The sequence below is a fragment of the Lentibacillus sp. JNUCC-1 genome, from assembly GCF_009741735.1.
Lineage (GTDB): Bacteria > Bacillota > Bacilli > Bacillales > Amphibacillaceae > Lentibacillus_B.
Genome location: NZ_WHOH01000001.1, coordinates 519,045 through 576,715, shown reverse-complemented (window position 1 = coordinate 576,715; position 57,671 = coordinate 519,045). Strand labels below are relative to the sequence as shown.

At 43.6% G+C, this 57,671-nt stretch carries 52 protein-coding genes, 4 pseudogenes and 1 riboswitch (2 of these 57 cut by a window edge); of the genes and pseudogenes, 24 read left to right on the top strand and 32 right to left on the bottom strand.

Annotated features, from left to right (window positions below; genetic code table 11):
- The 3 genes from JNUCC1_RS02760 to JNUCC1_RS02750 form a co-directional block, all read right to left on the bottom strand.
- Positions 1–873 carry the 5' end (the start) of a peptide-binding protein gene (locus JNUCC1_RS02760; RefSeq protein WP_156643886.1) on the bottom strand. The gene continues 951 nt to the left of window position 1, outside the view, so the window shows 873 of its 1,824 coding nt (coding positions 1–873); the start codon lies at positions 871–873; its stop codon lies beyond the left edge, outside the window.
- Positions 874–968: 95 nt separating this feature from the next.
- Positions 969–2,003, bottom strand: a complete 1,035-nt coding sequence (locus JNUCC1_RS02755; RefSeq protein ID WP_156643885.1) for an ABC transporter ATP-binding protein — start codon at positions 2,001–2,003, stop codon at positions 969–971.
- Positions 1,987–2,994, bottom strand: a complete 1,008-nt coding sequence (locus JNUCC1_RS02750) for an ABC transporter ATP-binding protein (RefSeq protein WP_156643884.1) — start codon at positions 2,992–2,994, stop codon at positions 1,987–1,989. The genes JNUCC1_RS02755 and JNUCC1_RS02750 overlap by 17 nt, the downstream gene beginning before the upstream one ends.
- A gap of 365 nt (positions 2,995–3,359) precedes the next feature.
- Between JNUCC1_RS02750 and JNUCC1_RS02745 the strand changes: the two genes are divergently transcribed.
- Positions 3,360–5,048 carry an ABC1 kinase family protein gene (locus tag JNUCC1_RS02745; protein ID WP_331713575.1) on the top strand — a complete coding sequence of 563 codons (1,689 nt, stop codon included), beginning with the start codon at positions 3,360–3,362 and terminating at the stop codon, positions 5,046–5,048.
- A 316-nt stretch (positions 5,049–5,364) separates the two neighbouring features.
- On the opposite strand, the gene JNUCC1_RS02740 is transcribed toward JNUCC1_RS02745, so the two are convergent.
- The 6 genes and pseudogenes from JNUCC1_RS02740 to JNUCC1_RS02715 all read right to left on the bottom strand — a co-directional run bounded on the left by JNUCC1_RS02740 (position 5,365) and on the right by JNUCC1_RS02715 (position 12,561).
- Positions 5,365–5,568, bottom strand: coding sequence for a hypothetical protein (locus tag JNUCC1_RS02740; protein WP_156643882.1), 204 nt, complete (start codon positions 5,566–5,568; stop codon positions 5,365–5,367).
- A 42-nt stretch (positions 5,569–5,610) separates the two neighbouring features.
- The gene (locus JNUCC1_RS02735; RefSeq protein WP_231746955.1) at positions 5,611–7,209 is read right to left on the bottom strand and encodes an aspartate:alanine exchanger family transporter; all 1,599 of its coding nucleotides are present in this window, start codon (positions 7,207–7,209) and stop codon (positions 5,611–5,613) included.
- Between the two features lie 202 nt (positions 7,210–7,411).
- Entirely contained in the window at positions 7,412–8,083 is a 672-nt protein-coding gene (gene pgmB / locus JNUCC1_RS02730; RefSeq protein ID WP_156643881.1) for a beta-phosphoglucomutase, read from the bottom strand.
- A gap of 30 nt (positions 8,084–8,113) precedes the next feature.
- On the bottom strand, positions 8,114–10,417 hold the full coding sequence (locus JNUCC1_RS02725) for a glycoside hydrolase family 65 protein (protein WP_156643880.1): 2,304 nt from the start codon (positions 10,415–10,417) through the stop codon (positions 8,114–8,116).
- Between the two features lie 76 nt (positions 10,418–10,493).
- A complete protein-coding gene (locus tag JNUCC1_RS02720) occupies positions 10,494–11,327 on the bottom strand; it encodes a carbohydrate ABC transporter permease (RefSeq protein ID WP_156643879.1) in 834 nt (277 codons plus the stop codon).
- Positions 11,328–11,344: 17 nt separating this feature from the next.
- Positions 11,345–12,561, bottom strand: a pseudogene (locus JNUCC1_RS02715) (carbohydrate ABC transporter permease).
- Between the two features lie 684 nt (positions 12,562–13,245).
- On the opposite strand from JNUCC1_RS02715, the gene JNUCC1_RS02710 reads away from it, so the two are divergent.
- A complete protein-coding gene (locus tag JNUCC1_RS02710) occupies positions 13,246–14,439 on the top strand; it encodes an IS256 family transposase (protein ID WP_156643798.1) in 1,194 nt (397 codons plus the stop codon).
- A 400-nt stretch (positions 14,440–14,839) separates the two neighbouring features.
- Here the strand turns inward: JNUCC1_RS02710 and JNUCC1_RS02705 are convergent, their stop codons facing one another.
- Positions 14,840–16,135, bottom strand: coding sequence for an extracellular solute-binding protein (locus JNUCC1_RS02705; RefSeq protein ID WP_156643878.1), 1,296 nt, complete (start codon positions 16,133–16,135; stop codon positions 14,840–14,842).
- Positions 16,136–16,254: 119 nt separating this feature from the next.
- On the opposite strand from JNUCC1_RS02705, the gene JNUCC1_RS02700 reads away from it, so the two are divergent.
- Positions 16,255–17,040, top strand: a complete 786-nt coding sequence (locus tag JNUCC1_RS02700; RefSeq protein WP_156643877.1) for a helix-turn-helix domain-containing protein — start codon at positions 16,255–16,257, stop codon at positions 17,038–17,040.
- A gap of 50 nt (positions 17,041–17,090) precedes the next feature.
- Here JNUCC1_RS02700 and JNUCC1_RS02695 read toward each other — a convergent pair whose 3' ends face one another.
- Positions 17,091–17,540: a DUF2188 domain-containing protein gene (locus JNUCC1_RS02695; protein WP_156643876.1), complete on the bottom strand. Its 450-nt coding sequence runs from the start codon at positions 17,538–17,540 to the stop codon at positions 17,091–17,093.
- 158 nt (positions 17,541–17,698) lie between these two features.
- Between JNUCC1_RS02695 and JNUCC1_RS02690 the strand changes: the two genes are divergently transcribed.
- The 4 genes from JNUCC1_RS02690 (at position 17,699) to JNUCC1_RS02675 (ending at position 21,580) form a co-directional block, all read left to right on the top strand.
- Positions 17,699–18,031 carry a general stress protein gene (locus tag JNUCC1_RS02690; protein WP_156643875.1) on the top strand — a complete coding sequence of 111 codons (333 nt, stop codon included), beginning with the start codon at positions 17,699–17,701 and terminating at the stop codon, positions 18,029–18,031.
- A gap of 141 nt (positions 18,032–18,172) precedes the next feature.
- Positions 18,173–18,922, top strand: a complete 750-nt coding sequence (locus JNUCC1_RS02685) for an SDR family NAD(P)-dependent oxidoreductase (RefSeq protein WP_156643874.1) — start codon at positions 18,173–18,175, stop codon at positions 18,920–18,922.
- Positions 18,923–19,145: 223 nt separating this feature from the next.
- Positions 19,146–20,630, top strand: coding sequence for an IS1182 family transposase (locus JNUCC1_RS02680; protein WP_156643873.1), 1,485 nt, complete (start codon positions 19,146–19,148; stop codon positions 20,628–20,630).
- 137 nt (positions 20,631–20,767) lie between these two features.
- Complete coding sequence (locus JNUCC1_RS02675) at positions 20,768–21,580, top strand: arylamine N-acetyltransferase family protein (protein WP_156643872.1); 813 nt, start codon at positions 20,768–20,770, stop codon at positions 21,578–21,580.
- Between the two features lie 68 nt (positions 21,581–21,648).
- Here JNUCC1_RS02675 and JNUCC1_RS02670 read toward each other — a convergent pair whose 3' ends face one another.
- From JNUCC1_RS02670 to JNUCC1_RS02645, 6 genes are all read right to left on the bottom strand, one after another.
- Positions 21,649–22,800, bottom strand: coding sequence for a hypothetical protein (locus JNUCC1_RS02670; protein ID WP_156643871.1), 1,152 nt, complete (start codon positions 22,798–22,800; stop codon positions 21,649–21,651).
- A 260-nt stretch (positions 22,801–23,060) separates the two neighbouring features.
- Complete coding sequence (locus JNUCC1_RS02665; RefSeq protein WP_156643870.1) at positions 23,061–24,008, bottom strand: nucleoside hydrolase; 948 nt, start codon at positions 24,006–24,008, stop codon at positions 23,061–23,063.
- A gap of 23 nt (positions 24,009–24,031) precedes the next feature.
- Entirely contained in the window at positions 24,032–25,276 is a 1,245-nt protein-coding gene (locus JNUCC1_RS02660; protein ID WP_156643869.1) for a NupC/NupG family nucleoside CNT transporter, read from the bottom strand.
- A gap of 24 nt (positions 25,277–25,300) precedes the next feature.
- Entirely contained in the window at positions 25,301–26,185 is an 885-nt protein-coding gene (gene rbsK / locus JNUCC1_RS02655; RefSeq protein WP_156643868.1) for a ribokinase, read from the bottom strand.
- The gene (locus JNUCC1_RS18910) at positions 26,178–26,441 is read right to left on the bottom strand and encodes a substrate-binding domain-containing protein (RefSeq protein WP_156643867.1); all 264 of its coding nucleotides are present in this window, start codon (positions 26,439–26,441) and stop codon (positions 26,178–26,180) included. Before JNUCC1_RS18910 ends, rbsK begins: the two co-directional genes overlap by 8 nt.
- Before the next feature lie 5 nt (positions 26,442–26,446).
- Complete coding sequence (locus tag JNUCC1_RS02645) at positions 26,447–27,148, bottom strand: LacI family DNA-binding transcriptional regulator (RefSeq protein WP_197431602.1); 702 nt, start codon at positions 27,146–27,148, stop codon at positions 26,447–26,449.
- A gap of 189 nt (positions 27,149–27,337) precedes the next feature.
- Here JNUCC1_RS02645 and JNUCC1_RS02640 point away from each other — a divergent pair, with 189 nt between their 5' ends.
- Positions 27,338–28,273 carry a S66 peptidase family protein gene (locus tag JNUCC1_RS02640; protein WP_156643865.1) on the top strand — a complete coding sequence of 312 codons (936 nt, stop codon included), beginning with the start codon at positions 27,338–27,340 and terminating at the stop codon, positions 28,271–28,273.
- Between the two features lie 66 nt (positions 28,274–28,339).
- On the opposite strand, the gene JNUCC1_RS02635 is transcribed toward JNUCC1_RS02640, so the two are convergent.
- The 3 genes from JNUCC1_RS02635 to JNUCC1_RS02625 form a co-directional block, all read right to left on the bottom strand.
- Positions 28,340–28,909, bottom strand: a complete 570-nt coding sequence (locus tag JNUCC1_RS02635; RefSeq protein ID WP_156643864.1) for a DUF4352 domain-containing protein — start codon at positions 28,907–28,909, stop codon at positions 28,340–28,342.
- Positions 28,910–29,070: 161 nt separating this feature from the next.
- A complete protein-coding gene (locus JNUCC1_RS02630) occupies positions 29,071–30,591 on the bottom strand; it encodes an ABC transporter permease/substrate-binding protein (RefSeq protein ID WP_156643863.1) in 1,521 nt (506 codons plus the stop codon).
- Entirely contained in the window at positions 30,584–31,654 is a 1,071-nt protein-coding gene (locus JNUCC1_RS02625; protein WP_156643862.1) for an ABC transporter ATP-binding protein, read from the bottom strand. Before JNUCC1_RS02625 ends, JNUCC1_RS02630 begins: the two co-directional genes overlap by 8 nt.
- A gap of 168 nt (positions 31,655–31,822) precedes the next feature.
- On the opposite strand from JNUCC1_RS02625, the gene JNUCC1_RS02620 reads away from it, so the two are divergent.
- The 4 genes and pseudogenes from JNUCC1_RS02620 (at position 31,823) to JNUCC1_RS02605 (ending at position 35,467) form a co-directional block, all read left to right on the top strand.
- A complete protein-coding gene (locus JNUCC1_RS02620) occupies positions 31,823–32,968 on the top strand; it encodes a conserved virulence factor C family protein (RefSeq protein ID WP_156645369.1) in 1,146 nt (381 codons plus the stop codon).
- 48 nt (positions 32,969–33,016) lie between these two features.
- The gene (pxpB, locus tag JNUCC1_RS02615) at positions 33,017–33,730 is read left to right on the top strand and encodes a 5-oxoprolinase subunit PxpB (RefSeq protein ID WP_156643861.1); all 714 of its coding nucleotides are present in this window, start codon (positions 33,017–33,019) and stop codon (positions 33,728–33,730) included.
- Positions 33,727–34,673: pseudogene (locus JNUCC1_RS19435) on the top strand (biotin-dependent carboxyltransferase family protein). The gene pxpB and the pseudogene JNUCC1_RS19435 overlap by 4 nt, the downstream one beginning before the upstream one ends.
- Positions 34,674–34,702: 29 nt before the next feature.
- Positions 34,703–35,467, top strand: coding sequence for a LamB/YcsF family protein (locus tag JNUCC1_RS02605; protein ID WP_156643860.1), 765 nt, complete (start codon positions 34,703–34,705; stop codon positions 35,465–35,467).
- A 61-nt stretch (positions 35,468–35,528) separates the two neighbouring features.
- Here JNUCC1_RS02605 and JNUCC1_RS02600 read toward each other — a convergent pair whose 3' ends face one another.
- Positions 35,529–37,028, bottom strand: coding sequence for a PH domain-containing protein (locus JNUCC1_RS02600; RefSeq protein ID WP_156643859.1), 1,500 nt, complete (start codon positions 37,026–37,028; stop codon positions 35,529–35,531).
- Positions 37,025–37,522 carry a PH domain-containing protein gene (locus JNUCC1_RS02595; RefSeq protein WP_156643858.1) on the bottom strand — a complete coding sequence of 166 codons (498 nt, stop codon included), beginning with the start codon at positions 37,520–37,522 and terminating at the stop codon, positions 37,025–37,027. Before JNUCC1_RS02595 ends, JNUCC1_RS02600 begins: the two co-directional genes overlap by 4 nt.
- A 137-nt stretch (positions 37,523–37,659) precedes the next feature.
- Positions 37,660–37,769: riboswitch (TPP riboswitch) on the top strand.
- 228 nt (positions 37,770–37,997) lie between these two features.
- Here JNUCC1_RS02595 and thiW point away from each other — a divergent pair.
- The 7 genes and pseudogenes from thiW to JNUCC1_RS02565 all read left to right on the top strand — a co-directional run bounded on the left by thiW (position 37,998) and on the right by JNUCC1_RS02565 (position 42,401).
- Positions 37,998–38,503, top strand: a pseudogene (gene thiW / locus JNUCC1_RS02590) (energy coupling factor transporter S component ThiW).
- Position 38,504: 1 nt separating this feature from the next.
- Positions 38,505–39,305: a bifunctional hydroxymethylpyrimidine kinase/phosphomethylpyrimidine kinase gene (gene thiD, locus JNUCC1_RS02585; RefSeq protein ID WP_156643857.1), complete on the top strand. Its 801-nt coding sequence runs from the start codon at positions 38,505–38,507 to the stop codon at positions 39,303–39,305.
- A 3-nt stretch (positions 39,306–39,308) separates the two neighbouring features.
- A complete protein-coding gene (locus tag JNUCC1_RS19125) occupies positions 39,309–39,776 on the top strand; it encodes a hydroxyethylthiazole kinase (RefSeq protein ID WP_331713574.1) in 468 nt (155 codons plus the stop codon).
- Positions 39,755–40,087: a hydroxyethylthiazole kinase gene (locus JNUCC1_RS19120; protein ID WP_331713573.1), complete on the top strand. Its 333-nt coding sequence runs from the start codon at positions 39,755–39,757 to the stop codon at positions 40,085–40,087. Before JNUCC1_RS19125 ends, JNUCC1_RS19120 begins: the two co-directional genes overlap by 22 nt.
- Positions 40,084–40,722, top strand: coding sequence for a thiamine phosphate synthase (gene thiE / locus JNUCC1_RS02575; RefSeq protein WP_156643856.1), 639 nt, complete (start codon positions 40,084–40,086; stop codon positions 40,720–40,722). The genes JNUCC1_RS19120 and thiE overlap by 4 nt, the downstream gene beginning before the upstream one ends.
- Before the next feature lie 199 nt (positions 40,723–40,921).
- Positions 40,922–41,320, top strand: coding sequence for an IS200/IS605 family transposase (tnpA, locus tag JNUCC1_RS02570; protein ID WP_156643855.1), 399 nt, complete (start codon positions 40,922–40,924; stop codon positions 41,318–41,320).
- A gap of 4 nt (positions 41,321–41,324) precedes the next feature.
- A complete protein-coding gene (locus JNUCC1_RS02565; RefSeq protein ID WP_156643854.1) occupies positions 41,325–42,401 on the top strand; it encodes an RNA-guided endonuclease TnpB family protein in 1,077 nt (358 codons plus the stop codon).
- Between the two features lie 155 nt (positions 42,402–42,556).
- Here JNUCC1_RS02565 and JNUCC1_RS02560 read toward each other — a convergent pair whose 3' ends face one another.
- On the bottom strand, positions 42,557–43,834 hold the full coding sequence (locus JNUCC1_RS02560; RefSeq protein WP_156643853.1) for a serpin family protein: 1,278 nt from the start codon (positions 43,832–43,834) through the stop codon (positions 42,557–42,559).
- Between the two features lie 162 nt (positions 43,835–43,996).
- On the opposite strand from JNUCC1_RS02560, the gene JNUCC1_RS02555 reads away from it, so the two are divergent.
- From JNUCC1_RS02555 to JNUCC1_RS02540, 4 genes are all read left to right on the top strand, one after another.
- Positions 43,997–44,449, top strand: a complete 453-nt coding sequence (locus JNUCC1_RS02555) for a hemerythrin domain-containing protein (RefSeq protein ID WP_156643852.1) — start codon at positions 43,997–43,999, stop codon at positions 44,447–44,449.
- 105 nt (positions 44,450–44,554) lie between these two features.
- Entirely contained in the window at positions 44,555–45,592 is a 1,038-nt protein-coding gene (locus JNUCC1_RS02550; RefSeq protein WP_156643851.1) for an LLM class flavin-dependent oxidoreductase, read from the top strand.
- Positions 45,593–45,715: 123 nt separating this feature from the next.
- A complete protein-coding gene (locus JNUCC1_RS02545) occupies positions 45,716–46,141 on the top strand; it encodes a DUF2642 domain-containing protein (RefSeq protein WP_231746953.1) in 426 nt (141 codons plus the stop codon).
- 177 nt (positions 46,142–46,318) lie between these two features.
- Positions 46,319–47,026 carry a Crp/Fnr family transcriptional regulator gene (locus JNUCC1_RS02540; protein WP_231746952.1) on the top strand — a complete coding sequence of 236 codons (708 nt, stop codon included), beginning with the start codon at positions 46,319–46,321 and terminating at the stop codon, positions 47,024–47,026.
- A 146-nt stretch (positions 47,027–47,172) separates the two neighbouring features.
- On the opposite strand, the gene narI is transcribed toward JNUCC1_RS02540, so the two are convergent.
- The 9 genes and pseudogenes from narI to JNUCC1_RS02495 form a co-directional block, all read right to left on the bottom strand.
- Entirely contained in the window at positions 47,173–47,886 is a 714-nt protein-coding gene (narI, locus tag JNUCC1_RS02535) for a respiratory nitrate reductase subunit gamma (RefSeq protein WP_156643849.1), read from the bottom strand.
- A gap of 172 nt (positions 47,887–48,058) precedes the next feature.
- Complete coding sequence (gene narJ, locus JNUCC1_RS02530) at positions 48,059–48,694, bottom strand: nitrate reductase molybdenum cofactor assembly chaperone (RefSeq protein WP_156643848.1); 636 nt, start codon at positions 48,692–48,694, stop codon at positions 48,059–48,061.
- Positions 48,694–50,202 (bottom strand): nitrate reductase subunit beta, encoded by a 1,509-nt coding sequence (gene narH, locus JNUCC1_RS02525; protein ID WP_156643847.1) that lies wholly within the window; start codon positions 50,200–50,202, stop codon positions 48,694–48,696. The genes narJ and narH overlap by 1 nt, the downstream gene beginning before the upstream one ends.
- Positions 50,192–53,874 (bottom strand): annotated as a pseudogene (locus JNUCC1_RS02520) (nitrate reductase subunit alpha). Before JNUCC1_RS02520 ends, narH begins: the two are co-directional and overlap by 11 nt.
- A gap of 2 nt (positions 53,875–53,876) precedes the next feature.
- Positions 53,877–54,149: a hypothetical protein gene (locus JNUCC1_RS02515; protein WP_156643846.1), complete on the bottom strand. Its 273-nt coding sequence runs from the start codon at positions 54,147–54,149 to the stop codon at positions 53,877–53,879.
- A 35-nt stretch (positions 54,150–54,184) separates the two neighbouring features.
- Positions 54,185–54,499: a hypothetical protein gene (locus JNUCC1_RS02510; protein WP_156643845.1), complete on the bottom strand. Its 315-nt coding sequence runs from the start codon at positions 54,497–54,499 to the stop codon at positions 54,185–54,187.
- Positions 54,500–54,534: 35 nt separating this feature from the next.
- Positions 54,535–54,951 (bottom strand): hemerythrin domain-containing protein, encoded by a 417-nt coding sequence (locus JNUCC1_RS02505; protein WP_156643844.1) that lies wholly within the window; start codon positions 54,949–54,951, stop codon positions 54,535–54,537.
- A gap of 193 nt (positions 54,952–55,144) precedes the next feature.
- Entirely contained in the window at positions 55,145–55,975 is an 831-nt protein-coding gene (locus JNUCC1_RS02500; RefSeq protein ID WP_331713572.1) for an ABC transporter permease, read from the bottom strand.
- Entirely contained in the window at positions 55,968–56,612 is a 645-nt protein-coding gene (locus JNUCC1_RS02495; protein WP_156643843.1) for an ABC transporter ATP-binding protein, read from the bottom strand. Before JNUCC1_RS02495 ends, JNUCC1_RS02500 begins: the two co-directional genes overlap by 8 nt.
- A gap of 213 nt (positions 56,613–56,825) precedes the next feature.
- Here JNUCC1_RS02495 and JNUCC1_RS02490 point away from each other — a divergent pair, with 213 nt between their 5' ends.
- Positions 56,826–57,671, top strand: partial view of a CynX/NimT family MFS transporter gene (locus tag JNUCC1_RS02490; RefSeq protein WP_156645366.1) — the 5' portion only. It continues 384 nt past the right edge of the window; only the first 846 of its 1,230 coding nucleotides appear in the window; the start codon lies at positions 56,826–56,828; the stop codon falls past the right edge of the window.

The window sequence follows — 57,671 nt, the reverse complement described above, 5'->3', positions numbered from 1 at the left end:
GCCGAGCATTACAGCCTGGTCAACGATACGCCAAACAATTTTGTCAAGATATGGTTCGCCTTGCCAGTAATCAGGGTTCTTTTCCAGGACGTACTGCTCGCGCTCAAGCATTTCTGTGAACTTGAAAGGACCAGTTCCGATGACCTTGCCGGGATCGAGTGTCGCCTCATGCTCAGGCACTTCTTCAATCGGCACATCTTCAAAAACGTGTTTTGGAACGATCGGGAACGAAACATCTTTCAAGATGGTGACGTTTGGTTCTTCAAACTTGAATGTGACTGTAAGATCGTCTTCTGCAACAACGCCTTCAAATTCATCAGTTTCGCCGCCTTCGAATGCTTCATAGCCAACGAGTTTATTTGCGTATTCCTGTCTGACACCGCCAGCTTCAATATAGCCAGGGCTCGCGATAGACTCATACGTAAACACAACGTCTTCAGCAGTAAAAGGTTCGCCGTCATGCCATGTAACACCTTCTGTGAGGGTCAGAGTGATTTCTGTCTGATCGTCGTTAATTGTCCAGTCGGTTGCGAGACCTTCGATAAATTCCAGATCCTTATTCTGACTAAGAAGGCCTTCGTGTGTAAAATCTATGATATTCGCTTCATACGCTTCCTCGTAGAATATCGGGTTGAAGACACCGGATGGGGCAGTATCCATAGCACCTGTAATTGTGCCACCCATCTGTGGTTCGTCATTTGCAGGTTCTTCATTGTTCCCGTCATCATTATTACCGCCGTTATTTTCTGTTTGATCACCATCGTTCGCTGTGCCACCATCATCACTAGTTGTGTCATCACTGCATGCGGCGAGCAGGAATGCGAACGCAAACAATAGGACAAACAGAATAAATCCCAATCTGAAACGTTTCATCAATGTAATTCCCCTTTTTAAATAATGACCGACTGCACAATAACTGTTAACCCTTTAATCGCCGGCTATCACCTCCTAAAATAGTCAGTTGATGTTCATGTATATAAGTGGCAAGCTACAAAATGACCACTTTCAAGCTCTGTGAGATCCGGACGTTCTACTGCACATCTATCATGTGCATGCGGACAACGTGTTCTGAACGCACAGCCTGATGGTGGGTTAGAAGGACTTGGAAGTTCACCAGAGATCTTCACTTTTTCCCGCTGAACGGTTTCTTCTCCTGTATCAACTACAGGAATTGAGGTCAGAAGGGCCTGTGTATACGGATGTTTGGGATCATTGTAAATGGCATGTTTGGGCGCGATCTCTGCAATTCTTCCCAAATACATGACTGCCACCCGATCACTGATATGTTTGACGACACCAAGGTCGTGGGCAATGAATAAGTACGTCAAACCAAATTCATCCTGGAGGTCTTTCATTAGGTTGAGCACTTGTGCCTGAATAGAGACATCGAGTGCTGAAACGGGCTCATCGCATATGACGAAATCAGGATTTAAAGCAAGTGCCCGTGCAATGCTGATGCGCTGTCTCTGACCACCGGAAAACTCATGCGGATACTTTGTGCGGTCGCTTTCTCTAAGTCCGACCTTTTTCAATAACTCAATTGACTTTTTCTTGCGATCTGCTTTAGATACGGAGGTCTGAACGAGAAGTGGTTCCTCAATCAATTCTCCGACACTCATTTTAGGATTAAGGGAAGCAAGAGGGTCTTGGAAAACGATTTGCATATCTTTACGGAAAGTTCGCATTTTCCGGTTACTGATATGAGCGATATCCTCTCCCTTAAAAAGTATTTTCCCATCAGTTGGCTCGAGCAAGCGAAGTATGACACGGCCCAGCGTGGACTTTCCGGAACCGGATTCACCGACCACTCCGAGAGTTTCACCTTGCTTGATGTCGAAGGATACATCGTCGACTGCCTTTACATGGCCAATAGTCCGCTTCAGGACGCCGCCCTTGATTGGAAAGTATTTTTTTACATTTCTAATGGAGATAAGTGTTTCTTCATCTTGGTGAGCCGAATGGGGTTTTCTAAGTTCTACAACTTGGTTATTGGACGTCGTCATTCGGCATGCCTCCATTTTCATTTTCATATAAGTAACAGCGTACGAAATGTTCAGTTTCCTGTTCGAGTAACTCAGGATTGCTCTCTCTGCATTGATCCATTACGAACGGACAGCGTGCAGCAAACCGGCAGCCTTTGGGGAAACTGAACGCTGGCGGTACGGTTCCTTTAATGGTACCGAGCCTGTCAACGTCCTTATCAATATTCGGCAGGCTGTCGAGTAAACCACGTGTATAAGGGTGTTTCGTTGTGCGTAAAAGTTCTTTTGTCGGCCCTTCTTCAACGATTTGACCGCCATACATAACCATCACACGATCTGCGTATTCTGACACGACGCCCAAGTCGTGGGTAATCAGCAATAAGGCCATGTGATACTTGTCGCGCATGTCCGCCATTAAATCAAGAATCTGTGCCTGAATGGTCACATCAAGGGCTGTTGTAGGTTCATCTGCAATAAGCAATGCCGGTTCACAGGAAATCGCAATTGCAATCATAACGCGTTGTCGCATGCCGCCTGAAAGCTGATGGGGATATTCATGCATGATCTCCTCAGCGCGAGGAATGCCGACAGTCTTCAAGAGGTCGATCGCCTTTTCCCGCGCTTCATTTTTGGAAGCCTTCTGGTGTTTGCGAATCATTTCAGTGATCTGGTTTCCGATGGTATACACAGGATTTAATGCTGTCATCGGTTCCTGAAACACCATAGCAATATCATTTCCGCGAACTTTGGTCATTTGCTTAGGTTTTAACTTTAATAGCTCATTCCCTTTCATAGCGATGGTGCCATCCACGATGCGTCCCGGTTTGTTAATCAGCTGCATAATTGAGAGTGCGGTCACACTTTTCCCGCTGCCCGATTCACCCACAAGGGCTACCGTTTCCCCGGGATAGACAGAAAATGATACATCATCAACCGCCTTGGCCACTTTATTGTCATCAAGATAGAAGTAGGTTTTCAATTGTTGAATGTCAAGCAGGGGCAGGTCTGTCATGGACAACACTCCATTCTGAAAAGTATGAAATTTAATTTGACTAAACGTCTAACAGGGTTCTATGTCGGTGAGAAAATTGAATCCTAATATAGCTGATATTATTCTATGAAAAAGGTGAATCGATCATGTGTGGTAGTTCTGTGAAGTTTATAAGCAATCAATTGCCGGGCGACAATATATGTAGGCTCTAAGAAGTAAAAGTTTAATTAGATGGTTTGAAATTGTGTAATTATTACATACACAATAATGAACAATTGACGAAATGTCAAGATGTATTTTTTAAAAATTGTCACTGTCTTAAATTTTTAAGATGAAATTAGTCCGTTCAACCAGTAACAAAAACGGGTATGTTATACTAAGAGCACGTGAAGGAAGGCGATACATATATGTTCAGACGCATCAGATATACAAAGCGATTTCAGGAGATTTTAAATGTCCTGTTTAAAAACGGCTTTAGCCATATTCTGTTTCGGGTTGGATTAAGTGGCCGCCGGCCTGTTTCCGGAAAGCAGGAAGTTGGCGACATGAATTTCCAAGACATTGGGAAAAAGCTTAAAAATTCGATGCAAGAGCTTGGACCAACGTTTATTAAACTTGGACAGATAGCCAGTTCCCGCCGTGATATGATTCCTATGGAAATTATATCGGAGCTTGAGAAGCTGCAAGATGATGTTGAAGCATTTTCATTTGATGATGCCAAAGATATTATCGAGGAAGAACTGGATAATTCACTTGATAATCTCTTCTTGGATTTTAATGAGGAACCACTCGCTACAGCCTCGATTGGCCAAGTATACAGAGCGCATCTTCTTTCAGGAGAAGAAGTGGCTATTAAGGTGCAGCGTCCTGAAATTGAAGATAAAATTGAAACGGATTTGTCAATCGTTCGCTATATAGCGCAAGTGCTTGAAGAGCGTACCAAATGGGCAAAAAACTATCATCTGTGCAATATGGTGGATGAATTTTCAGAGTCGCTGCAGGATGAGTTGAATTATAATGCTGAAGGACGCAATGCTGACAGGATTCGTCATCAATTTAAGAACAATCCGGATATTTATGTCCCAGATATTTACTGGGATTTTACGACTGAAAAGGTTTTGACGATGGAATATGTAAAGGGGATTAAAATTAACGCCATTGATCAACTGGCAGCTGAAGGGTATGATCTGGAGCTTGTCACAGATCGGGTGGCAGATGCGATGATGAAACAGATGCTCGAGCATGGCTTCTTTCATGGGGATCCGCATCCCGGAAATATTTATATCATGCCTGGCAACCAGATTACGTTTATTGACTTTGGGATGGTCGGGCGGTTAAGTCAGGAGCTGCGTCATAACTTTGCCTCGCTGATTATTTACTTGAATCAAGGTAATACGAAGGGCATGATTAAGACCTTTACAGGTATGGGCATGCTCAGTGAGGAAGCAGACCATGCAGCATTGACGCGTGACCTTGATCGTCTTCAGTCCCAGTATTATGATATTCCGCTTTCTGAAATCAGCCTTGCTGAGGTGATGATGAAAGTGTTCAGGATAGCCTATAAACATGAAATCGAGTTGCCAACTGATATTGCTATTCTAGGAAAAGTGGTACTTGAACTCGAGGAGGTCTTGGGTAAACTCAATCCCGATTTCAGTATTATGAGCGGGGTCGAACCTTTTGGTAAGAAAATTTTGCGCGAACGCTATAACCCTGCCTCGCTTGCCAAAAGAGGCTTTGAGGAAATTGTGGAAAATGCTCGGATCCTGTCAGATCTCCCGCAGCAGCTAAAAGATGTTACGTCAATGATCAAAAGAGGCAAGCTTCGCGTTGATATCCATGTTTCTGATTTGGAGGTCTTGCTGAAGCGTCTTGATCGTATCAGTAACAGATTATCGTTCAGTATTATTCTCCTGTCATTCAGTATTCTGATGGTCGGTTTGATTGTGGGGGCTGCCATTTCCGGCCAGACGACCATGATCTGGCGTTTGCCGGTGATTGAGGTCGGTTCAGTCATTGCAACACTGATGTTCATTTTAATGATTTACACCATCATACGAAACGGGCGCATGTGACACGGAGCTTAACAAGAATGTACAGAAAACAGGACGGTCAGCTGAGACCGTCCTGTTTTTATATATTTGATGTGCACGCCCGTTTTGATATATGCACATTCGTTTCCGGATATGCACACTCATTTCGATATATGCACATTCGTTTCCGAATATGCACATTCATTTTGATATATGCACATTCGTAGCCCGATATGCACATTCGTTTCCGGATATGCACGCTCATTTTGATATATGCACATTCACCCCCGTAGGTGCACATTTGATCTTAGATATACACTCATACTCCACCGAAGAAGACTTAGCCATTTGAAACAAATTATTTAAACAGCTTTTTCAGCAGTTGGAAAAATCCGATGGATGATTTGTTATAAACTTTGTTATAGGCGTATTTTTTTGGATTTCGGGCCCAGCCTTTTCCTTTGGGCATTTTGAGGCCGGTTCTGTGCACAACTTGGCGCTTGATGCTGGTTCGTGAACTGATGCGCTTTTTTAAGCTTGGCTTACGGATTCCGAACTTCATGTCATCCACCCCTAAACTGGTGTTTCCCCAAGTTTAACATGGCTATAGGAAAAAAACGATCAGCTGAGCTGCGATGGCGATAAAGATCAGGGAAAACGGATATGCCGCTGCATACGCAATAGCTGGGTCGTCGGATTCAACCACTTGATTTAATGCCCCCAGAGCAGGCGTGCTGGTCATACCGCCGCACAATGCTCCCAGCGAATGAACAATGCTCAGTTTAAACAGCTTTCTCGCGATGAAAAAGCCGATGATCACAGGAATAACTGTTATAAGTGTGCCGCCAAAAATCAGTCGAAAACCTTCTTCCTGCACGACTTCCAAAAGGCCCTGACCGGCTGTGGTGCCTGCCCCGGCCAGGAACAGAACAAGTCCAAGTTCCTGCACGACATGATTCGACTGACCATGATACCGCACATGAATTGGGCCGAGCTTGCCAAAATGCCCGATGACTAGGGCCGCAAACAAAGGTCCGCCGGCAGTTCCAAGCTTAATCGTGCCAAGCTCGGGAATGTGAAAAGGGATCATCCCAATTAAAATTCCGATCAAAAGGGTAATGCTGATTGAGAAAATGTCGATATTTGTTACCGATAATTTTTTCTGGGCAAACAGATTGGATACCTCGTCCAGACGAGATTCACTGCTCACCATTGTCAGGACGTCCCCGCGGATAAGCGGCATGTTTGGATTTTGGTACAATTCCAGACCAGAGCGCTCGATCCGAGTAACGGTTGTACCATATTCTTGACGCAAATTTAATTCCTTCAAGCTTTTACCGATAATACCATCTGACTCAACAGTGATTTTCTTGAGTTGAATGTTGTCAGGGTTTTCAAGATGGGAGTCAACTTGAACACCTGCATAGTCACGAAACGACTCCAGCTCTGTTGGTGTGCCGACAGCGACAAGTTCATCACCATGTAAAATTACAGTGTCACTAAGCGCAATCATCGTGTGGTCATTACGTATGACTCGGCTGATAACAATTGACTTTTTATTGAGCGCCAATTCTTCCAATGTTTTCTTGTCAAGGCTGGAATTGGTCACTTGAATGGTCATAAATTCAGGTGATTGCTCGGTTTTAATTGGGTTATTTGCGTCTTCCAGGTCTTTTTCCAGATCAATTTTCCCAATTCGAGGGAGCAGCTGGACAAATAAGACGACGACGAGCACTCCGAATGGGTAAGCGATACCGTATCCAACGGAAGCAAGCGGGTCATTGGTGGCTTGAAGGGCTGCAGCAAGTCCCGGTGTAGACGTCAGTGCGCCAGTCATCAAGCCCACACTCAACGCAGTAGACAGGTTAAACAGCTTAGCCACAATAAGTGTTGTGCCAATGGAAACCACAACGATCAGCAATGCTATAATTCCAAATATCAGACCATTTGAACGCATCATGCGGAAAAAGCGAGGTCCTGCCTGTAAGCCGACTGCTACGATAAATAAGCTTAAGCCTAGATTTTGAACGACTGGATACACTTGAAAGCCGAAGTGGCCGAACACCATGGCCACAAGCAGCACTCCAGCCGCACCAAGGCTTATGCCCTTAACCTTGACTGAACCCAAAGCAGATCCAAGTAATAAAATAGCGAATACCAATATCAGTGGTTCATGAAGTAGATCAACAATTGCGTTCATCATGTTCTCCTTTTCACGTGTTGTGTTAATTCTATCTTACGCCGAAATGGGTTTGTTTAAAAGGGGGGAAAAGAAATGTTCATCTTCTTGTCAAGAGAATGGGAGGGTTAAGGATGATTTTACATGGAATATAGGCAGGATCCCACTATTGGTGTATACAAACAAGACGTGCCTAACGTTTAGGCACGTCTAGTCCATGATATGTCTATTTTGGCGTGTTAGCCTGCCAGACCTTGAGCATATCCTCCACATTGAGTTCATCTGTGGTCGATACGACGAGATCTGCCTTTTTCAAAATCTCAGTCTCGCCAACGCCGATTGCCACCATGCCGGCTCGTTTAATGGCTTCAATCCCACTTGCGGCATCTTCAATTCCGATGCAGTCTTGTGGAGATGCTTTTAAACTGGAAGCTGCAAGTAAAAAGATGTCTGGCGCAGGCTTGGAGTTTTCGACTTTTTCTGCATCTGCAATCACGTCAAACACATCAAGAATTTCAAGGGCTTCAAGAACAGTTCTGGCGTTTCGACTAGCGGAGGCCAACCCTAATTTATAGCCGGAAACTTTCAAGGTGTTCAGTAACTCCGGAATTCCTGGAAGCATATCTGCAGGCCCAAGCGTCAGGATCAGTTTCTGATAATGCTCATTTTTTTGTGTGGCGAGCTGTTCTTTTTCTTCGCTGGAAAAATCATCGCTTTTACCGGATTCACCCAGAATAATATCGAGTGAATCCATGCGACTAAGTCCTTTCAGTTGCTCGTTAAACGTGCGGTTCATCGGAATGCCCAGTTCGTCAGCAAGAGCTTTCCAGGCCTGGTAGTGCAGGTCTGCTGTATCTGTGATCACACCATCCAAGTCAAAGATAAAAGTTGTGGCCATCGTGTCACTCCTTTTGGAATACAGAAGTTTTTATTTTTCGGATAATGTTTTGGTGCCAATTGGGATGTGAACAGGTTTGTTTTGCTCAGCTGTATACGTTTGATCCCATACATTAAAGGAGAGGGGAGCTCCGTTTAAAAGTGTTACTTTGAAAAAACGCCCTGTCACGTCGATATCCAGCTGACGTCCCTGATATTGCATATGAAACGTATAACGGTCCCATTGTTCCGGAAGCTGGGGCCTGAAGAAAAGACCGTCTTCCTTGATGCGCATCCCGGCAAAGCCTGACACAATTGAGAGCCATGTGCCACCCATGTTTGCCATATGCAGGCCATCTTTTGTATTTCCGTGTGTGTTATCAAGATCCATCCGAACAGTATCGATAAAATAATGGTAGGCTTTGTCAAGATTACCAAAACGTGCGGCCATCATGCTGAAAATGCAGAATGATAGGGACGAATCAAACGTTGTGACCTGTTCGTAGTATTGGTATGAATTGCGCATAACCTCTTCAGATTGTTCATCCTCAAGCAAAAAGTGAGCGAGTACGGTGTCAGCTTGCTTGCATACTTGGTAACGGTATAGCGTGAGCGGGTGGTAATGCAGGAGCAGCGGAAACTGATCATCTGGAGTCGCTGCCAGATTCCATATGCCCTTCTGCAAGAATGAGTCGTCTTGCGGATTGATTTGCAGGGCTTCGTCCACCGGCAAATACATATGCTCCGCAGCTTCCGCAAATGCAACAAGCTCACTCTCGGAAAATGCCAGCGTCTGCTTCAGATGAGACCATTCCTCAGGTGCTTTTCTTTTTACAAGCTTAGCCATTTTAACGGCCCAATCGAGATTGTATTTCGCCATGACGTTTGTGTAATAGTTATTGTTCACGACACATGTGTACTCATCTGGCCCCGTAACGGCATCAACGCGGAACCGTCCATTTGCATCGAAATGCCCTGTATCCATCCAGAGCCGTGCCGTTTCCAAAAGAAGCTCAGTCCCATAATGAATCATGAAATCGGTATCGCCTGTTGCCAGGTAATATTGAACAAAACTATAAGCAATATCAGCACTGATGTGATACTGAGCTGACCCCGCCGGGAAAAATGCTGAGCATTCTGATCCAGAAATGGTTCGCCATGGGAAAAGTGCGCCTTGTGTATGCCCCATCTCTTTAGCCCGCTGACGAGCACCGTTTAGAATGCCATAGCGATAGAGCAGAAGGTTCTTTGCAATATTCGGCTGCGTCATGATAAACAGCGGGAGCATATAAATTTCCGTATCCCAGAAATAATGGCCTTCATACCCTTCACCGGACAGACCTTTTGCTGAAATGTTGGACTGTGCGTCACGCCCGGCAGATTGAAGCAAATGATACATATTAAAACGAATGCCTTCCTGGAGCTGATCATCACCTTCAATTTGGATATCAGCAGTTTTCCAGAAATCTCTCATATATGCAGTTTGCTTTTCGAAAAAGTATTCAGGCGGTTTATCGATGAGGTTCTCTTGGTGCTCAGCAGATACTGAATCTTTTCTTGAGTCTGTTAAGAAAGTCCGTTTGTCGATTGTGGTTGTTTCTGACAATACAAACGAAGCTGTGGTCGTGATGCCTGTGGCGTCCACCGCAGATGATGATTCAGCACCGGTGAGTTTGATATCAATGGATGAGGCAGCTTTGGCCCGAAGCCCTGAGGTATAGGTTTCAACCTCAACGGTACTCATACCTGAGTTTGTCAGAGAAGCATCCCATACCAGCAAACGCTTGGCATGTCCACTAGCGACTCTGGGGTCGGTGGTATCAATATGATTAACCACATCACCCTCCAGTCGGCTCACCACAGTAACCGGCACTGTCCCGTTAGTGGGCTCCAGTGTGATGTATTGCATAAACAAAGATGGGTGTGTCATTGATGCCAGCCGTTTAAACGTCACCAGCAACTCATGTCCGTTTGATGAGCGCCAGTGCAGCTTCCGAACAGTGATTCCGTTTTTCATATCGAGCTCACGGCTGTAATCAAGCACCTCACCTGTCCATAATGATACCTTTTCCTGATTACCATTTTCTCCGACCCATAGATCTACAGACTGTATATCCATAATGTTTAACTGTTTCTGCTGTGAGTCTGGAAACCCGTGCAGCTTCTCGCCGTAAGTCAGCGGCACGTCATCATAAAACCCGTTGATATACGTCCCCCTGATTGATGTTTCCCCCTCTGGAAAACCTTCTTCCAAATTGCCTCGTACACCGAGATAGCCGTTTCCATTAAAAAACAAGCTCTCTTCTAAAAGTAATGTTTCTAAATCCGTTGCATCAGATCGTATCACCCATGACATAACCTTCACCCTTTATTCAAATCATTCAACAGAAGGAGGGAGGGGCCTGGCCCCATCCGACACATCTGCTGTGTTGTTATTCTTTGACGCCGCCTGATGTGAGGCCTGAGACGATTTGCTTCTGAAAGACGAGTACGATGATCAGTGTTGGTATGGTTACGAGAGCAGTCGCGGCTGCAACTTCTCCCCAGAGAATACTAAACTGGGTACGCAAGAAGGAAATCGCAACAGGGACTGTATGATAGTTTGACTCAGAGTTCATCGTGATCGTCAGCAGGAATTCATTCCAGGCAGCGATAAATGTGATGATAGCAGTTGTAAACACGCCAGGTGCGGCGAGCGGAAAGACAATGCGTGTCAGCGTCTGAACGCGGGAAGCACCGTCAATCGTAGCTGACTCCTCAAGAGCCAGCGGAATCTGATTAAAATGTGTCACCAAAATCCATACCGCCATTGGCAGTGTAATTGTTGAGTAGGGGAGAACAATGAAATAACTGTTCAGCCAGCCAAGCTCGTAAAACATATTATATACCGGTCCGGTCACAACCATTTGCGGAAACATGGAAACAGCAAGCACAAGTCCCAGCAGAACTGTTTTCCCTCGGAAATGGAACCGGGAAATGGCATACGCACAAAATGTTGCTACAGCAATGACGTAAACCGTTGTTGTTGTAGCGACGATAATACTGTTAAGAATCGCTCTCAAAATTCCTTTTTCGAATAAAACGGTTATATAGTTGCCAAACGTTGGATTCTCGGGAATGACATTAAAGGCACCTGTTCCGAATATTTCACCACTCGATTTGAAAGAAGTGATGAAAATCCAGAAAAATGGAAAGACCATAATAAACAGGTAAGCTACTACAAACAGGCCAAAAATGACCCAAAAACGTTTTTTAGCTCCACTCATTTTCACACACTCCTTTACTAATTTCGATCGAGCAGATCTCTGCCCAGTAATCTAACGAATACCATGGCAATCGCCGCAACGCAGAGGAACATCAGCATAACAACAACAGAACCGTAGCCAAAGTTCGTCTGACCGAACATCAATTTATATGCATAAATTGACATCGTTTCTGTTGCGCCACCAGGGCCGCCCCTGTCAAAACGTAAATCAGATCAAACACTCTGAAAGCGTCAAGCGTTCTGAACAACAGGGCGACTAATATAGATGTTTTCAACAAAGGTAATGTGACCTGGAAAAAGCTTTTAATCTTACCGGCGCCGTCAATGGAGGCTGCTTCATATAGTGATTTTGGGATATTCTGCAAACCGGCCAAAAGTAAGAGCGCCATATACGGCGTTGTTTTCCACACATCTGCCAGAATGGTCGACACCATTGCCCCGGTCCCGCTCAGCAATAAATCCTGAGATTGGGCAACAAGACCAATGTTTTCAAAAAAGTGTGCGACAACACCGCTGCTGCCGTCATATAAATAATTCCACATCATCGCGGCCACTGCTGTCGGTATTGCCCATGGTATGAGTGACGTCGTTCGGACAAATCCCTGACCGAATATCGCCTTGTTCAAAATCAGAGCCAATCCAAGCCCCAGTACAAATTCAAACGCGACAGACACGGTCGTGAACAAGACTGTATTCCACAACGCTGTTCGGATTCGTGCATCACCCAGTGCTTCTTTGTAGGCGGAGAGGCCTGTGAAGTTGGAAGGGATGATGCTGTTGTTGAAATCGTCCACAAGAGCGGGTAAGTTTTCACCGTGCTCCAGATCATAAGATTCATTTAAATTGGCGACAAGCTCTGCTGTGTCATCATGCAACTCTTCAATTTCTGCCCGTTCGTCGGAGGATATTTTAATGACTGAGCTTTGATCTTCATAGTTTTCAGCGACACTGTCTATACGATCAATTGTATCTTCAACTGCGGCCTTATCTTCAGTGTCACTTACATTTTCCAAATCCTCATCTAGAAAGAGCGATACATATAAAGCCGTTTCATTAAACAGGCTCGTATTGAAACGTTCATTCAAATACAGCCCGGACTTCTGCGGGTCATTCAGCTGATAGTCGAACAACGTATATGTCATCGACTGAACAACGGGCCACAGAGAAAACACGCCAATTAACAAAAGCGTAGGCACAATATAAAGCCAGCCCGTAAACCCGGGTTTCTGTTTCATGACACTCACCTCACTTAATCTGTAAATATTGAGAAACGACGGAATGGTAATAGTTTCGTATAAGTACATCCATCATAGTTTCCGTAAACTGCGAACTAACTTATGACTGCCTCATGCGGCCGCTCGGGGGAAACACTGCGCTTTCCGCGGGGGCTGCTGAGCCTCCTCGGTCTAACGACCTCCGGGGTCTCACCGAGGCTTTGCATCCCGCAGGAGTCTCCGTGTTTCCCCCGAGCTTGGTTAAAGCGTGCTAATGTCCCAGACAAATATGCGTGCAGAACCGTCCAAGCCACTGAATTAAATAGAGTGATTTGAGAGGAGGGAAGTCTACTCCTGCGGGAACAGCACGAGTCCTACTTTATCGGAAATTTCACCTCAGATATCGGAAATTCTGAGGGGTATATCGGAATTTTTGAAGTGTATATCGGCGTTTTCAACTCATATATCGGAAAATCACATGAACTTGTCATATAGGACGTAACTTAAAACTTCTCCTAGAATATTTAAATAGGTTTATAAAGTTTTCACTGGTTCGCAGTTTTTGTCTAGTGCTAGCTCGTTATAGAGAGTGTAAAATAGTTTGTGTAAATAGAAATGACGATTAAACGATCTTCATTTAAAAAAGGAAGCCCCTTTCTGTAGAATAGAGTTAGCGACAACATTCACAGAAAAGAGGTCTTCCCTATGAACCATCTTACTACAGATTTAATCGAAGCACTAGCCCAAAAACAAGACATTGAAGAGGTTTTTCGTCGCCATCTTGAGACAGCTGTTAATCAGTTGTTAAAACATGAACTAACTGCTTTTCTGGATTATGAACCCTATGCCCGCGAAGGATTCCATTCTGGTAACTCACGGAACGGATTCTACGATCGCACCTTTAAAACAGAATATGGTGAACTTCAGCTTGCGATCCCCAGAGATCGAAATGGTGAATTCCAACCGGAAACTCTCGCTCCGTATCAGCGTTCCAATGACACGTTGGAACAGTTTGTCATTCATCTTTATGAAAAAGGCATCACAACCGATGAAATTGCAGATTTGATGGAGCGAATGTATGGACATCATTATTCCAGACAAACCGTATCCAACTTCACGCAGCTGGTTGCGGAAGATGTACAGGCTTTTCATGAACGGAAACTGGAGAAACGATATGTCTGCATCTATCTGGATGCAACGCACATTCCCATTCGTCGTCAAACGGTTGAAAAGGAAGCCGTTTATATTGCCATCGGCATTACCGAGGAAGGAACGAAAGAAGTCCTAGACTTCACCATCGCACCAACAGAATCGACGCATGTTTGGGAAGAAATGATCCAACACCTACAAGCGAGAGGATTGGAACAAGTCCTTCTATTCATTTCGGACGGTTTACCCGGCATGACGGACGCCATTCACCGTGTTTATCCAAAAGCCAAGCATCAGGTCTGCTGTGTTCATGTTGCCCGCAACATTGCCAGTAAAGTGCGGGTGAAAGACCGCCCAGCCATTCTGGATGATTTTAAAAACGTCTACCAAGCCAAGGATCGGGACGAAGCCGTGGATGCCTTGAATGCATTCCAGGACAAATGGAAAAAGATTTATCCACGTGTGATTGACGCGGTGGTTGGGAACGAACAGCTATTAACGTTTTATGATTTCCCTGCTTCCATTCGCCGTAGTATTTACTCAACCAATCTCATCGAAGCATTTAATAAGGAAATTAAGCGATACGTGAAACGCAAAGAACAATTTCCCAACGAAGATGCCTTGGAGCGATTCCTGGTTACTCAATTCTTAGATTATAATCAAAAATTCGGTATCCGTTGCCACAGGGGATTTGATCAAGCTAAGCCAGAATTACTGCATATGTTTGAAGATCAACAGGTGCAGGCTTAATCTCAAGTTCGCCATCCTTGACCATGTTTCGCGGTCGTGGTGGTGCATGAATGGAGAGATGGCAAAAATAAAGCCCTAAGGGCTCCATCCGCACCACGACCGATCTTTTTCTCCGCTCTCGCTGGTCGGAAACCCTGAATCCAACATAACAAATCGCAAAGAAGAGGCAACAATATGGTCAAGGACAAGCAGCTGTCACTGTGGCTCAAAAAGAAATTTTCCTGAATTTACCTATCAGCTAGCCGTTCTACCAGAACAGGGTTATTTACACAAAATTATTGACGCACCCTCGTTATAATTCCAAAAAACAAATGTTATGTGGTATGGGTTATATTAAGAGATTAATATAAAAGTGAAGCTTCCTATGAATGATTCACAGGAAGCTTCACTTGTTGGGCTGTTATTCTTCCGGTAGTGCCTCCTTAATCCCGGATACAGCGTCTTCCAAACCTTCACCAGAACTCAAGTATTTGTGTGCGTTGATCATAATCTGATCGGACACTTTGTTGTAGTCAGGTGAAACTGGGCGTGCGATTGTGTTATCAAGCGCATTTTTAAACCCAGGGTAGGATAGCATAACGTTGGCATCCTTAACATCTTCATCATCAAGAAGTGCATTGTAACCAGGGATATAGCCGCCCTCGGTTGCCATGATCTTCTGGCCTTCTTCACCAGCTGCGAACTTGATGAACTCCCAAGCCCCGTCTACGTGCTCGGAATTTTTATTAATACCCAGCAGCCAGCCGCCAACAGAACCGCCATTAGGGAGCGGAGCAATACCTACATCATCAACAGAAACAGTGACACCGTCTTCTTCACCGTTAATACGGCCAAATTGATATGGCCAGTTACGGGCAAATACGGCATTGCCCTGTTCAAAGTTTGTATGTGTTTCGCCTTCTGTGTAGTTCAGCAGATCCTGTGGTGAAAAATCAGCGGTTGTAAATTTATACATTGTTTCTAGTCCACCATCGATATCACTAAAGGCATCTGAAAACTCATTGACGTTAACTGTCAGACCCTCATATTGTTTTGACTGATAAAGGAAGCCGAATTTCGTATCAGCTTCACCAACATAGGATTCAGCCATATCATAGAGCTCTTCATACGTATAATCGCCATTCTCAAGCTTTTCTGCGTCTTCATCACTCACAATATCACTGCGATAATACATCAAACCAACATCAGGGAAAAATGGCAGGGTATACTGTTTACCCTTGTAATTGCCGGAATCCATTGAACCCGCGTTAAATTCATCCTTGTTTACATCTGCGTCTTTCATGAACACATCAATCGGCTCCAAGAAACCGGCTCCTGCGAACTCACCAGCCCACACAACATCGAGTGAAAGCACGTCGTATTCGCTTGAGCCACTTGTCAGTGAGTTAAGCAGTTGGTCATGCATTTGTGCAGAGTCGTTTGTTAAAGGATCCCACTCCACCGTGTACTTATCCTGGCTTTCGTTAAACGCTTCAATAAGGTTTTTCGTTGCAGGAGTGTTATCATTTTGGGCACCGAACTTGAGTGTAACTTGTTCAGACGATTCGGCGTCTCCGTTGTTATTTCCGTTATTGCCTGTATCACCTGAATTACCCTCTTCGGCATTTCCATTATTGTTACCACCACAAGCTGCAAGTGCCAGGATCAATATAAGCGACAGTAGCCCTAACCATGTTTTCTTGTTTCTGATTCTCATTTAGGTTGACCTCCTTTTATAATCTACTTTAAGTGTAAGTGCTTTCATGATATAATGATATTATAAACTTACGATTTTTAACAAAAAATTACTATGTCTCAAAAAAGGGAGACGGGGCGATGAAAAATTCGCGTATTGATGGAGAAGTCATCCGGCAGTTTCTAGAAACCCGGCAGGAGAACGAGGAGAGTCTGTTCGCTCACCCTTCGTACACACTTGAGCAGGATTTGCTGTATTGGGTGGAACTGACGGATGAACAGCGCGCCTCACGGGTTCTCGATCAGATTAATGCTGCCCAGCGTGCACGGCTTTCTGACAGCCAGGTCCGTTCGTTGAAAAATTCTCTTATCTGTTCCTGCACATTATTTACACGAGCAACCATCAAAGCTGGTGTGACGCCGGAATATGCTTATGATATGAGTGATATCTTTATTCGGAAAATCGAAAACACAAATGGACTCGATCAGCTGCATAAATTGGAATACGATATGCTGCACCACTTTATACAGGCCATCCGTGATTACAGACAAAATCCTTATCAAAATGAAATTGTAAACAGGGCGATTCATTATATTCATGAAAATATTTTGCAGCCAATGACTTTGGAAAAAATCTCAGAAGCCATTAATGTGAGCCCGAATTATTTGTCAGCCTTATTTCATTCTGTAACCAATATCCGTATGAATGCCTATATTAATAAAAAGAAAGTCGATGAATCCAAATACTTTCTGAGCCACACGGACTCCACACTTCTTGATATTGCACTTCTCTTCGGATTTTGCAACCAAAGTTATTACACAAGGGTATTTAAGGAACATAATGGTATCACACCAGCCGCTTTCAGAAGGCGACATGCTGATGAAGATGTGGAAAAAAAGCATGCCAAACCTGAAGCGGTCAATTAATAGCCAAAAAAACAGCCCGGAATCTCCATTCCGGGCTGTTTTTATCGTATTTAATCAGTGTAATCAAACGTCTCCTGTTTGGAGCCGTCTTGTTTATAAATGATCAATCGTGTGCCTTGTTTTTGGGCAACGTTCTTTCCATATTCCACAGCTTCGTCCTTGTTGTCAAACGTCTTGGCAGCTTGTTTGGCGTCTTTTGATCTCACTGCCCACTCACCATTATTCTGGGGTTCGACAAACTCTGCTTTATCCATTAATTCGGGACGCGCACTGTCATCAGATTCGTGCTCCTTTGGTTTACCTTGTTGTAAATATTGCTCGCGTTCATGCGCGCTGGCATCCTTGTACCATTCTTTTGCTTGTTTGGTCGCAATGGGGATGGCACGTCCTTCATCGTAACCTTCATCCACCATCGCGTTGGCAATATCAATTGCTTTTTTTCGGGCAGCTTTATTCAAGTTCTTCATTGAACTCGGATAATCATTTAAGTCCCAGGGCATGCTCATTCCTCCTTAGGTTTATTTTGTGTATAAATACCCTTGTTTACATATGTTTAATCTTTTTACAGCTTGTTTAAATACATGTAAACCGGGAATAAACAAATCAGAAAGACGTGTCCAATATGGGGCGTCTGAAAACAGCAATGGAGGGATCAAGGATGAAACCAAGTGTAAAAGAGTTTAAAGACGATACAAAACTGAAAGAAGAAGTTAAAAGTCTAGCAGAAAAAGGTGTTTCAAAAGATACCCTTTATGTCTTATCACATGATGATGACCGCACTGATCGTGTTGCCGATTCAGTTGATGCGAACAAGGTAGGCTTGAGTGAACAGGAGTTAAGTACGTACGTCGGTAATATTTTTCGCAAAAAAGGTGACGAATTGCGTGCTAAATTTCAGGAACTCGGATTTCCTGAGCAAGAGGCAGGAGATCTGGAAGAAAAATTGGATCACGGCACCATTCTTCTCGTAAATACCAATCCAGATGTGTAATAAAACAGAGATACGAAAGCGGCCAGGTTCATGAACCTGGCCGCTTTTAGGTCTGTTTAGCTTTAAGAATTTCAGGGAAAATTAATTGATAAAGAATACACTTTCTCATTATTGAAGCAGTAAACACAAGGAGGTATAACAATGGCAGAACGTTTTAAAAACAAAACCGTGATTGTAACTGGTGGAGCAAGGGGCATTGGTGAAGCGACTGTCAGAGCGTTTGCTGAAGAAGGTGCCAATGTTGTGATTTCAGATGTGTCTGATGATGGACAGAAGCTATCAGATGCACTCAACCAGGAAGGCTACGAAACGGTCTTTACAAAAGCAGATGTAACGAATGAGAAAGAAGTGGAGCGGCTTGTTATGACAACCGCAGAAAAGTACGGCCGTTTGGATGTCATGTTTGCCAACGCTGGAATTGCTGTCGCCTCACAGGTTCATGAAATGGACTATACAGATTGGAAAAAGGTTATTGATATCAACTTGAATGGCGTTTTTCTATGTAATAAATATGCGATTGCGCAAATGCTGGAACAAGAGGGCGGCGGAGCCATCGTCAATAACGATTCGATTCATGGGTTTGTCGGAAAGAAAGACACTGGCGCTTATAGCGCAGCAAAAGGCGGTGTGAAGCTGCTGACTCAGACGGAAAGCGCCGAGTATTCAGCCAAAGGGGTTCGTATCAATAACGTGAATCCGGGATATATCGATACGCCACTTTTGGATATGCTTCCGGAAGAAAGGAAGCAAGCGCTTGTCGATCTTCATCCCATCGGACGTCTGGGTCGTCCTGAAGAAGTGGCTAAAGCCGTTCTCTTTCTTGCCAGTGAGGACGCTTCCTTTATTACAGGCGCAAGCTTGCTGGTGGACGGCGGCTATACAGCAGTTTAATATAGATAGTCAAAAAAACCACCTGAAGCATATCGGGTGGTTTTAGTATTTATCCAGATAAACTAGCTGTTTCTTAAATACCTGCTACAATGGGGTTAATGACCTATGAGTCTGTCCGACGGAATGAAAGTATTACCAGATAAATGGGTGGAATGCCGGACTTTCATGTATAATTAATATTACAAAGTGAAGATTGAACGGAAAAAGAAAGGGGCATTCCACCATGGCACCATTTAAGCCTTATTCAGTGGAACAAGGAGAGCTAATCCCGACGTATTTTGGGGATTTGATTCCTTCTGATCACCTTGCTCGCACTGTTAACGACATTGTTGATGAACTAAATATTTCTCATATGACAATTCACTATAAAAATCGTGGTCAAGAAGCTTACCATCCGAAGATGTTGATTAAGATTCTCTTTTATGGCTATCAAACGGGTGTGTTTTCATCCCGTAAATTGCATACGGCAATTCAAGAAAGCATTCCCTTTCGCTGGCTGGCCGGTGGCCAGAAGCCTGATCACCGCACTATTAGTGATTTTCGAAAAAACAACATAAATAATTTGGCCCCTTTATTTAGTCAGGTTATTCTAATCGCTAAAGAATTAGGTCATGTATCCATGGCACATGTAAGCATTGACGGTTCAAAGTTCAAGGCTAATGCTTCAAAGCACAAAGCGATGACACGCGGCTATATGAAAAAAGAAATTAAGCGTATGGAACAGCTTATTGCCGATCACTTGAACGAAGCCCAGCTGCAAGATGCCATCGAAGATGAACAAACGGAACCCACAAGTCGAGGTATACAAGATTATCAAAAGCGCCTGGAAACGATCAAGGAAGCATTACAAAAACTAGAAGAACGCAAACCTGAATCAGCTTTAGCAACAGCTGACAAGGACCAGGCTAATTTTACGGACGATGATTCACGAATTATGAACACCCGGACACAAGGCGTGATACAAGGCTACAATCCACAAGTTGCAGTTGATTCAGACCGTGGATTTATCGTTGGAATGGCCATGAGTAATAATTCCAGTGATCAACAACAGTTTGAAAATGTCTTATCCTCCATTCGGGAGAATATGGGTGCCATGCCAGAGATTGTTACAGCAGATGCCGGTTATTTTAGTGCAGCCAACATTCAACAAGCCGAAACCTATGGAGTAGATGCCTATATTGCAGCAACCAAAGAAGGCAAACAAAATGGTAATCCTTATGACAAGTCGAATTTCACTTATGACCAAGAGCAAGATACATATATCTGCCCTATTGGTCAAAACATGGTGCTTAAAAAAGTTAAATACCGCCATCATGAGACCAGACCTACAACATGGATTTATGAAGGTCAAGCATGCTTAGACTGCCCCTTTCAAAGTGAGTGTGTAAAATCTAAAACAGGCAAAAGAACTATACAACGTACAGAAGCTGATCCAATACGTGAAGCTATGAGAACGAAAGTTCAAAGTGACGAAGGGAAAGACATTTACAAGAAACGTAAAGCAATTGTAGAGCCGGTGTTTGGGCAACTGAAAGCGTGTCAAGGCTTTCGGCAATTTCACCTCCGCGGAAAAGAAAAAGTTTCGGGTGAATTTGTGCTGCTTGCGTTGGCTCATAACCTTAGGAAGCTTCATTTTCTTAAGCATCCAAAAAATGTGTTAAAGCAAACAAGGGATAAGTCTGTCCAAAATCTGAAAAAGTTATCATAAAGGGCACGGATAAGGCTGGATTTAAACACTATTCACTTCAAAATAGCGTTTTTTTGGAGAAATATGCTCAAAAAGTTAAATCTGACCCCTTAAATAACATTCCGTCGGACAGACTCCTATGAAAGGTGCGGGTAAGGATGATTTTGCTTGAATCTGAATTAGAAGAAGCGGGCTATTTTCAAATTAAAGGTGATTTGGCCCGGCTGGCATGTGTGCAGCGGTTGTTCGCCGATACGTATACGTTTGAAAATCTTGACGTCCTCTTAGGGCGGAATCACAAACTCAACGAAGCACAATTGACTGAAAAAATTTTAGTTAAAAGACGCGGCGGATTGTGTTATGAACTAAACGGAGCCCTGTATCTTGTCCTTAAATCACTTGGGTTTGATGTGACCATAGCTGCAGCAACGGTATGGTCTGAATCAGGGTGGATTATAGACCGGACCCATACAGTCATTTTGTATTACAAGAATGACAATATGTATATGCTCGATAGCGGCTCTGGCAGCAATCTAGCTCTGCAGCCGTTACAATTGGATGGCTCCGCTGTGTCAGCACCTTCAGGGGTTTTTCGTCTTAGAACTGAAACAACAGAGCGGGGAACGATTGTGTCTGAGAAGAAAGGGCCTGATGGATGGATACTGCGTTATGCCTTCGAACCAGTAGAGGTTGGCTTTGATGACATCAACCGGATAAAGAAGATGATTCATCACCACCCGGAATCCCCGTTTAACCGGTCCCTGCTCATTGCCAAGACGACGGCGGATGGTACGATTTCCATTAATAATGAGCGTTTGAGCAAAAAATGGATTGGAAAGTCAGGGCAAGTGGTGAAAGAAGAACGGATTGAGTTTAAAGATCATGAGCACCTGTTGAAATGTATTGAACCTATTGTTTCAGAAGCGACGTATGAGGCTGTGGCTGCGTACACAACAATCAGCCATGAATAAATGTATGATAAAAAACACACCGTTCAATCTTACCTAAGATATTTTGAACGATGTGTTTTATTTTAAATTTAAATGAGTAGTAGAGCAATGATAATACCGACAGCACTCATCATTATGGAGAATGAAATATTGGTTTTTGTGATATAGTAAGGCGAAATACCGAGATGCTGAGCAGTTAGTGTTGCATTAATCCCGTATGGTGCTGAAGCGGAAGTTGCTAATGCGGAAACTATTAATACAATTCCAATCGCTAATGGATTAATCAGATCAAATAAAGGTCTGAGCACCTCAATAAGTATAGCTATTGTTGCAATGGGATGAACACCAATCATAGCCATAAAGAAGTATATTAAAGTAACGAATATAAATATTAACACATAATAATTTCCCATTCCTTCAAGTGTTGCTTGTAATAAGTCCGGGATGTGCGTGTGGTTAAACCCTGTCGAAAATATGCCAAGAGACAAGAATAAAACAGTGAAATTTTGTAACTGGTTGTTATAAGACTTCCAGCTCTTCCAACCAAATGATATGAATGTCATAATGCGTTTTTCAAAAAAAGACCAAATTAAGGAGAAAGGTAGAATTGTTATGGAGACAATTAAAATAAAATCTCCTTTATAAAAATGATTGAGTGAAATGATGGTTAAGAAAAACAAACTTAGAACCACACTTAATTTTCCAAGTGTCTTGTATAGATTTGCCCCAGTCGGTTCTGTGGGTAGAATAAACTCTCTAGAAAACTCTTTGCGATTCAAAAACAAATCCACAATCGTCAGAAACAGTGAAATTCCAAGCAAGTAGGGTAAATAAGTTAAAAAACTAACCCCGGTTTCACTGATTGTAATACCAACTATTATCTCCATCGGGCTCCAAATGGCAGCAAGTGAAAAGGTTCTTAACGTTGTTTTAACAATAAAAGCGTTTCGTTTAGGCTTGCTTACTTCTTTAATTTTCTGCAGTAAAATGGTTTGTGCAATATAAATTGCTGAAATATTTATAAATACCAACAGACTATAGGTTGCAGTAACACTTTTTCCGTAAATGCTGGAGAGTTTATTATCAGGTGAGTGAATAAATTCACCAATTGACCTGTCATATTCTCCTATGGTAAAAGCGCTTGCTATCCAAGGTAGCATACTTAAGAATAGAAGCATTGGGAAGGAGGATAGCATTTGAGATGGGATGGAGTACCAATCTGCTCCTGATATTAGATTCATAATGACGCCGACTATAAAAAACAAACTGCTCATTATTTTAAATAGATTCGTAGCGAAAAACCATGATATAAAAAAAGTCAAGAATGCTATCCAGCTTATAATAAAGTGGAGCACGGATGAATCCACGATTAAACTGAATAAAAAAAGAATGAATAATCCGCCATATAAAATATAAAAGTAATTGCGCCACATGGATAACACCTCTTTTCATTAAAGAAGAGGCTAAGGTTTTCTCAGCCTCTTCTTTTGATCATCTTCAATTACTTTGCATTTTTTATAACCTTAAGAAAGTCATTTACAAAACGCTCACCATCAACTGCGTTACAGATATTAACATTGGGTTTTTTCTTTAAGATATTGCGAAAGTCGCAAATTGTTTGTCCATAACTTAATGGACTGATGGTTTCTATGTCGACATAAAATTTTTCGGTTTCAAGGTAAGAACGATCTAGAAAATATCCTATTGTAAGTGGATCATGAAGAGCGCACCCGTTTTTTCCATATAATTTCTCACTGAATTCTCTATACACTTTTGTACTATTTAATACAAAATCATAATATTTGGTTCCTTTAAGTTGTTCTATATTTTCTTGTGTCATATAGGTCTGGGTTGTTACATCCAAGCTCACAAGCGTAATCTCTATGCCAGAGTGGAATACGATACGGGCAGAATCTGGATCAGCATAAATATTGAATTCTGATGTTGGGAGTTTATTCCCTCTACCAGCTTTTGAGATAAGTCCGCCCATAATAATGACTTCATCTATCCATTCAGCTATTTTTGGCTCTTTTCTAAGTGCGAGTGCTAAGTTGGTTACAGGTCCAACCATGATTAATGACAGGTTACCTTGAAATTCTCTAGCTTTCTCTATAATAAAGTCCGGAGCAAACTGGGTCTCTTGATGAGGTTCCAACTGAACATCATCAAGTGAATTTCCTATACCATCTGTTCCATGGACTCGGTACTCATATTCTGGCTCACGGAGAAGGGGACGGCTCGCGCCAGGAAAAACAGAGATCTCCTCACAACCAATGAGCTTTAATACTTTCCTTGTGTTCGGAATAACCATTTCAACAGGAACATTGCCACTAACGGTTGTAATTCCCAACAGGTCTATTTGCTTGCTTTCAACACCATAAATAATCGATAATGCATCGTCTACTCCTGTATCAACATCCAGGATGACTTTATTATTTAATTTAGTCATATCACTACCACCTTTTATTATATTTAAAAGAAGAACATACCTACGATTGCTCCATTAAGTAAGTTAGCAAATGTGGCAACCATTAAGGATTTGAAAGCGAGCCCCTGTATTTCATGTTTTCTTTTTGGGGCTATACCAATCATAATGCCAAGAATAATACCTATTGAGCCTACGTTTGCAAAGCCAGCCAGAGCAAATGTCATAATTGCAGCTGACTTGTCAGAAAACTGTCCAATCATATCAGAGAATGAAGTGAAAGCGACGAATTCATTTAAAATGATTTTTTCCCCAAGGAGACCTCCAGCCATAAATGCTTCATTCCAAGGGATTCCAATTATAAAAGCAAAAGGAGAGAAGATATACCCAAAAATCATCTTTAAAGAGATATCTCCCAGGCCAAAAATTGATCCTACACCGCCAAGTATTGTATCAATCAAAGCCACAAGCCCAATAATCGTAATAAGAATCATTGCTGCGTTGACAGTAAGACTGACTCCATCACGAGAACCTTCAATTATAGCATCCATGAATGTTGATTTTTCCCCATCTTCACCACCGGTTGGTGTGAATGTATCCACATTCCGCCACTCGGAATCATTTAATTCATCTGTTTCAGGAATGAGAAGCTTAGCCATCATTAGACCTGCAGGGGCTGACATAATTGCGGCTGACAGCAGATAATCAATTGGTATACCGAGTGCTACAAGTCCAAATAAAACAGCACCTGACACTGAAGCAAGTCCACCAACCATAATGGCAAATACCTGCGATCGTGAAACATGATTGATATATGGTTTTACGGATATGGCTGATTGTGTCATACCCAGAAACATATTCGTGACGGCGTTGGTCGATTCCACATAGCCCGTTTTCATAAATTTAGAAATAAACCCACCCACGACGCGAACAAAAAATTGCATAATTTTAAAGTGATATAATAATGCAATCAGAGCTGTGAGAAATACCATAATTGTTAAAACATTGATTACAAAAATAGAGCCAACGGGACCTTCTTTATCAGCTAAATCACCAAAAACAAACTTTAAGCCTTCTTGACCTGATTGCATAACGGCATCTACCCCGTTAGAAATGACCTCAATAAATGCGATGCCGATACTCCATTTAAATACAATAAACCCAAGTATAACCTGTAAAATAAAGCCGATAGCTATCGTACGGAAGCTGATTGCTTTTTTATTTTCCGAAAGAATATACGTAATTCCAATTAAAATTGCACATCCCATCAAACCCCACAAAATAGATATCATAACTTTTCACCCCTTACTTGTATTTTAATTTTTTAAATACTCATCAACAGCTTCTTTAGTTGGCATACCAGGTTGAGCACCTAATGTTTGCACTGCCAGTGCAGCTGCAGCATTTGCAAATAAACACGCTTGTTGTAATTTACTTCCAACAGCTATTTGGTATGCTAAAGCGCCATTAAAACAGTCTCCCGCCCCGGTTGTATCAAGAGCTTCAACTTTAAAACTCGGTACTTTGATTTTGGTGTTATTTTCGTAAAAATAACAACCCTCTTTTCCTTCAGTGACAATAAGTTTGTGCGCATACTTTTGCATGAAATTGTGATGGCTTGATATTAATTGTTTAAGCTCAATAGCATTCGGTGTTAAAAAGGTGGCCCCCTTTAAAATTGTTTCGTTTAAAGGTTGGGCTGGAGCCGGGTTAACAATTAACTTCTTTTCGTGCTTCATACAAAATTCACTTAAAGCCGTGGTTGTTTCAATTGGCGTTTCAAGTTGTGTAATAATTACATCACTTTCTAGTAATAAAGTTTCATGTGCCCCTAGATAACTTGGTGTTAAGTCTTTATTAGCCCCTGGTACGATAATAATTTGGTTGTCACTATTACTTAGCACTATAGAAGCAACACCAGTGCTCTCGTCTGTAACCGGTTCCACACCGCTTAAAAAAATGTTTTCGGAGTTCAGGGATTTAACAATATCTGCAGCAAAATTATCGGAACCAACTCTCCCAATCATATTTGTATGAGCACCAAGTCTAGCGGCCGCAACAGCTTGATTGGCCCCTTTACCACCATGCATAGTGTAAAAAGCCTGTCCAGCTATTGTTTCTCCAACTTCTGGAGGGCGATTTGTTTGTACGACTAAATCAACGTTTATACTTCCTACAACACTAATAATGGGTCTATTCATGAAAATCCTCCTTTCGTGTAGTGCTTCCATATACCAATTCTGTGGGAAGCTGGATATGAATTTGTTTGACTTTTTCTTTATTAATTAACTGAAGAAGCAATCGACTTGCCTTTTGACCAATTTGATACACAGGTTGAGCGATAGTCGTTAATTCAGGGTATACCATTCTACCAAGTTCAATGCCATCAAACCCAACGAGTTGCAAATCATTTGGAATAGATTTATTTAATTTTAAAGCTGTTTTTAGAAAAGCCATGGCAATTACATCGTTGCTACAAAAAGAGCATCAACTTCTGGGTACCGTTTAAAAAATTGATGTGCTTTATTCTCAAGAATTTTCAATTCATTTCCTGTTTCAAATATAATAGGTTCAAGATTTAGGTTATTCATTTCTTCAAAGTAACCCTGATATCTTTCAAGAAAAGGTATGGCAGTATTCGATCCTTTTATGAGGGCAATTTGGCTGGAGCCTGAATTGTACAAATGTTGCACTGCTGTTTTTGCGCCTTCCACGTTATTCACTGTAACAGAAGGAAAGCGTTTCTGGTCGGCACGGTCAATTGCAATGACTGGAAAATTGGCTTCAAGCCATGATTCTGGTGTTTTTGGGTGTGTAGCTAAAATAGCTCCATCAACATAATTTTGTTTGAACATATTTAAATATTGTTTTTCTTTTTCCGCGCTTCCATCTGAATTGCAAAGTAAAACGGTGTAACCGAGTTCAGAAGCAACATCTTCAATGGCACGTGTCATTTCTGGAAAAAAGGGATTGGTTATATCTGGAACGACTAGCCCAATCACATTTGATTTTTTATGAAATAGAGTTCGCGCAATCATATTTGGTTGGTAATTTAATTTGGCAATTGCTTTATCAATTCTTTCCCGACTTATGGCGCTAACGTAACCGCTGTTGTTAAGAGCACGTGATACAGTGCCGACAGACACCCCAGCTTCTTTAGCCACCTCCTTAATAGTTGTCAAAAATATAACCTCCATTTTTTATATGTGTTACCGGTTACACACATAGTATAATGAATTTTATATTGTGTCAACACAAAAATGAATCCGTTTTCTATTTATCAAGCACATATCTTTTTCAGCCGAATAGGCTAACAGTGGTTAGAAATACGTGTTTTGAAAGGGGGCGTGAGGATGGCGAATAGGCCTCCGATTCTTCAACCGGGTGATACGGTGGGAATTGTGACGCTTGGAAGTCCGTTAGATGCGGCGACGATCAATGCTCGTATTCAAATATTGCAGGGGATGGGATTTCAGGTTGTTGTTGGACAGCATGTATATGATTATAATGGTTTCTTAGCTGGGACGGATCAAGAGCGGGCAGCAGATTTGATGGATATGTTTATGAATGATCAGGTAAAAATGATTCTCCCTGTTCGAGGCGGAGTCGGTGTGTCAGGGATTTTTCCATATCTCGATTTTTCGGTCATACGCAGGCACCCGAAAATTGTTTCCGGATATAGTGATGTCACAAGTCTCCTGAACGTACTGGCACAGTTCGGTGACCTCATCACGTTTCATAGTTTGCTTTTGATTAATTTCACGCCGTACACGCCTGCTTATAATTATAATCAATTTTTCACGGCAACATCGAGAACAGCGGCTCCGCGAGTGATTGAAAATGCTAATGGCATTATGCAGGTGGGAAAGGTACCTGGCAATGTGACAGGCCCACTCGTTGGCGGGAATCTTACATCTTTTATGGGACTGCTGGGAACCCCTTATGAGATCGATACAACTGGAAAAATTTTATTCCTGGAAGAAACTAATGAGCCGATTAACACCGTTTATCGGTATTTGAACGAACTGATTTTGGCTGGAAAGTTTGACGATTGTATCGGGATTGTTATGGGACAGTGTACTAATTGCCCGAATTCGTATGGTCAAAATTATGAGGAACTTATTGATCAAGTATTAACCCCACTCGGAAAACCGCTGCTCATCAATGTTACTGCCGGCCACAGTTATTATAAGGCAGCTATTCCAATTGGAGCTGTTGCGAATTTGGATACAGTTAATGTTCGGTTGACAGTGCTTGAACCGACTGTCAGCCTAGTGGAAGAAGGGTGAGAGGAAGGTGAAAATAACACCAAAAAACCGCTCCTGTAAGAGGAACGGTTTTTTTGATCCATAGCTTTATTGTGCCAGATCTTCCGAATTGATCACCCAAATGGCTTTTCCGCTTTGAAACGGGTCACTGAAGTGCAGTTCATAAGATTCTGCTTCAGGAACATCGAAGGGAATCTCACCACGGAGTTTTTTGCCGGCTGGAATGGCACCGTCGAATTGTCCCTTGGTTCCTTCCGTTAAAATGGTTGTTGAATAGCTGTAGCCTTCGTCATCATAGAGTTCAACATTCATGATTGAACTCATAGTAGCCTCTTCGTCTGAATTATTTTCAGCGGTCAGATTAACGACGATGAATTGATCATTTTCAGGTGTGTCAAATTCACCACCTGGCTCGATGCGGGCTTCGTTTAGGGTGATTTTAACACCATTAAAGTTAACGGCTTCACCTACATTTAACGATTCAGTGCTGTCCGAATCGTCTTCAGTATCGCCGTTTTTTGCTGCATTGTTGCTGTTTGACCCTTCTTCATTGTTTGCCGCGCTGACATCTTTCTCAATATCACTTTCACCGCATGCTCCAAGAAACAACATCATAAATACCATGGCCAAAGCCATTAAACCATACATTTTCTTCATTCCTAATTCCCCCTTATTTGTTATAGCTCAATTGTAACAATAAGGGTATACAAAAAAATGAACTTCTGAATCTGGGAATTTTATTTGATTTAGAAAGGATGCCAGACATATAAAACCGGTACAGAACAATGTTGATCTGTACCGGCATGAAATGCAGCCATTTATTCCAGTAACCCCTCGTCTTTAAGAAATTCTTCAGCAACTTCATGAGGCGATCGGTCTTCAAAATCAACCTGATAATTCATCTTGCGCATCTGATCATCATTGATTTTACCGCCGAGCTGATTAAGAATCTCTTCCAGTTCAGGATATTTTTCTAGTGTTTCTTCCCGGAGAAGTGGTGCGCCTTGGTAGGGCGGAAAGAGGTTTTTAGGATCATCAAGGGCCACGAGACCGAGATCAATCATATAGCTGTCTGTTGCATAAGCGTCAATCATCTGAACCTCATCACGTGCTATCGCCTTTTGGCGGATCCCCGGCTCCATTGTTTTGACGTTAAGGTCAAGGTTGTATAATTCTTTCATTCCCTGATAGCCGTCTTGTCGATCGTTGAATTCCAGTGTAAAGCCAGCGGTCGCTTCGTCCTCTACTTTTTTCAAATCACCAATGGTTTCAAGACCGTGTTCTTCGGCATAACTTTCTTTGACTGAAACGGTGTAGGTGTTGTTGAAGGACATCGGTTCGAGAAAGGCCATATTGAATTGCTCTTTCATACCTTTCCGCGCCTGTTCGTATACTTTGCCAGCATCATTACTGGCAGCTTCTTCTTCCATATGGGTTACGATTGCAGTTCCGGTAAATTCCGGATAGATGTCAATGCTTCCTTGCTCCAGGGCCTCAAACACGAAAGCCGTTTTTCCGAGACCAGGTTCCAGTTTGACATTGACATCCATTTCGTCTTCAATGAGTAATTTGTACATATTAATCAATATTGCGGGCTCTGATCCCAGTTTTGCTCCGATTGTGAGTTCTTCCTTTTTACCGCCATTAATGATAAACGGGGCCACAAGTACAAGGACCACAATCACCAGCATAGCAATCAGGGATTTAAACCCGGCCTTCTTGGAGAAATACTCAAATACTCTCAGCACATAATCGAGTGCAATGGCCAACAGTGCTGCCGGGATCGCACCCAGCAAAATCAGGTTAATGTCTGCTCCACGATCCAGTCCGAGCAGGATGATTTTACCGAGGCCGCCTGCTCCAATCAAAGCTGCAATGGTCGTAGTGCCGACAATGAGTACCATAGATGTACGGATACCTGCCATAATGGTAGGCATTGCGATGGGCAATTCCACTTTGGTCAGGCGTTTAAAAGAAGACATCCCCATCCCGGTGGCCGCTTCTTTTAGTGGTGCTGGCACCTCTTGCACTCCAGTATACGTATTGCGCATGATCGGCAACAGACCATAAAGTGTTAAAGCGATCACTGCCGGGATCTTGCCGATACCAAAAAAAGGTATCAAAAACGCCAGAACAGCCAGACTTGGAATGGTCTGAAGAATCGCTGATGTGCCAATGATCGGCTCTGCTGCTTTTGGGTGCCGGGTGAGCCACAGTGCAATTGGTACAGCAATTATAATCGCGATCACGAGGGATACGAGTGATATCTGCAAATGCTCCCAAATGGCTTCCCAGAATACATCTTTACGATTTTGAAAAACAGAAATAAAATCAGCCAATGGCTGTCACCCCATTTCCTTGGTTAGCATGAGCTTGGAGGAAACGGACGATATCTCTGTTAGAGAGGGTTCCGACAAGACGCCCCTTTTTGGTGACAGGAACAAGGTCGTATGCATTCGCTTCGACAATATGAGCTGCTTTTTCGAGTGGCATATAATTGGTAATAGGTTCTATATCGACTTCTGTTCCATCTGCACGAACATGCTTGAACGTGTTCGAATCGTCAACAACTACCCAGACACCGCTCTGGTAAGTGTCATTCGTGCCCAAATCTTTTTCCAATACAACACGCTTTCCACTGGTATCTGCAATAACATCGACTGCACTTTGCCACGGGGATTTCCGTGAACCGATAAAATGATCTACAAATTCATTAGCCGGGTGCGTGACAAGGATTTGTGGTTCATCAATTTGAACGATTGAACCTTCTTGCATCAGGCAAACCCGGTCCCCGAGTGCGAGGGCTTCGTCAATATCATGCGTTACAAATACGATCGTTTTGTGAATCTTGGTTTGCAGCTCACGTATGTCCTGCTGCAGTTGCTCGCGGCTGATGGGGTCAAGTGCACTGAAAGGCTCGTCCATTAAAATAATGTCTGGGTCAGCCGCAAGCGCCCTAATTACCCCAACGCGCTGTTGTTCACCACCAGAAAGCTCACTTGGCATTTTCCGGGCATATGTATCAGCATCAAGCCCTACCATGTTCAGCAATTCCTTGGTCCGTTTGGAAATATCATTTTTCTTCCACTTTTTCATCTCAGGAACCACAGCAATGTTTTCGGCTACAGTTAAATGAGGAAAAAGGGCAATTTCCTGCAGCACGTAGCCAATGTTCCAACGCAGCTCATGAACGTTAAACGTTTTAACTTTTTTATCTTGTATGTAAATATCTCCAGCTGTCGGTTCAATCAGGCGATTAATCATCTTCATGGTCGTTGTTTTACCACAGCCACTCGGACCGATCAACGTCAATAGTTCACCTTTATTCACTTTAAACGAAATATCGCTAACGGCTTCCGTTCCATCGGAGAATGTTTTAGATACGTTTTTAAATTCAATCATAAGCAACATTCCTTTATGTCGAAATAATGTTCAGTAATTATAAATACCCTCTTAAAAGAAGGGTAAACCTTTCAAACCCCATGTGTCAGTCGGGGCCTGTTGTCTGGCTTGATGGCTTCTACTTTGTTAAAATTGTTCTTAACAACATTTTTAAAGGAGTGCGGTATGATGAAGATCGTTTCGATTGAGCCAACACCTAGTCCACATTCCATGAAGGTTAATATGGATGAAACGCTGGCTGATGGTGATACGAGAAACTTTCAGGCGAAAGATGACCTTTCGAATGCCCCTGATTATATTCAACAGCTGATGTCAATTGAAGGTGTAAAGGGGTTGTATCATGTCTTTGATTTCATCACGATTCAACGGCATCCTAAAGTGCGCTGGGAGGATATATTGCCCCAAGTGCGTGATTACCTTGGTACTGCCGGTGAGCTGACAGAAGACTTTTTAGCGGCGCATCCAGGTTCGGATCATCATTTTGGCGGGGTGGATGTGTTTATACAAACATTCCGAACCATCCCAATGCAGGTTAAGCTTGAGGATGGAAATGAAGAACGGCGTTACGGCTTGCCTGAACGCTTTACCAACGCTGTTATGAAAGCATCAGCGGCAGCTGATAATATGCTGATGGAGCGCAAATGGACAGAACAAGACCCCAGATACGGCAATATGGATGAGATTGGGGAAGAGGTTGTGGAAGAGATATGCGCTACATATAATGAAGACCGTCTAAACGACCTTGCAGAAACGATATTAGCAGGAAAAGAGCCAATTGAATCACCCCAGGAACATAAAACTGTATATGTGACACCAGAGATGCTAGATCAGCCTGACTGGAAAGATCGCTATGCAGCGCTGGACCAGTTGATCGAACCTTCAGTGGCAGATCTAGCAGTGCTTGACAAAGCACTTGATGACGAAAAAGCGTCTGTACGCCGGCTTGCTACCGCACTACTTGGTATGATTGAAGAGCCAGACGTCCTGCCATATTTGTATAAAGCGATGAAAGACAGTGCTGTGAATGTGCGCCGTACTGCAGGAGATTGTCTGTCAGACCTTGGATTTAAAGAAGCCATACCACAAATGATCGAATCGCTGTCAGATCCAAACAGACTTGTCCGCTGGCGAGCTGCCATGTTCTTATACGAAACAGGTGACGAGTCGGCGCTCCCGGCATTGCAAAAAGCTTTAAATGACCTTGAGTTTGAAGTCCGCATGCAGGCAAAAATGGCCCTTGCCCGAATTGAAGACGGTCAAGCAGCTGAAGGATCCATTTGGCAGCAGATGGCCGATGTGACGAAGGGGAAATAACATAAAAAATAGATAATATAATCCTTATAATCAAGGAGAGCGGTACGTATGACGTATGAGCTGAAGATTGCTGGAGATCAGGCGATACTGATAGAGTTTTCCGGCGCAATATCTCTGAGTCTCAATCAGAAGGTGAGACATTTATCATATCAACTTGAAACAAGCGATATTCGGGGAATCGGTGAGACGATCATCGGCTATAAAACAGTGTTGATTCATTATGATCCACTGTTGATCTCTTTTGATAGATTGCAAGAAACAGTTGAATATTACGTATACCAGTTAGATGAGAGCATGCAAGAAGAACCAAGGACGATTGAAATTCCGGTTTTATATGGCGGGGAACAGGGACCAGACTTGGAGACAGTTGCTAATAAAAATAAATTAACAGCTGAACAAGTCATTGAGATTCATACAGCTCCATTGTATACGGTATACTTTTTGGGATTCTCCCCCGGTTTTCCTTTCCTTGGAGGCATGTCAGACCAAATAGCAACGCCAAGATTAGCTGAACCAAGAGCCAAGATTCAGGCCGGGAGTGTGGGGATTGCACATGATCAGACTGGCATCTATCCTGTAGAGAGCCCGGGTGGATGGCAAATCATAGGCCATACCCCACTGAGGTTATATGCGCCAGAAGAGAAGGAACCTTTTTTGCTGAACCCGGGAGACCAGATCAAATTTAAAGCGGTTGATCAGCAAGAATACGAAACGATCACTACTGAGCAAAAAAGTCCGGACATTGAATCTTATAAAGGATGAGACGTATGTTTAAAGTAATCAATCCTGGAGTGTTAACTACGGTACAGGATTTGGGACGGCATGGGTATCAGAAATATGGAATGCCTGTATCAGGTGCAGCCGATCCATATGCCCATCGCATGGCTAATATCCTTGTTAGTAATCATCAGAATGAAGCAACGTTAGAAATAACCCTGATGGGATTACAGCTGGAGGTGCTTAACCCTGGTGTAATTGCCTTTACAGGGGGTGATTTGACTCCGACTATTAACAATGAGCGTATAGAAATGTGGCGATCTATTACTGTGAAAAAGGGTGATATGATTCGTCTCAAAGGCGGACCTTCAGGCTGCCGGGTATATCTCGCAGTACATGGGGCATTGATGTTCCCGAAATATTCGGCAGCAAATCAACAGATACAGTAAGCGATTTAGGCGGTATTTCTGGCAGACCGGTGAAAAAAAACGATGTGATCTTGGTCAAATCTCACACGTATACATCAAAGAAAATATCCGGAAGACGTGTACCGAGTGATTTAATTCCTGTTTATTCAACTCAGGTGTCTGCCCGAGTTGTATTAGGACCTCAATCAAATGCCTTTACAAATGATGGATTGGCTACTTTCTTAAATTCTTGGTATACCGTCTCTCCACAATCGGACCGTATGGCATGCCGTCTGGAAGGTCCTGAGATTCATCATAAAAGCGGCGCAGACATTGCCTCTGAGGGCATGTTCTGGGGCGCAGTTCAGGTTCCTGAAAATGGCCTGCCTATTCTGTTTCAGGTTGGGCGATCGAGCGTGGGCGGCTATACTAAGATTGCAGGGGTGATCGCCGTTGACTTGCCCTTAATTGCCCAATTAAAACCCGGCGATTACATCAGATTTGAAGAAGTCAGTTTGCAAGAGGCACATGACTCTTACACCAGGCAGGAAGGGATGTTTCATTGTCTCACACTTGCATAATTCTGCAAAGCACTGAAAGGAAGGTCGTAATGAGCAGAAAGCAGATCGATTTAAATTGTGATCTTGGAGAAAGCTTTGGAGTTTATAAGATGGGGCATGATGAAGAAGTTATTCAATTGGTGTCTTCAATCAACGTTGCTTGCGGTTTCCATGGTGGAGACCCAGATGTCATGGACAAGACCGTAGCGATGGCTAAAGAATTTAATGTCGGAGTTGGGGCACATCCGAGTTATCCTGACCGTCTCGGGTTCGGCCGTTGGAATATGGATATTCCACAAGAGACCCTGACGAACATCATAATCTATCAAATTGGCGCATTGGATGCATTTTGTCAAAAACACAATGTAAAGCTGCAGCACGTAAAGCCGCATGGAAATTTAAATAACATGGCAGACAAAAGTGAAACGATCGCTTCAAGTATTGTTGAAGCTGTACACGCGCTAAACCCGGAACTGCCTATTTTCGTAAAACCTCATTCTGAACTTGAACGGGTAGCAGTGGAGAAAGAACAGCCTGTTGTGCTCGAACTTTTTGCTGACAGATCTTATCAAAATGACCTGTCCCTTGTTCCGAGAACTGAACATGGGGCGGTGATTACAGAACCTGAAGTTGCTGCAGATCAGGTCCTGCGTATGGTTTTGGATGAGCAAATCACGACTATATCGGGTGATGAAATTGATATTAGCGGTGAAACAATTTGCGTACATGGTGATACACCGACTGCCGTCCATATGATAAAAGTGATCAAGGAAAAACTTGCAGCGAATCAAATCGAGGTCCGGTTTGATAAATAATTTATTAATTAAGCAAGAAGGAAGCACCTGCTAAAGGATGCTTCCTTCTTGCTTATAAGGATTACTCCACATAAATTTCCTTTTCCATAAATCTCTTACTATACCACTGTTTGAAATCTTGGGCTGCTGTCAGCGGAAGGTCTTCAAGCTGTTCGTGATGAACGGGTTTGACACGATTGACAGTGGTGATGGTAGCGAGTCCGAGCCTGCGCTGCAGCAAACTTTGGGATATTTCGATTTCAATTATTTTCTTACGGTTGGTGACAAAATGCTGGGTCCAGATGCCGCCGTTTTTAAAATGAATGCCTGTTTCGTCCCATACATATCTTGTATTGCGATAGTTGAAGTAACGACTCAGGTAAATGAAAAAGAAAAACGGTATAAGCACAGACCACCACTCAATCTTAAACCATAACAAGGCTCCCGCTGCAATGAGGCCAAACCAAGGAACGCGCAGCATACGGGGCCAGAGTGCTTGTCTGGGCAGTTTTTGCGTCGCTTCCTGTACCGGTAAGTGCGGCAATAATTCAGCGACGAGGCTACTGGCCCGTTTTACGGGAAGAAATGGATAAAGGGTGCTGATATCTTCAGATTCGCCCTCCATACTTCCGGCGCTGATAAGTTTAACCTCCGCCAGGCGAAGCAGTTTTTTGGGAGGTGTCTGGCTAACCTGGATCGCTTGAACATTTGCCTTTCGTATAGAAAAAGCCTTTACCGAAAGGATACCGCGATGTATAAAAATCCGTTCATCGTCTGAGGCAATTTCATACTTTCCATATTTAAGAAATGTGCTGACAACGCCAAAAGCAATAAAAACAGCTGCAAGGACCACTAAAGTGATCGCTGTGATCAACCAAGAGCTTGTTAAGAAGCTGTATACACCGATTGCTTTGTCATCAATATCTACAATCCGTTCCAAATTCTGATAACCGACAGCAATAAGCGGAATCAGGGCGAGAAAGCTGAATGATAAGAAAGATGCTTTGATCAAATCTCTAGTGGTTGGCACAAAATGAACCGTTCGCGCCTGTTTTTCTGGTGAAGATGCTTGTTTTTGTTCAAAGTCATCAGACGCTTCATGTGTCTCAGTCTCCGTTGTTTCAGGTTGAGCAGCTTTATAATCTGTAGCGAGTTCTTCAATGGCCTCTGCCTGTTCGTTTGTAATGGCGTCAAGGTTGACAGAAGCACTGTCAGAAGCTGCACTTGTTTCCAGTCGGATAGACGTTACTTTGAACGGTCGGAAATAAGCTGGTGTCTCCCATGTAATATTTTGTATTTCAGCGAGCGGGATGGTGTTATGTTTCTTTTGAAATACCCCGCTGCGGATATGGATGGTATCTTCCCGAATCTCATAGGTGGTTTTCCACCAAGACAAGATGCTGTGAATCACGTTTACCGTAATGTACAGGAGAAACAAAATCCGGAAAACATTGATATAAGTAGGAACATCGAGTCCGAAGTTTACGATGAAAAATATAAAAATAAAAATGATATTATCTCTTAAGATTTTGATCATGGAGCTGACGATTTTCATGGGATGCATGCGCGTTGGTGTGATCATGCGTCATCCACTTCCTTAATTTTAGCGAATTCTGCGATTTGAGCACGGAGCGTGACAGCTTCATCCTTTGACAAGGCCGGGATGGCAAGGGATGTATTCATGGTGCCAATTTCAAGTGTTTGCAGATGATAACGTCTGAGCAGCGGTCCTTCTTTTGCTGTGACATACTGGACCTTTGTCATCGGCGCAACTGTATGATTGATTTTAAATATTCCGTGTCTGGTCTGGATGAATTCACTGGTAATGTCATAACGCCAGTAGCGTTGGGTCAGAACTGGTTCGATAAAAATATCCCATATGGCCATAATGAGATCCAGTGCCAGAAGTACAATCAAGATGATGTTGATCCAGTTTTTCCAATCAAATATATGACCTGCAGTGACGAGGGCTCCACCTATGAGCAGGACGATGATATGTGTCAGTGTGTTGCTGATTCGCCACACTTTGACTGCCTCAGGCGCAATTTTTTGCTGCGGATCTTGGAGCTCGAACATATGTATTCCCCTTTCAACGTGTTTAAACTTCTTTCTCTACTATAATAGGTTCATACGAATAACACAAAAGAATGTTTCACTATGACAACTCTCCATTGATCTGTTATGATGAAATTAACAATTACATCACATGAAACAAAAACTACTAGGGGTGCCATATGTAATGGCTGAGAGAAAGGTATTCACTTTTCGACTCTATGGACCTGATCTGGATCATGCCAGCGGAGGGAAGTAGTGTAGCTAATCCGTGCACAAAGCCAGGTCCCGTATTTTAGGACCTGGCTTTTTAAGTTTTTAAACAGGAATCCCGGTTCTATCCAAGGGAGACTGCATTCTATCAAACGAGCAAGCGGTTCTATCCAATGAAGATTGCATTCTATCAAACGAAAATCCGATTCTATCCAAGCACCTAGCCCATAATGTCAGCAAACAACATACAGGCCCCCTGATTGTGATGTGAGGAAAGGGGTATATGATGAAAATAGATACGCGTCTCATGACAAAGATGGCGGTGTTTGTCGCCATTGGAACGATTGGAGCTCAGTTATTCTGGTTTCCTGCTGGGGTAGCGAAGGCCTATCCGGTACAGCATGCGGTGAATGTTATGGCGGCGGTGATGCTGGGCCAGGACCGGCAGTTGGGATTGCATTTATGATTGGCCTGCTTCGTAATATGCTGGGACTTGGTTCATTGCTGGCTTTTCCGGGAGGTATGATTGGAGCATTTTTAGCTGGTATTCTGTATCGTCGTTTTGGCAAAAAAGGCTGGGCGGTGCTCGGTGAAATTGTCGGAACAGGTATGATTGGTGCGTTGTTTGCAGTGCCATTTTCAAAGCTGTTAATGGGAACGAGCGTCGGGGCATTGTTTTTCATGCCGTCATTTCTAGTCAGCAGTGTCTCAGGAGCGCTCATTGGCGTACTCATTGTTTCGCGAGTATCTGCGCTGGACCCTCAGCACAAATTGAATAAGGGAGGTTGTTAAGATGAATGATCTGACTTGTGTGCTTACGATAGCCGGCACGGATCCATCAGGCGGAGCCGGCATCCATGCAGATTTGAAGACGTTTCAGGAATTGAAAACATACGGCATGTCCGTGATCACGACACTGGTTTCCCAGAATACGACTGGTGTCCAGGCGACACACGATATTCCACTTGATTTTTTGAAACAGCAGTTTGATTCGATTTTGGATGATATTCCGGTACATGCGTTCAAAACAGGCATGCTCGAAAACAGAGAGATTATGCAGGTTTTCCAAGATAAAATGAGGCATGTTGATGCGCCCTATATTATGGATCCTGTCATGGTCACGACAAGTGGTCACCCGCTGATTCATGAGGATGCACAGGAATTTTTGCGGGAAGAATTGCTGCCGCTCGCGACTGTTGTGACACCGAATGTGCCTGAAGCAGAGGTGCTGACCGGTAAAAACATCACAACTACTGATGACATGAGAAAAGCAGCCTATGAGCTTGTCCATGATTATGGTGCCGGTGCCGCGCTTGTTAAAGGCGGCCATCTTAAAGGAGAGGCACTTGATGTGTTGTATGATGGTCTGGATTTTAATGTATTCAGTAACCCTAGAATCAATACGGATAATACCCATGGGACAGGCTGTACACTTTCCGCGGCAATTACGGCCTACATGGGTCAGGGAATTCCGCTGATTGAGGCGGTGGAAAAGGCCAAACATTATATAACGGCGGCACTCACACATTCTCTGGACATCGGAAAAGGGAGCGGTCCTACCAACCACTGGGCACCGAGAATGAAGGAGGATTAAACAATGGAACACGTCATCAAGTATGTTAGAAATCATAATCCGCTTATTCACCACTTGACCAATCAGGTCGTGATGAACATGTCAGCCAATGGTCTGATTGCTTTCGGGGCATCACCTGTTATGGCTAAATCCAAAAAAGAGGCTCGTGACATGGCTTCAGCAGCAGACGGGGTCCTCATTAATATAGGCACCTTAACAGAAGATGAACTGGATTCGATGATCCTAGCGGGACAGACCGCTAACGATAAAGGTATTCCAGTACTGCTTGACCCGGTCGGTGTTGCTGCCACCCCTTTCAGACAAGAGGCGATCAAGCGGATTTTAACTGAAGTCAAACCAACCGTTATTAAAGGAAATGCCGGCGAAATGGCCTATTTGGCAAATATCCCCTGGGCAGTTAAAGGTGTCGATTCTGTCGGGGCGGTGATGCTCGTCAGGTTGCTGAGAAAGTGGCGGGAATTTATGACGTAACGGCTGTTGTAACCGGTGAAACAGATGTGGTGCACACAGGTGACGCAAATGTGACAAATACGAGCGGCCATCCCTATCTGAGCAGCATTACAGGTGCCGGTTGCCTGCTTGGTTCCATTATGACAGCCTGTCTGACAGCGGAGGCTCCTGTCTTGCAACAGGTCCAGGGGGCTTTGCGCTTTTACGGTCTGGCAGCGGAATATGCTGCTGCCCAGCCTGCTGTCCAGGGTCCGGGCACCTTCCTGCCACATCTGATCGATGCTCTAAGCTTGGACGTTGCCACATTAACGACCTGGGAGGCTTCCCGATGACCCTGTTAAGAGATCGCCTAAAAGTCTACTTGATCATGGGCAGTCAGAATTGTGATCGTGATCCTGCCGACATTTTGCACGATGCCATCCAGGGCGGTATTACTGCATTCCAATTTCGGGAAAAAGGCGCTGGATCACTCGAGGGTGATGCAAAACTGGCACTCGGAAAAAAGCTCAGGGCCATCTGCCGCGATCATGATGTGCTTTTCTTCGTAAACGATGATTTAGATCTTGTTGAACCGCTTGAGGCTGATGGGATTCATGTCGGACAGGATGATGCTTCAGCGAAAGAGGTAAGACGTCAGTTTCCGGATAAGATCATCGGACTGTCGGTATCTAATACAGGGGAAGTCGGCAGAAGTCCACTAAACGTGGTTGATTATCTCGGGGCTGGTCCGGTTTTTGCGACCACTTCGAAACACGATGCCAAGGCGCCGGTTGGTCCAGAGTGGATTGAGACACTGCAACGTGATTACCCGGGTATGCCGATTGTCGGTATTGGTGGCATCACGACTGATAACGCCCAGCTGGTGTTTAATGCAGGTGCAGCGGGGGTCAGTGTTATATCCGCTGTAACTGAAGCTGATGACCCGAGAAAAGCAGTTCAAAAACTTAAAGCGTGCAATCGATCATAACAAAACCGGCCACTCATACAGGGCCGGTTTTTTCGCTTACAGATTTTCCAAACGGGAAAGCCCACTCCTTTAGGTGTGGGATGACAGTGAGGTCGGATACGGAGTGCCACTAAAACCTAAAGCTTCGTGATACTTTGAGTATCCGAAAGTTCTATGTTTGTCTGTTGTAGTTATTCCACTAAACTGATACAATACTTGTATGAATGAATATAGACGAACGAAAACAACAGTATCTTTAATCAACTATCATTTCGTGTTTTGCCCTCGATACAGAAGAAAAATATTTCTCCGGGCTGATGTAGAGGAACGATTTAAACAACTGGTGCAAGAAATATGTGAAGAGTTAGAGATTGTCATTATTGCTTTAGAATGTGACCAAGATCATACACATATGTTTCTTAATACACTACCCACGTTAAGTCCAACGAATATTATGGCGAAAATCAAAGGCGTGACTTCAAAAAAGTTGAGAGAAGAATTTCCCCATCTTCAACACTTGCCTAGTCTTTGGACACGTTCTTATTTTGTATCTACCGCAGGAAATGTTTCAAGTGCCACCATCAAGCATTATGTTGAACAACAAAAAACAAGGGGGTGAAAAGATGGCACAGACAATCACTGTAAAAATAAAACTGCTACCAAGCAAAGAACAAGCTGCTATTTTGCAGAGTATGAGTCAGACATATATTCGCACGATCAACACCCTCGTGTCTGAAATGGTGGCAGAAAAGAAAAGTACAAAGAAATCAAGCAAAGACGTTCATGTTTCTTTGCCGAGCGCTGTTAAAAACCAAGCAATAAATGATGCGAAAAGTGTTTTTAAGAAAGCCAAGAAAAATAAATACAAGAATGTTCCTGAATTAAAAAAGCCAGTCTGCATTTGGAATAATCAAAACTATTCTTTTAACCACACTCACATTTCAATGCCAATTGTGGTTAATGGCAAAGTATCTAAAACACCGATTCGAGCTCTATTAGTTGATAAAGATAATCGAACCCTCGAGTTATTGACGCATAAATTGGGAGCACTTCGAATAACAAAAAAAGCAAACAAATGGATTGCCCAAATTTCCATCACGATTCCTACTGTTCAAGAAACGGAAACAAAAGTTATGGGTGTGGATTTAGGGTTAAAAGTACCTGCTGTTGCTGTAACAGAAGATGAAAAGGTATGCTTCTTTGGAAATGGTAGAAAAAATAGGTATAAGAGACGGAAATTCCAATCTAAACGCAGAGAGTTAGGCAAAAGGAAAAAGTTAATTGCTATACGCAATTTAAAGGACAAGGAACAACGCTGGATGCAAGATCAGGACCATAAGGTAAGTCGTTCTATTGTTAACTTTGCTAAGAAAAATAAAGTTTCTGTCATTCGTATCGAGCAATTAGCGAATATTAGACAGACGACAAGAACCAGTCGTAAAAACGAAAAGAATTTGCATACCTGGTCTTTTTATCGCTTATCACAATTCATTGAGTATAAAGCGAACCTAGAAGGTATTAAAGTTGAATATGTGAATCCTGCATACACAAGCCAAAGATGCCCTAAATGTTTTGAAAAGAACAAAACACAAGACCGTAAATATAAATGTAAATGTGGATTTAAAAGACATCGTGATTTGATAGGTGCTATGAATATTCGATATGCACCTGTGATTGATGGTAAAAGTCAATCAGCCTAAGATGCTATATGCACTGTCTTAGGAAGGGTAATGAGATCCCCTGATCTTGAAGGCTGTTCAAAACAGAAATGGACTGAGAACGATAAGTCATTCAAGAATCCCACCTATAAACCAAACCGTAAGGTTTAGGGCTTGTGACTTTAGTCGTGGGAGTCTCAATTTGTTTCCTTAGGGTTTTTAATGGCACCTATAAATAGGTTGGCACCGGTATCGTTATCTGTAATGGTGATCAAGAAAGGTTTGTTCACCATCATTTCAAATGGTTGACCGACAGTGGCTGATGTTTCAGTTATTTCAACGGAGGTCACACCCGCAGCTTCGGTACCTTCTTCGTTTACGTTAATATACGTTTTATGCATGACATCACTGATAAATAAACTGGCATGATCTTCAATCATATGAGGAAATTCAGCTTTTTCCGGTTGAAAAGCAGCTGTCATTCCCAGCTTTTGCAGGGGCTCAACGAGTGATGTCTCGTAGTCGACCTTAAACTTCGGCAGTTTTAATGTGCCTTCTCGTGACTTGAATTGATCCTGCCATTTATTCCACGCATCGCCTGAAATTTTCGCTATAAACGCATCCAAGTTTATGTGCGCTTTTGGCAGGATAATATTCATACTGACCTCGCCAACTCCATATGGCAGGGTAACGGCCTGGAAGTCTTCATGTTCAAAGTATGAGAGTTCTTCTTGTAACAGCATGAATTCATGGTCTTTTTCAGATCCATCGGGGAAATGAAATGTCTCAGTTTTGGTATCTTTAGGGTCAAATTCATGCATCCATTTGCCATTAAAATAAATAGCATTGACGAGTAAAGCAACAGTTGAAGGATCAAGCGGCGGTTCAACGATTTGTTTGATGTGATCATTGGTGGCCTGTTGGACCCAACGATTGATCTCATCGGCTGAGTCGGGATCGTTAATATCAATGGCTTCGGTTTCAGCATTGAAATAATCGCCGGTTTGTTCAGCAAATGTATTTTGAAATTGATGTTTGTTATTGATCCACATTGCATTGGCCACATTTAAGACAATGTCTTCGCTGCTTCTGTGGATTGCTGCGAGAAGTGACGCATTAGCCTTGTTAAATTCTTCAAGACTTATTTCACCTATATTCATGACAGCCGCCATATCCGATTGTGTGGTCCCATCCGCGCCATTATAAGCTAATGATAAAGCCATAAAAATGCTTGCTGGCGACAAAAAGATATTTCCTTGATCATCTGGATCCACTTGTTTTACTAATTCAAAGCCAAGCGCATTGCTTGCAGGCGAAATTTTCATGTAATCGGACGCTCCGTAATCCACATCCTGGGCAATGACCGGTTTCTCATCAGGCTTTTCATCACTCTGAGAATTCGACGTCCCACAGCTCGCAGTAAAGGGTACCAGCATAAAAGCAAAAGCCGATAGCATGGCTTTCCTCAAAAACATTTCTCCACACCTCCCATTAAATAAGACGGATTAACCGTACAATTGTTACAGTACACTTTCATTTATTAACCATTTCGCCGCAAAATATAACCAAAGACGTTTGGACCAAATTACGGTGCATGCTATGATGAGTGTAATCTAAATGAATCAGGAGGATTTGGGATGGCTAAAAAAAGAGGTATTAAACGTCATGATTCTTTGCAGCCCTTGTCACGACACCATATGATTGGACTGCATGTTGCTTTGAAGCTGAAACGTGCAGGCACCGAACAAAGCCGTTTAACAAACGAGGAAATTATACAGGATCTTAAAGCATTCTGGGAGCCGGATGGGCAAAATCATTTCCGCGAAGAAGAAGAGATTTTGCTGCCGGCGTATGCTGCATATACAGATATCAATCAGCCGGAAATTGTAAATATGCTGCTCGAACACGTGATCATCCGTTCGAAAATCAAACAGGTTCTTGAAATCGAGAAATTCGATATTACTGCCATGCAAACGTTGGGGGAACTGTTGGAAAAACATATCCGAACGGAAGAACGCGTCATATTTCCAATGATCGAACAAGCACTTCCCGAGGACAAATTGATTGAACTCGCACCATTTCTCCACTAAAAAGCCTCATAATATTAATCGATCGCGTTCTGAGGAAGCATTTTCCGTGCACGAGGTGGCGCATGAATGGTATGGTACTGACAAAGCTGTATGGAGGTGGCGTTTATGAATTCACATACAAAGGAACCGTTAAAATTATCTGTCCTTGATCTTGCAACGATATACAACGAAGAATCTGCAACTGAAACACTCAGACAATCCACTGAACTTGTTCAGCTGGCAGACAAGCTTGGCTATACACGGTATTGGTTTGCGGAACATCATAATACCAAACACCAAGTCAGCACATCCCCTGATTTGCTAAGTGCTCACGCAGCCGCAGTAACCGATCATATTCGGATTGGCTCAGGTGGCATGATGCTGCCAAATCACAGCCCTTTAAAAATTGTTGAGAACTTCTCGATTCTGGAAGCACTGCACCCTGGCAGAATTGACCTGGGTATGGGCAGAGCACCGGGGACAGACGGTCTTACAGCTCTTGCTTTAAGGCGTTCACGAGAAGCGGTTGAAGGAAATGACAGCATGGAGCTGCTTCAGGAATTGCTCGCTTATTTCACACGCAACTTCCCTGAGGATCATCCTTTCGCAAATATCACCCCGTCTCCGGATCCTTCTCTTATACCACAATTATTCATGCTGGGTTCAAGTGATGGCGGCATGCGCATTGCCTCGCAATTTGGCCTGAGCTATGCATTTGCCGCGCAAATTAACCCAGACTGGGCCGTCCCTGTCTTACGCAGTTACCGTGAGCAATTTCAGCCGTCCCAATTTCAGGAAACCCCTTATAGTATTTTGTCTATTATTGTTGTGTGTGCAGATACGGATGAGGAGGCACAATATCTCGCTGGACCAGCTGAACTCCAATGGGCTCGCTGGGGAACCGGCCAATTCAAACTTCCGCCGCCAACACTGGAAGAAGCTGCGAAACACACATACACACCTGCCGAAGAGAAAGCACGTCAGGAGAACAGTGGCCGTTTTATCATCGGCAGTACGGGAAAAGTTAAGAAAGCGCTGACTGAACTTGCGGCTGAGGCACAAGCGGATGAGGTTATGGTGCTGAATATGATTACAGACCAAAAAGCACGTCATCATTCATATACTTTACTTGCAGACGCGTTTGCTCTCAGGGAAAACACGTAAAAGATGATCAGAAAACATACCTGTTCACTCAGGTGTGTTTCTTGATCGGCTCCTCATTGCACACTCCCGCCACGGTTGACATATGGTTTAGGGAATGAAAAAATAGATGGGAGCAGATATAAAATGAACGGTTATTATTATCCAAATACGTACGGGTACCCTACAATGCCTCAACCGCCTGTGGATTACACACAAAACATGAAAGCGTATACAGAAGACGAAATGCGCAAGCATCATGGACATAACACAAAGTTGAACCCTATTGTTCAGCCTGAGTATGTTAATCACAAAGCTGCGGACTACACAGGTCTTAAGCCTGTGGCCCAAATTCCCCAGCCCAATCGATATGTCACCAATGTCGATCCGGTATTTCTGGATCACTTGAGCCGGCATCAAGGATTGGAAATCAGTGTACAGACAACAGCAAAAGAAGTAAAAGGAACGTTAAACGGCGTGGCAATTGATCATATTGAAATAGGCATTGGCAAAAATAAAGCTTTGCATATCCGTCTTGATCAAATTGTTTATTTTGAAGGTATGGCTCTGTGATGAATTAAGTAAACAAAACATGACCTGGTGACTTTCGAGTAACCGGGTCATGATTAAATGTTCTATTTTGCCGCTTGTAAGTGGATTGACATATTTGCTGTGTTTGCAGTTTACCATTAAGTGGTATAGTGAACATAGACGAATCTTTTGGTATTAAACTAAATGGGGGGTTATGCGTTGCAAACTGCCAGACGCAATGAAGAGTTGATTTCTGAAGACCTGCATGCATTATTAATATCCCTTGGAACGATTCGCCGTGTTCGCAGTGGAGACTTTCTGTTTAGTGAAGGGATGCCTGCTGAGTATATTTACATGGTGAAGTCAGGGCTCCTGCAAATAGGAAAACTCTCTGAAGATGGCAAAGAGTTAACCTTGCGCATCTGTCAGGAGGGGGCACTCGTTGGCGAATTGGTTCTATTCAGTGATGACGCTACATATTTGCTGAATGCAAAAGCACTAAAGGAAAGCGAAGTTTATTCAATCAGCAAAAAAGAGCTCGAAACAGCGTTCATGGAGAACAGCTTACTCGCCTTTGAGTTTATGAAATGGGCCAGCAATCATATGCGTATGTTTCAATATAAAATACGGGATCTTTTACTTCATGGAAAAAAGGGTGCGCTTTATTCAACATTGATTCGTTTATCAAACAGCTATGGAATTGAACAGAATGGGGGCATTCTGATCGATGTTCCTTTAACAGATACAGAGCTTGCTTCATTTGCTGCTGCAACCCGTGAAAGTGCTAATCGCATGCTGAATGATTTAAGAAGCCGATCGATTGTTGCAACAGACGATTCAGGAAAAATCTTTATAAAAGATCTTCAATACTTGCGGAAGCAAATTGGTTGTGAAGATTGTCCGCTTGTAATCTGCCACATTGATTGAGGGAGCGCCAAACCTATATGGCGCTCCTTTTGCATGTGTAGAATTCTGCATCCACGAGTCATAAGCAATAGTGTTCCGTGACTAAAACTGCCATCGAAAGTGATTGCTTATGATTTTCGGGGGGTACCAAGGCGTTTCCGCTTTTGTTATCGTATCTCCATTTTGCCGTCTTTTTTCTGGCGGTATTGAGCCCTAGATCGGTATTGCTGCGGAGCTCGAGTTGGATACTTTACTGGTAGAGCATAGAAATGGACAAGATGCGTAAATGGAATGGATGCAAATAACCCAAATGCAGAAATGACGTGCACCTTGAAAATGAACGGAATGGCAGTCATCAGCTCGTATTTTGGCTGGAACATAAACAAGCTTCTGAACCAAGGTCCGATTGTGTCGCGGTATTCATATGATACGACGGTCGTGTTGTAGATGATTGTCATATAGGTTCCAGTGCCGGCTACAAACAAAAGAGCGATTACTGAGAAAAAGTCAGCAAAAGAAGTATGCACCCGAACTGGATCTATTTTGATTTTTCGAATCAACAAAATGACAAGTCCGACTACAACCATTAAGCCTGCGATTCCCCCACCTATAATGGCTCCCAAATGATACATATGAGCGGAAATACCAAGCGCATTGTAAAAACCAATCGGAATTATAATCCCCATGGCATGCCCAATGACAGCCATCAGGATGCCGTAGTGGAATAGAGGGGAGCCGAGTCTAAGCCATTTTTTCTCAAAAAATTCAGTGGAAGGGGCCGCCCAACTCAGTTGTCTGTATGCAAAGCGGTATAACAACCCGACGATCATAATCAGACCAGTGATGTAGGGGAAGATAATCCACCAGAAGATGTCGGCCATAGTGTTCACTCCTTATATACGAATTGAAAGTTGTATGGTTTTCAGGCTGTGAATAAGTTTCAGAAACAGCCTTGTAAAGCTTCAGCGCCTGTCTCCTCGAATCATAAGCCACATTGCATGTTTTGCTTAGATGCGCGGAGGTAACCAAGGCGCTGCTGCTTTTGTTCAGTGCTTACTGGTACATCATGGGGAAGGGGAGTTCTTCAAGATCGGCTTCTTCCCGGTTGAATTCAATTTCTTTTATGTCTTCTTCTGTTGGTTCAGGGAAGATATGGCGTGTGAGCACACGCAGGATTTCCCCATACGGATTTTCCATCGCGATGTTGTCGATCATGAATTGCATTGCTACTGCTAAGCGTCTGTACAGACGGGTATCTTCCCTAAGCTCAGGGGCAACGGCGAGCAATTCCAGCAACATAGGGATATAGTCAGCAAGTTCTTCACCTTCACGCTCAAACCCAGTCTGGTTAACGATTTTCTGCAGTTTGATCAGAGCAGCGCCGCGCTTGGGGCTGTCACCAAATTCATGAGCGGTTAAATAAAGCCCGAGCTTGGATTTTAAGTCAAATGTATTCACATACAACTCGCGCAAATCTCTTGCTGGCAGTACAAACAAAGGTTGGGTTGCACGTGTCAGTTCTTTTTTGAGTTCAGGATCATCGATTTGTTCGTCGATGCTTTCACTAATCGTTTCTACCATTTCATCGATTGCTTCCGGATAACTGAGTATCCGGGAAGCAATCAGAAGAATGGTTTGGACTTCATGCGGCTGAAGTGTTTGGTCTTTTAAAGCATGCTGCTGGGTCATTACCGCATACCCCTTTCATATGCAAAGGTGGCCGCAGCGCCTTCACGCGGTGCAATGTCTTCGAGACTGCATGCGCCTTGGCTGTAATACAAGTCTTTTTCACCATCCATTTCACGGCGTCCGGTCGGTATGACGAAGCGTTCGTTGTACTTGGCCACACCGAGAAGCCGTGCCATGTCTTCAATTTCTTCAGGCGTTGTGCCTGCTTCTTTCACAAGATCACTTTGTCTGAACTCATCGATACCGCCAACTGTTTTTCCGCGCATATGCACGCGCATGGCAGTCAGTTTTAACAACACATTACGAATAACTTCTGTGTCACCGGCAGAAAGAATGCTGGCGAGATATTCCATCGGGATACGCATTTGATCAACGGCTGGAATATAGCCGTCTGTGCTTAATTCGTCTTCATTGGTAATATGATTCATGATCGGGCTAAGAGGTGGCACATACCATACCATTGGCATTGTCCGGTATTCCGGATGCAATGGGAGAGCGATTTTCCACTTGACAGCCATTTTATAAACAGGTGAATCCTGGGCAGCTTCAATCCAAGAGTCGTTGATGCCATGCTCACGTGCTTTTTCCTGAATTTCCGGATCAAATGGATCCAAGAAACAGCCAAGCTGAGCTTCATACAAATCTTGTGGATCTTCAACTGATGCCGCATCTTTGACTTTATCTGCGTCGTACAGCACGACTCCGATATAGCGAATACGACCAACACACGTTTCAGAACAGATGGTAGGCAGTCCAGCTTCAGTTCTTGGGTAGCAGAAGTTACATTTCTCTGCTTTGTGTGTAGCCCAGTTGTAATAGACTTTGTGATATGGGCAGCCGCTCATGCAGAAGCGCCAGCCACGACAGGCTTCCTGATCCACAAGCACGATGCCGTCTTCATCCCGTTTATACAGAGCACCTGATGGGCACGATGCGACACAGGATGGGTTCAGGCAGTGCTCGCAGATTCTTGGTAGATACATCATAAATGTCTTTTCGTATTGCATGGAAATATGATCCTGCAATTTCTGAACGTTCGGGTCAAGGGGTACAATTTCACTACCCCCGGCAAGGTCGTCGTCCCAGTTGGAGCCCCACTCAGGCTTGTCGATAAACTTCCCGGTAATCTGAGATTTCGGCCGGGCAACAGGCAGATTTTCAGATTTGGGACTGTGAATCAAGTGGTCATAGTCATATGTCCATGGTTCATAGTAGTCGTCCATTGTCGCCATATCCGGATTATGGAATATGTTGGCGAGCTTTTGAATCGGACCGCCGGCTTTTAGTTTCAACTTGCCATTTTTAAGCTCCCAGCCGCCTTTAAATCGTTCAGTATCTTCCCATTGCTTCGGATAGCCAGGTCCTGGGCGCGTTTCGACGTTGTTGAACCACATGTATTCCGTTCCAGGACGATTAGTCCAAGTATTCTTACATGTGACAGAGCATGTGTGACAACCAATACATTTGTCAAGGTGCATCACCATTGCGACTTGTGCCTTAATTCTCAAGCCAATCGACCTCCTTCAGTTTTCTGATGACTGCAACAGTATCCCGCTGCTGGCCAGTTGGTCCATAGTAGTTGAAGCCGTAGCTTAATTGTGAATAACCGCCGATCATGTGGGTCGGCTTAACAGTAATGCGGGTCACACTGTTATGTGTACCGCCGCGCTGTTTATTAATAACAGTTCCCGGAACCCCGAGTGTGCGGTCCTGGGCATGATACATATATGCCAGGCCTTTCGGAATTCGATAAGTGAGAACAACGCGTGCCGATATAACCCCGTTACGGTTGTATACTTCAATAAAGTCGTTATCTTTCAAACCAATTGATGCGCCATCGTCTTCATTCATCCAAACAAGCTGCCAGCCACGGAAGAGCTGTGACATGGCTGTTGTATCGGTGAACATCGTGTGAATGCCCCATTTTTGGTGAGGGGTTAAATAGCGCACCGTAATCGCATCACCATTCTCTTTAACCGTTTTATCTCCAGGTATAAAAGGATCGTGATAAAGCGGTGGTAAATATAGCGGCAGTGCTTCGCCGTAATCGAGCATCATCTCATGATCGAGATAGAAACTTTGCCGTCCGGTCAATGTCCGCCATGGAATGTTGTATTCCGTGTTTACTGTAAACGGTGAGTAACGGCGGTTGTCTTTCTCGAGGCCGCTCCATACCGGTGTTGAAATAGCATGACGCGGTTGGACGGTTAAAGCGTCTAAAGTATAGTCATCATCTTCGCGACCGAGTGCGATTTCATTCAGATCCTGTCCGGTGTTTTTCGCCAGTGAATTCCAGCCTTCTACCGCACGCTTGCCGTTTGTAGCACCTGACATAAGCAGAATTGCGTCAATCGCATGTTTGTCCGTATACAAATCAGGACGTCCTTTGGCGAGACCTTCACGCTTAGAGATACCGAGACGTTTACCGAGTTCTTCGTAAACCGGTTCACCGTCAATTTTGACCCCTTTGGCGCCATAACCTTTTTTCAATTCTGGACCAATAGAAATCATTTTTTCATAGACAGTTGGGTAATCACGCTTAACAATTTGGAAGTTAGGCATCGTTTTACCTGGGATCGCCTCAACTTCGCCTTTACGCCAGTCCTTGATTTTGCCAAATGGTTGTGCGATTTCGCCTTTTGAGTCATGGCCAAGCGGTGTCATCATGACTTCTTCCGTTTCCGGTAAATGCTTTTCAGCAAGCTCTGAGAAAACCTTGGAAATTTCACGGAAGGTATTCCAGTCACTTTTAGCCTGCCAAGGTGGTGAGATCGCCGCATTAAACGGATGGACAAACGGGTGCATGTCTGTTGACGAGATGTCGAATTTCTCATACCAAGTAGCAGCAGGGAGGACAATGTCTGAGAACAGACCAGAGCTTGTCATCCGGAAATCAACACTTACCAACAGGTCAACTTTCCCTCTTGGTGCTTCTTCAGTGACTTTAACGGTTTCAGGCTGCCAGGAATTCTCAGTATCTGACAGGATCTGATCTTCACCGCCGATGAGGTGTCTGGCAAAATATTCATGGCCCTTACCACTGTCACCGAGCAAATTGGAACGCCAGTTGAAAAAGACACGCGGGAAGTTCTGAGGGTGATCTGGATTTTCCATGGCCCACTCAATCTTTTCGTCTTTTATTTGTTCCACAATATCATCAATCACTTCTTGGTCTGTTGCTGCGCCTTTGTCCCGGGAATTCTTCACAAGATCAATTGAGTTTTGTGTGAACTGTGGGAACGATGGCAGCCATCCAAGTCGTGCGGATAAAGCATTGACGTCAGCTGGGTGCATTTTGCTGTATGTGCTGTTCCATTTTGTTTCTTCGTCATGATCTTCTGGCTTAATTTCATATCGGAACTGATCCGTTGCAAAATAAAAGTAAGATGTACCGTTTTGATGGCGTGGCGGTTTGATCCAGTCGCCGGCAAAGGCAACTTGCTGCCAGCCTTCCAGCGGACGTACTTTCTCCTGGCCGACATAATGGGCCCAGCCGCCACCATTGACACCTTGCGAACCGGTCAGTAATACAAGATTTAAAATGGAACGGTATATCTGATCGCTGTGGAACCAGTGGTTGGTCCCACCGCCCATGGCAATCATGGACTTCCCATTCGTGCGAGCTGCGTTGTCGGCAAATTCTTTTGCGACTTTAATGACGTGATTTTTATGAACGCCTGTAATGCTTTCCTGCCAGGCAGGTGTGTAAGCTTTCGGATCGTCATAGTCTGACGGATAATCGCCTTCTAGACCTCTTCCGACACCAGTGTGTGCCATCATCAGGTCATAAACGGTTGTAACTTTAACAGTTCTGCCTTCACTGGTTTCTAGAAACTTAACGGGTACACCGCGTTCGAGCGTTCCTCCATCTTCTTCAGAAAAGTAAGGGAAGGTAACCATTGCGGTTTCGTCCGCATCTTCAATAAATGAAAGCTTCGGATCGATTAAAGAACCATCTTTACGTGTCAATTCAAGGTTCCAGTTTGTATCTTCGTCCCAGCGGTGGCCTTGCGTCCCATTAGGAACTTCAAGTTTACCGGTGGCTTCGTCCATGACAACCGTTTTCCATTCACCAAGTGGTTCTTCATGGCCAATGTCTGTCGAACGGAGAAAGCGCCCGCTTCTTGCATCGTTTCCGTCTTCGTCGAGCATAATTAAGAAAGGAAGATCGGTAAATCGTTTCACGTAATCGATGAAATAAGGGACCTGTCTTTCTACGTAAAATTCTTTTAAAATAACATGGGTCATTGCCATTGCCAGAGCGCCGTCTGTACCTGGTTTGGCTGGGAGCCATATGTCTGCAAACTTCTCGTATTCCGCATAGTCCGGGCTGACACCAACGACTTTAGTGCCGTTATATCGTGCTTCCACCATAAAGTGTGCATCAGGTGTCCGTGTTTGCGGCAGATTGGTGCCCCAGATGATAAAGTATTTCGAATTATACCAGTCGGCACTTTCAGGCACGTCAGTTTGTTCACCCCACACTTGCGGGGAAGCAGGGGGAGGTCGGCATACCAATCATAGAAACTGAGAATGGTTCCGCCGATCAGTGACAGAAAGCGCGTTCCTGCTGCATAGCTGACCATTGACATCGCAGGAATCGGGCTGAATCCAACGACACGGTCTGGGCCGTATTGTTTAATCGTATGGATTGAAGCGCTGGCAATGATTTCACACATTTCACGCCAGGAAGCCCGTACAAAACCACCTTTACCACGAGCGTTCACATACTGCTGACGTTTCTCGGGATTGCCGACAATGCTTTCCCAGGCCTCAACTGGATCAAGTCCATTGTTGCGCTCAGCTTTCCAAAGCTCGTACAAGTCACCGCGAATATATGGATATTTCACACGCACCGGGCTGTATGTGTACCAAGAAAAACTTGCGCCTCGTGGGCATCCGCGCGGTTCATATTCCGGAAAGTCATCGCCTGTTGAAGGATAGTCGGTTTGCTGAACTTCTGATGTGATAATGCCGTCTTTAACGTATATTTTCCAGCTGCATGAACCGGTGCAGTTTACACCGTGGGTGGATCTTACCACTTTGTCATGCTGCCATCTGCGGCGATAAATGTCTTCAGCATCACGTGGACGGGGGCTCTCTTCTGTAAAACCATCGTTAATGCGATTCCCTTCTCTAAGATGTTTAAGAGCACTGAGAAGTTTATTCGTTTTTTTCACCGTTATTCATCCCCTCTCATCATGTTCTCGATTGGATTAAAGCGTTCTCCGACAATACGGAAACTTCCGCTGCCCTCATTCATTTCTTCTAAGAAAATTTCAAACGATGGGGCATTGGCAGCCACAAGTATCAATCGCTCCAATGTATCAAGATCACTCAACTCATAAATATGATCAATGACCTTGGGTGGCACACTTCCAAACCGCATGCGCAAAACCCCGAGCAGATCTTCTCTGTCTTGAACAAAATCAGCTTCCTCTTCAAATGAAAACATCTGATGACCCTCCTTTTTTCGATCACGCGTCTATGTTATGGCTTCATCATTTTAAAGTAATCTTTTACCATGACATCTTTACAAATATCAGCCGTTTCCTGGATGAATTGGTTCAGCTCTTCGCCCCGATCTTTAATGGTTTCATGGGTAAAGAAAGCTTCCTGTGTATGGGCAAACTCTTCGCCAAACCTCAGGATAATGGTGAGGCCGTCTTTTTTCTCAATGGCTGTAGCTTGAATGTCATAGGAGTGAATATTATGTTTCGCAGTCATGGCATTTATAATATCTTTGTACAGCTGCGGCGCGATGACCCGCAATGACTTTGCTTTTTGAGTCGTTTGGTCTGCCATCGGTGACCCCTCCTTTTGAAATTCTTAATCCATCCTTAATGATGGGGAAGAAGACGCTCTTCCTCGCGGTTATGAATCTTGTCCACGATAACGAGTGACTGGAAACGCTGCAGTACGGCATCACTGAACCCGTCTTCGTCAAGCATGTCCTTAATTTCAGTAACGAGCATGCGTAAAATATCGTGATCACGCGTCAGCATGGTGATCTGATCCTTTAATTCCGGATCTTCCTCAACCAATTCCTTATACAATCCTTCTTCTTCAGACTGAGCATGCTGAAGTGTCCGGGTTTCCCAATGTTCGACAACAACATATGCTGCCTCATGGGCTTTTTCAAGTTCGTTATTATCCATAAGCTTTTCCAGAAGCTCGTTTAGCTCAATCGCTTCATTGAGCGCTGCTTCATGTATAGCGGAATGACTGTCAACATGTTTTAATCCTGGACCTGACATAAAATGACCCCTCTCTATGTAAATAGATGGTTTGTTCTATTGTATAAATCTACAAAGTGATAAGCTATGACAAATATCACAACCATTTTACTCATTCTTCCATAATTGAGAAGTTTTATGCCGAAATTAAAAAATAAAGAGGCCGATCCCATGAATTTATAAATCCGTGGGACCGGCCGCATCTAAGCGCATGTTAATTCGTTTTGTTTTTTATCGGTATTTCATCAGAGGCAACTTCACGTTTGTTTAGGATGAACTGCTTGTGTTCATTGAAGAAAGTCTTATAGGCCAGGTGCAGAAAAATCAGGACTGTGATAGAGACTGTTCCGGAGACTCCCAGCATAACAGCGATCTGATATTTGACTGCTGTGAGAGGTTCCTGACCTGCGATGATCTGTCCGGTCATCATGCCGGGCAGAAATACAATGCCCATCCCAACCATAGCATTGATGGTCGGGAGCATAGCAGAGTCGAATGCTTCATTCATAATCGGTTTTGACGCTTGTTTGGGTGTTGCTCCAAGCATCAGGGCACCTTCTACCTTCTCCCGTTGTTCTTTCATGCCTGTGATCAGATAGTTAACGGCAAGCGCAACACCTGTCATCGTTTTTCCGATGATCATTCCCCCAATCGGTATAAAGATGCGCACGTTATACCAAGGATCAAGATTCAAAACAACGAGCATCATATAAGCCAAGCTGATCGTCACACCAAGGATCATTCCTGCCGCTATCATCTTTTTTAAAGGGAAATTCAAGCTTGCTTTGGCCCGCTGATAAACGTTAAAAATCGCAAAACCAAGCATGAAAAATATAATTCCCAGTGTGAGAGCGGGATGAGGATTGTCGAAAATATAGACAAGTATGTATCCTACAAGAATCAGTTGAAAGGTCATGCGGAGAACCGAAATGACGATCAATTTTTCTCTGGGGATTTTTTTAATGCGAAAGATGGCTAGAACGATCAAAATAAAGACATATGCCGCGGCTACCTGCCAGATGGCGAGATCAAGCGATTCATCCACGGTTGTTCACCTCACTTGCCGGAAGATAGTCCTCAAGATGGATCAATTCGTCAGCTGCTGAATTTGCCAGTTGTTTATCATGGGACACCATAATGATTTGCTGCTGATGTTTTTTCGCTGAGTTTATCAACTTCTTAATGACGTGTTGTGTCGTGTCCTCGTCTAGGGAAGATGCCGGCTCATCGAGTAACAGGACTTCGACTGATGTTAACAGTAATGCACGTGCAATACCGAGTCGTTGTTTTTCTCCCCCAGAAAGATCATTTGCGTCTTCTGTCAGCTTTTTATCGAGAAGCAGGGCGTCAAGCGCGTTTTGAAGAGCTTCATCGTCCGGTGTGTTTTCTTCCCGATAAGAGAAAGCGATCGCTAGATTATCACGAACAGTACCGTCGAATATAATGGGGGATTGCGGGATCATGACGACTTGTTTGCGTAATTCTGTTGGCTCATATGTAGAAAGTAATTGATCTTTCCAGTATATTTCTCCTTCTGTTGGATCGTCGAGCTGATTCAGTAACCTGAGCAGTGTAGACTTGCCGCTGCCGCTTTTGCCAATGATGGCCGTTACACCAGCATCAATCCTCAATTCAGGAATATTTAAGATGTTGTTAACCCTAACATTTTTGAATTTAAACATGTTAAGCCTCTCTTTGTTTGGATGTTTTTGTATATTAATATAAGTACCCCGTCTATGCAGATTTAACCATCGGAATCTATTAATCAGTTCAGTTTTAACTTAAAAGGAGTTTCAACGCACGTCTGCTAAAGGGTGAAGCTTGACATTTATAATGGTTTAGACAGACAATTGGATACGACCATAAATTAAGAAAGGAGGTTTGAAATGAGTGCAATGAGGCTGATTGAATGGAGTAAACAAACACCGAAAAGACGCATTTTGCTTATAACAGCTATTATTATTATCGGATTTAACCTGCGTCCTGCAATCACGTCGGTGGGTCCTGTACTCGGATTGATTCGCGATGACATCGGTCTATCCAACTGGAGTGCAGGATTGATTACGAGTCTCCCGCTTCTGGCATTTGCTATAACGTCGCCGATCGCGGCTAAGCTCGGGGCCCGCTTGGGTAACATGTCGGCGGTTCTGATCGGTCTTGGTTTTTTATTGGGGGGCATTATCACCCGTTCGATCCCGTTCACATTTACACTGTTTGCAGGGACATTTGTTGTCGGTGTCGGAATCGCAATTATGAACGTACTGCTGCCTGCAGTTGTTAAAGAAAAGTTCCCGTATAAAGTGGGTGGGATGACGAGTGTGTATACAACCTCAATGGCCGTAATGGCGGCTACTGCATCTGGTTTGTCAATTCCCCTTGCTAAAGGGTCAGGATTTGGCTGGGAGTTATCCCTCGGCACATGGGCTATTCTGGCTGTGGCTGGTTTTATGATTTGGTATAAAGTCGTTCAAGTGGCGAAAACACTACCGCAAGATGAATTGAAGCTCAAAGGTGTTCACACAGGTAAACGGATGTGGGGATCCTCTCTGGCCTGGCAGGTCACATTATTTATGGGTTTGCAATCATTTGTGTATTATACGATCGTGTCATGGTTCCCTGAGATGCTTCAGGACTTTGGATTTTCAGCATCGACAGCGGGCTGGATGCTGTCTTATGTTCAATTTGTCAGCATACCTTCCACGTTTTTGGCGCCGATTCTTGCAGAACGCTACAGCCATCAA

What these genes read in the sequence shown, in the direction of transcription:
- JNUCC1_RS02495 (WP_156643843.1), bottom strand. Translation starts at nt 56,612, where the DNA reads ATGTTTAAATTCAAAAATGTTAGGGTTAACAACATCTTAAATATTCCT.
- JNUCC1_RS02695 (WP_156643876.1), bottom strand. Translation starts at nt 17,540, where the DNA reads ATGCCCTGGGACTTAAATGATTATCCGAGTTCAATGAAGAACTTGAAT.
- JNUCC1_RS02725 (WP_156643880.1), bottom strand. Translation starts at nt 10,417, where the DNA reads ATGTCATGGGTGATACGATCTGATGCAACGGATTTAGAAACATTACTT.
- JNUCC1_RS02550 (WP_156643851.1), top strand. Translation starts at nt 44,555, where the DNA reads ATGAATTCACATACAAAGGAACCGTTAAAATTATCTGTCCTTGATCTT.
- JNUCC1_RS02620 (WP_156645369.1), top strand. Translation starts at nt 31,823, where the DNA reads ATGAAGATCGTTTCGATTGAGCCAACACCTAGTCCACATTCCATGAAG.
- JNUCC1_RS02675 (WP_156643872.1), top strand. Translation starts at nt 20,768, where the DNA reads ATGATTTTGCTTGAATCTGAATTAGAAGAAGCGGGCTATTTTCAAATT.
- JNUCC1_RS02660 (WP_156643869.1), bottom strand. Translation starts at nt 25,276, where the DNA reads ATGATATCTATTTTGTGGGGTTTGATGGGATGTGCAATTTTAATTGGA.
- JNUCC1_RS02595 (WP_156643858.1), bottom strand. Translation starts at nt 37,522, where the DNA reads ATGTTCGAGCTCCAAGATCCGCAGCAAAAAATTGCGCCTGAGGCAGTC.
- JNUCC1_RS02665 (WP_156643870.1), bottom strand. Translation starts at nt 24,008, where the DNA reads ATGACTAAATTAAATAATAAAGTCATCCTGGATGTTGATACAGGAGTA.
- tnpA (WP_156643855.1), top strand. Translation starts at nt 40,922, where the DNA reads ATGAATGAATATAGACGAACGAAAACAACAGTATCTTTAATCAACTAT.
- JNUCC1_RS02750 (WP_156643884.1), bottom strand. Translation starts at nt 2,994, where the DNA reads ATGACAGACCTGCCCCTGCTTGACATTCAACAATTGAAAACCTACTTC.
- JNUCC1_RS19125 (WP_331713574.1), top strand. Translation starts at nt 39,309, where the DNA reads ATGGAACACGTCATCAAGTATGTTAGAAATCATAATCCGCTTATTCAC.
- JNUCC1_RS02505 (WP_156643844.1), bottom strand. Translation starts at nt 54,951, where the DNA reads ATGTCAGGTCCAGGATTAAAACATGTTGACAGTCATTCCGCTATACAT.
- JNUCC1_RS02720 (WP_156643879.1), bottom strand. Translation starts at nt 11,327, where the DNA reads ATGAGTGGAGCTAAAAAACGTTTTTGGGTCATTTTTGGCCTGTTTGTA.
- JNUCC1_RS02545 (WP_231746953.1), top strand. Translation starts at nt 45,716, where the DNA reads ATGAACGGTTATTATTATCCAAATACGTACGGGTACCCTACAATGCCT.
- JNUCC1_RS02735 (WP_231746955.1), bottom strand. Translation starts at nt 7,209, where the DNA reads ATGATGAACGCAATTGTTGATCTACTTCATGAACCACTGATATTGGTA.
- JNUCC1_RS02515 (WP_156643846.1), bottom strand. Translation starts at nt 54,149, where the DNA reads ATGTTTTCATTTGAAGAGGAAGCTGATTTTGTTCAAGACAGAGAAGAT.
- JNUCC1_RS02700 (WP_156643877.1), top strand. Translation starts at nt 16,255, where the DNA reads ATGAAAAATTCGCGTATTGATGGAGAAGTCATCCGGCAGTTTCTAGAA.
- JNUCC1_RS02555 (WP_156643852.1), top strand. Translation starts at nt 43,997, where the DNA reads ATGGCTAAAAAAAGAGGTATTAAACGTCATGATTCTTTGCAGCCCTTG.
- JNUCC1_RS02565 (WP_156643854.1), top strand. Translation starts at nt 41,325, where the DNA reads ATGGCACAGACAATCACTGTAAAAATAAAACTGCTACCAAGCAAAGAA.
- pgmB (WP_156643881.1), bottom strand. Translation starts at nt 8,083, where the DNA reads ATGGCCACAACTTTTATCTTTGACTTGGATGGTGTGATCACAGATACA.
- JNUCC1_RS02685 (WP_156643874.1), top strand. Translation starts at nt 18,173, where the DNA reads ATGGCAGAACGTTTTAAAAACAAAACCGTGATTGTAACTGGTGGAGCA.
- JNUCC1_RS02600 (WP_156643859.1), bottom strand. Translation starts at nt 37,028, where the DNA reads ATGATCACACCAACGCGCATGCATCCCATGAAAATCGTCAGCTCCATG.
- JNUCC1_RS02755 (WP_156643885.1), bottom strand. Translation starts at nt 2,003, where the DNA reads ATGACGACGTCCAATAACCAAGTTGTAGAACTTAGAAAACCCCATTCG.
- rbsK (WP_156643868.1), bottom strand. Translation starts at nt 26,185, where the DNA reads ATGAATAGACCCATTATTAGTGTTGTAGGAAGTATAAACGTTGATTTA.
- JNUCC1_RS02625 (WP_156643862.1), bottom strand. Translation starts at nt 31,654, where the DNA reads ATGATTGAATTTAAAAACGTATCTAAAACATTCTCCGATGGAACGGAA.
- JNUCC1_RS02560 (WP_156643853.1), bottom strand. Translation starts at nt 43,834, where the DNA reads ATGTTTTTGAGGAAAGCCATGCTATCGGCTTTTGCTTTTATGCTGGTA.
- JNUCC1_RS02680 (WP_156643873.1), top strand. Translation starts at nt 19,146, where the DNA reads ATGGCACCATTTAAGCCTTATTCAGTGGAACAAGGAGAGCTAATCCCG.
- JNUCC1_RS02690 (WP_156643875.1), top strand. Translation starts at nt 17,699, where the DNA reads ATGAAACCAAGTGTAAAAGAGTTTAAAGACGATACAAAACTGAAAGAA.
- JNUCC1_RS02670 (WP_156643871.1), bottom strand. Translation starts at nt 22,800, where the DNA reads ATGAATCTAATATCAGGAGCAGATTGGTACTCCATCCCATCTCAAATG.
- narJ (WP_156643848.1), bottom strand. Translation starts at nt 48,694, where the DNA reads ATGACCCAGCAGCATGCTTTAAAAGACCAAACACTTCAGCCGCATGAA.
- JNUCC1_RS18910 (WP_156643867.1), bottom strand. Translation starts at nt 26,441, where the DNA reads ATGGCTTTTCTAAAAACAGCTTTAAAATTAAATAAATCTATTCCAAAT.
- JNUCC1_RS02710 (WP_156643798.1), top strand. Translation starts at nt 13,246, where the DNA reads ATGAACCATCTTACTACAGATTTAATCGAAGCACTAGCCCAAAAACAA.
- JNUCC1_RS02605 (WP_156643860.1), top strand. Translation starts at nt 34,703, where the DNA reads ATGAGCAGAAAGCAGATCGATTTAAATTGTGATCTTGGAGAAAGCTTT.
- JNUCC1_RS02740 (WP_156643882.1), bottom strand. Translation starts at nt 5,568, where the DNA reads ATGAAGTTCGGAATCCGTAAGCCAAGCTTAAAAAAGCGCATCAGTTCA.
- thiD (WP_156643857.1), top strand. Translation starts at nt 38,505, where the DNA reads ATGAATGATCTGACTTGTGTGCTTACGATAGCCGGCACGGATCCATCA.
- JNUCC1_RS02705 (WP_156643878.1), bottom strand. Translation starts at nt 16,135, where the DNA reads ATGAGAATCAGAAACAAGAAAACATGGTTAGGGCTACTGTCGCTTATA.
- JNUCC1_RS02640 (WP_156643865.1), top strand. Translation starts at nt 27,338, where the DNA reads ATGGCGAATAGGCCTCCGATTCTTCAACCGGGTGATACGGTGGGAATT.
- JNUCC1_RS02635 (WP_156643864.1), bottom strand. Translation starts at nt 28,909, where the DNA reads ATGAAGAAAATGTATGGTTTAATGGCTTTGGCCATGGTATTTATGATG.
- thiE (WP_156643856.1), top strand. Translation starts at nt 40,084, where the DNA reads ATGACCCTGTTAAGAGATCGCCTAAAAGTCTACTTGATCATGGGCAGT.
- narI (WP_156643849.1), bottom strand. Translation starts at nt 47,886, where the DNA reads ATGGCCGACATCTTCTGGTGGATTATCTTCCCCTACATCACTGGTCTG.
- JNUCC1_RS02510 (WP_156643845.1), bottom strand. Translation starts at nt 54,499, where the DNA reads ATGGCAGACCAAACGACTCAAAAAGCAAAGTCATTGCGGGTCATCGCG.
- pxpB (WP_156643861.1), top strand. Translation starts at nt 33,017, where the DNA reads ATGACGTATGAGCTGAAGATTGCTGGAGATCAGGCGATACTGATAGAG.